Origin of the sequence: Corynebacterium aquilae DSM 44791 (assembly GCF_001941445.1) — a bacterium.
Lineage (GTDB): Bacteria > Actinomycetota > Actinomycetes > Mycobacteriales > Mycobacteriaceae > Corynebacterium > Corynebacterium aquilae.
Window position 1 is genome coordinate 2,419,368 of record NZ_CP009245.1, and the last position, 57,671, is coordinate 2,477,038.

The 57,671-nt window shown below is 59.6% G+C and carries 50 protein-coding genes and 1 tRNA gene (1 of these 51 only partly in view); 14 read left to right on the top strand and 37 right to left on the bottom strand.

Annotated features, from left to right (window positions below; all coding sequences use genetic code 11):
• The first annotated feature begins 319 nt into the window (after nucleotides 1-319).
• Both CAQU_RS10280 and CAQU_RS10285 read left to right on the top strand, forming a co-directional pair.
• Nucleotides 320-814 (top strand): excalibur calcium-binding domain-containing protein, encoded by a 495-nt coding sequence (locus CAQU_RS10280; RefSeq protein ID WP_245797258.1) that lies wholly within the window; start codon nucleotides 320-322, stop codon nucleotides 812-814.
• A 436-nt stretch (nucleotides 815-1,250) separates the two neighbouring features.
• Complete coding sequence (locus CAQU_RS10285; RefSeq protein WP_075727466.1) at nucleotides 1,251-1,667, top strand: hypothetical protein; 417 nt, start codon at nucleotides 1,251-1,253, stop codon at nucleotides 1,665-1,667.
• A gap of 471 nt (nucleotides 1,668-2,138) precedes the next feature.
• Here CAQU_RS10285 and CAQU_RS10290 read toward each other — a convergent pair whose 3' ends face one another.
• From CAQU_RS10290 to CAQU_RS10330, 9 genes are all read right to left on the bottom strand, one after another.
• Nucleotides 2,139-3,584 (bottom strand): aldehyde dehydrogenase (NADP(+)), encoded by a 1,446-nt coding sequence (locus tag CAQU_RS10290; protein ID WP_075727468.1) that lies wholly within the window; start codon nucleotides 3,582-3,584, stop codon nucleotides 2,139-2,141.
• A 27-nt stretch (nucleotides 3,585-3,611) separates the two neighbouring features.
• Complete coding sequence (locus CAQU_RS10295) at nucleotides 3,612-5,099, bottom strand: FAD/NAD(P)-dependent oxidoreductase (protein ID WP_075727470.1); 1,488 nt, start codon at nucleotides 5,097-5,099, stop codon at nucleotides 3,612-3,614.
• Entirely contained in the window at nucleotides 5,086-5,376 is a 291-nt protein-coding gene (locus tag CAQU_RS10300) for a (2Fe-2S)-binding protein (protein ID WP_075727472.1), read from the bottom strand. Before CAQU_RS10300 ends, CAQU_RS10295 begins: the two co-directional genes overlap by 14 nt.
• A complete protein-coding gene (locus CAQU_RS10305) occupies nucleotides 5,373-6,551 on the bottom strand; it encodes an NAD(P)/FAD-dependent oxidoreductase (RefSeq protein ID WP_075727474.1) in 1,179 nt (392 codons plus the stop codon). Before CAQU_RS10305 ends, CAQU_RS10300 begins: the two co-directional genes overlap by 4 nt.
• A 15-nt stretch (nucleotides 6,552-6,566) precedes the next feature.
• Entirely contained in the window at nucleotides 6,567-7,241 is a 675-nt protein-coding gene (locus CAQU_RS10310) for a GntR family transcriptional regulator (RefSeq protein WP_075727476.1), read from the bottom strand.
• 129 nt (nucleotides 7,242-7,370) lie between these two features.
• Nucleotides 7,371-8,372 (bottom strand): proline racemase family protein, encoded by a 1,002-nt coding sequence (locus CAQU_RS10315; RefSeq protein ID WP_075727478.1) that lies wholly within the window; start codon nucleotides 8,370-8,372, stop codon nucleotides 7,371-7,373.
• 50 nt (nucleotides 8,373-8,422) lie between these two features.
• Nucleotides 8,423-9,328, bottom strand: a complete 906-nt coding sequence (locus tag CAQU_RS10320) for a dihydrodipicolinate synthase family protein (RefSeq protein WP_075727480.1) — start codon at nucleotides 9,326-9,328, stop codon at nucleotides 8,423-8,425.
• Between the two features lie 214 nt (nucleotides 9,329-9,542).
• Nucleotides 9,543-11,120, bottom strand: a complete 1,578-nt coding sequence (locus CAQU_RS10325) for an alanine/glycine:cation symporter family protein (protein WP_075727482.1) — start codon at nucleotides 11,118-11,120, stop codon at nucleotides 9,543-9,545.
• A gap of 349 nt (nucleotides 11,121-11,469) precedes the next feature.
• On the bottom strand, nucleotides 11,470-12,828 hold the full coding sequence (locus tag CAQU_RS10330) for a type II restriction enzyme (protein WP_075727484.1): 1,359 nt from the start codon (nucleotides 12,826-12,828) through the stop codon (nucleotides 11,470-11,472).
• Nucleotides 12,829-13,150: 322 nt separating this feature from the next.
• Between CAQU_RS10330 and CAQU_RS10335 the strand changes: the two genes are divergently transcribed.
• Together CAQU_RS10335 and CAQU_RS10340 are read left to right on the top strand one after the other, a co-directional pair.
• On the top strand, nucleotides 13,151-13,984 hold the full coding sequence (locus CAQU_RS10335; protein ID WP_075727486.1) for a DNA adenine methylase: 834 nt from the start codon (nucleotides 13,151-13,153) through the stop codon (nucleotides 13,982-13,984).
• A 253-nt stretch (nucleotides 13,985-14,237) separates the two neighbouring features.
• Nucleotides 14,238-15,152 (top strand): hypothetical protein, encoded by a 915-nt coding sequence (locus CAQU_RS10340; RefSeq protein WP_157108994.1) that lies wholly within the window; start codon nucleotides 14,238-14,240, stop codon nucleotides 15,150-15,152.
• A gap of 246 nt (nucleotides 15,153-15,398) precedes the next feature.
• Here the strand turns inward: CAQU_RS10340 and CAQU_RS10345 are convergent, their stop codons facing one another.
• The 3 genes from CAQU_RS10345 to CAQU_RS10355 all read right to left on the bottom strand — a co-directional run bounded on the left by CAQU_RS10345 (nucleotide 15,399) and on the right by CAQU_RS10355 (nucleotide 18,583).
• Nucleotides 15,399-16,154, bottom strand: coding sequence for an ABC transporter ATP-binding protein (locus CAQU_RS10345; RefSeq protein ID WP_075728692.1), 756 nt, complete (start codon nucleotides 16,152-16,154; stop codon nucleotides 15,399-15,401).
• 149 nt (nucleotides 16,155-16,303) lie between these two features.
• Nucleotides 16,304-17,350 carry a FecCD family ABC transporter permease gene (locus tag CAQU_RS10350; protein WP_075727490.1) on the bottom strand — a complete coding sequence of 349 codons (1,047 nt, stop codon included), beginning with the start codon at nucleotides 17,348-17,350 and terminating at the stop codon, nucleotides 16,304-16,306.
• Nucleotides 17,351-18,583: an ABC transporter substrate-binding protein gene (locus tag CAQU_RS10355; protein WP_075727492.1), complete on the bottom strand. Its 1,233-nt coding sequence runs from the start codon at nucleotides 18,581-18,583 to the stop codon at nucleotides 17,351-17,353. It abuts the gene before it with no gap.
• A 493-nt stretch (nucleotides 18,584-19,076) separates the two neighbouring features.
• On the opposite strand from CAQU_RS10355, the gene CAQU_RS10360 reads away from it, so the two are divergent.
• On the top strand, nucleotides 19,077-19,424 hold the full coding sequence (locus CAQU_RS10360) for an ArsR/SmtB family transcription factor (protein ID WP_075727494.1): 348 nt from the start codon (nucleotides 19,077-19,079) through the stop codon (nucleotides 19,422-19,424).
• A gap of 35 nt (nucleotides 19,425-19,459) precedes the next feature.
• Nucleotides 19,460-20,716, top strand: coding sequence for an MFS transporter (locus CAQU_RS10365; RefSeq protein ID WP_157108995.1), 1,257 nt, complete (start codon nucleotides 19,460-19,462; stop codon nucleotides 20,714-20,716).
• 70 nt (nucleotides 20,717-20,786) lie between these two features.
• Here CAQU_RS10365 and CAQU_RS10370 read toward each other — a convergent pair whose 3' ends face one another.
• From CAQU_RS10370 to purD, 17 genes are all read right to left on the bottom strand, one after another.
• Nucleotides 20,787-21,263, bottom strand: a complete 477-nt coding sequence (locus CAQU_RS10370) for a glutathione peroxidase (protein WP_075727496.1) — start codon at nucleotides 21,261-21,263, stop codon at nucleotides 20,787-20,789.
• Between the two features lie 75 nt (nucleotides 21,264-21,338).
• A complete protein-coding gene (gene bluB / locus CAQU_RS10375; protein WP_425429708.1) occupies nucleotides 21,339-22,022 on the bottom strand; it encodes a 5,6-dimethylbenzimidazole synthase in 684 nt (227 codons plus the stop codon).
• 51 nt (nucleotides 22,023-22,073) lie between these two features.
• Nucleotides 22,074-23,705: a hypothetical protein gene (locus CAQU_RS10380; RefSeq protein ID WP_157108996.1), complete on the bottom strand. Its 1,632-nt coding sequence runs from the start codon at nucleotides 23,703-23,705 to the stop codon at nucleotides 22,074-22,076.
• 359 nt (nucleotides 23,706-24,064) lie between these two features.
• On the bottom strand, nucleotides 24,065-24,700 hold the full coding sequence (locus tag CAQU_RS10385) for a DUF3558 family protein (RefSeq protein ID WP_075727500.1): 636 nt from the start codon (nucleotides 24,698-24,700) through the stop codon (nucleotides 24,065-24,067).
• Between the two features lie 70 nt (nucleotides 24,701-24,770).
• Entirely contained in the window at nucleotides 24,771-26,318 is a 1,548-nt protein-coding gene (locus CAQU_RS10390; protein ID WP_075728698.1) for an SLC13 family permease, read from the bottom strand.
• Between the two features lie 907 nt (nucleotides 26,319-27,225).
• The gene (locus tag CAQU_RS10395; RefSeq protein WP_075727502.1) at nucleotides 27,226-29,400 is read right to left on the bottom strand and encodes a S9 family peptidase; all 2,175 of its coding nucleotides are present in this window, start codon (nucleotides 29,398-29,400) and stop codon (nucleotides 27,226-27,228) included.
• A 103-nt stretch (nucleotides 29,401-29,503) separates the two neighbouring features.
• Nucleotides 29,504-30,382: a phosphoribosylaminoimidazolesuccinocarboxamide synthase gene (locus CAQU_RS10400; protein WP_075727504.1), complete on the bottom strand. Its 879-nt coding sequence runs from the start codon at nucleotides 30,380-30,382 to the stop codon at nucleotides 29,504-29,506.
• Between the two features lie 109 nt (nucleotides 30,383-30,491).
• Nucleotides 30,492-32,900, bottom strand: coding sequence for a phosphatidylglycerol lysyltransferase domain-containing protein (locus CAQU_RS10405; protein WP_075727506.1), 2,409 nt, complete (start codon nucleotides 32,898-32,900; stop codon nucleotides 30,492-30,494).
• Nucleotides 32,901-33,116: 216 nt separating this feature from the next.
• Nucleotides 33,117-33,380 carry a metal-sensitive transcriptional regulator gene (locus tag CAQU_RS10410; RefSeq protein ID WP_075727508.1) on the bottom strand — a complete coding sequence of 88 codons (264 nt, stop codon included), beginning with the start codon at nucleotides 33,378-33,380 and terminating at the stop codon, nucleotides 33,117-33,119.
• Between the two features lie 168 nt (nucleotides 33,381-33,548).
• The gene (locus CAQU_RS10415) at nucleotides 33,549-35,249 is read right to left on the bottom strand and encodes an FAD-dependent oxidoreductase (RefSeq protein ID WP_075727510.1); all 1,701 of its coding nucleotides are present in this window, start codon (nucleotides 35,247-35,249) and stop codon (nucleotides 33,549-33,551) included.
• Nucleotides 35,250-35,442: 193 nt separating this feature from the next.
• A complete protein-coding gene (locus tag CAQU_RS12855; protein ID WP_169836041.1) occupies nucleotides 35,443-35,601 on the bottom strand; it encodes a hypothetical protein in 159 nt (52 codons plus the stop codon).
• A 385-nt stretch (nucleotides 35,602-35,986) separates the two neighbouring features.
• Nucleotides 35,987-37,237 carry an alpha/beta hydrolase gene (locus tag CAQU_RS10420; protein ID WP_075727512.1) on the bottom strand — a complete coding sequence of 417 codons (1,251 nt, stop codon included), beginning with the start codon at nucleotides 37,235-37,237 and terminating at the stop codon, nucleotides 35,987-35,989.
• Complete coding sequence (gene purB / locus CAQU_RS10425) at nucleotides 37,237-38,652, bottom strand: adenylosuccinate lyase (RefSeq protein WP_425429696.1); 1,416 nt, start codon at nucleotides 38,650-38,652, stop codon at nucleotides 37,237-37,239. The genes CAQU_RS10420 and purB overlap by 1 nt, the downstream gene beginning before the upstream one ends.
• Complete coding sequence (locus CAQU_RS10430) at nucleotides 38,649-39,737, bottom strand: pyridoxal phosphate-dependent aminotransferase (protein WP_245797260.1); 1,089 nt, start codon at nucleotides 39,735-39,737, stop codon at nucleotides 38,649-38,651. Before CAQU_RS10430 ends, purB begins: the two co-directional genes overlap by 4 nt.
• Before the next feature lie 44 nt (nucleotides 39,738-39,781).
• Entirely contained in the window at nucleotides 39,782-40,441 is a 660-nt protein-coding gene (locus CAQU_RS10435) for a potassium channel family protein (RefSeq protein ID WP_075727518.1), read from the bottom strand.
• Nucleotide 40,442: 1 nt separating this feature from the next.
• Nucleotides 40,443-41,828, bottom strand: coding sequence for a TrkH family potassium uptake protein (locus tag CAQU_RS10440; RefSeq protein ID WP_075727520.1), 1,386 nt, complete (start codon nucleotides 41,826-41,828; stop codon nucleotides 40,443-40,445).
• On the bottom strand, nucleotides 41,818-43,092 hold the full coding sequence (gene purD, locus CAQU_RS10445) for a phosphoribosylamine--glycine ligase (RefSeq protein WP_075727522.1): 1,275 nt from the start codon (nucleotides 43,090-43,092) through the stop codon (nucleotides 41,818-41,820). Before purD ends, CAQU_RS10440 begins: the two co-directional genes overlap by 11 nt.
• A 25-nt stretch (nucleotides 43,093-43,117) precedes the next feature.
• Between purD and CAQU_RS10450 the strand changes: the two genes are divergently transcribed.
• The 4 genes from CAQU_RS10450 (at nucleotide 43,118) to CAQU_RS10465 (ending at nucleotide 45,670) form a co-directional block, all read left to right on the top strand.
• Entirely contained in the window at nucleotides 43,118-43,528 is a 411-nt protein-coding gene (locus CAQU_RS10450; RefSeq protein WP_075727524.1) for an HIT family protein, read from the top strand.
• 99 nt (nucleotides 43,529-43,627) lie between these two features.
• Nucleotides 43,628-44,434, top strand: a complete 807-nt coding sequence (locus CAQU_RS10455) for an esterase/lipase family protein (protein WP_245797261.1) — start codon at nucleotides 43,628-43,630, stop codon at nucleotides 44,432-44,434.
• 164 nt (nucleotides 44,435-44,598) lie between these two features.
• Complete coding sequence (locus CAQU_RS10460; RefSeq protein ID WP_075727526.1) at nucleotides 44,599-45,318, top strand: alpha/beta fold hydrolase; 720 nt, start codon at nucleotides 44,599-44,601, stop codon at nucleotides 45,316-45,318.
• Nucleotides 45,319-45,373: 55 nt separating this feature from the next.
• Nucleotides 45,374-45,670: a 2Fe-2S iron-sulfur cluster-binding protein gene (locus CAQU_RS10465; RefSeq protein ID WP_075727528.1), complete on the top strand. Its 297-nt coding sequence runs from the start codon at nucleotides 45,374-45,376 to the stop codon at nucleotides 45,668-45,670.
• 86 nt (nucleotides 45,671-45,756) lie between these two features.
• Here the strand turns inward: CAQU_RS10465 and CAQU_RS10470 are convergent, their stop codons facing one another.
• The 3 genes from CAQU_RS10470 to CAQU_RS10480 are packed head-to-tail and all read right to left on the bottom strand — an operon-like array spanning nucleotide 45,757 to nucleotide 49,247.
• Complete coding sequence (locus tag CAQU_RS10470; RefSeq protein WP_075727530.1) at nucleotides 45,757-47,133, bottom strand: hypothetical protein; 1,377 nt, start codon at nucleotides 47,131-47,133, stop codon at nucleotides 45,757-45,759.
• A 54-nt stretch (nucleotides 47,134-47,187) separates the two neighbouring features.
• Nucleotides 47,188-48,552 (bottom strand): sensor histidine kinase, encoded by a 1,365-nt coding sequence (locus tag CAQU_RS10475; protein ID WP_245797262.1) that lies wholly within the window; start codon nucleotides 48,550-48,552, stop codon nucleotides 47,188-47,190.
• Nucleotides 48,549-49,247, bottom strand: a complete 699-nt coding sequence (locus CAQU_RS10480; protein WP_075727532.1) for a response regulator transcription factor — start codon at nucleotides 49,245-49,247, stop codon at nucleotides 48,549-48,551. Before CAQU_RS10480 ends, CAQU_RS10475 begins: the two co-directional genes overlap by 4 nt.
• A gap of 479 nt (nucleotides 49,248-49,726) precedes the next feature.
• Between CAQU_RS10480 and CAQU_RS10485 the strand changes: the two genes are divergently transcribed.
• Nucleotides 49,727-50,647, top strand: coding sequence for a hypothetical protein (locus tag CAQU_RS10485; RefSeq protein WP_075727534.1), 921 nt, complete (start codon nucleotides 49,727-49,729; stop codon nucleotides 50,645-50,647).
• A 175-nt stretch (nucleotides 50,648-50,822) separates the two neighbouring features.
• Here CAQU_RS10485 and CAQU_RS10490 read toward each other — a convergent pair whose 3' ends face one another.
• The 3 genes from CAQU_RS10490 to CAQU_RS10500 form a co-directional block, all read right to left on the bottom strand.
• Nucleotides 50,823-52,205: an LssY C-terminal domain-containing protein gene (locus CAQU_RS10490; protein ID WP_075727536.1), complete on the bottom strand. Its 1,383-nt coding sequence runs from the start codon at nucleotides 52,203-52,205 to the stop codon at nucleotides 50,823-50,825.
• 247 nt (nucleotides 52,206-52,452) lie between these two features.
• Entirely contained in the window at nucleotides 52,453-52,848 is a 396-nt protein-coding gene (locus CAQU_RS10495; protein WP_157108997.1) for a hypothetical protein, read from the bottom strand.
• A 10-nt stretch (nucleotides 52,849-52,858) separates the two neighbouring features.
• Complete coding sequence (locus tag CAQU_RS10500; protein ID WP_075727540.1) at nucleotides 52,859-53,053, bottom strand: helix-turn-helix transcriptional regulator; 195 nt, start codon at nucleotides 53,051-53,053, stop codon at nucleotides 52,859-52,861.
• 97 nt (nucleotides 53,054-53,150) lie between these two features.
• Here CAQU_RS10500 and CAQU_RS10505 point away from each other — a divergent pair, with 97 nt between their 5' ends.
• A complete protein-coding gene (locus CAQU_RS10505) occupies nucleotides 53,151-54,038 on the top strand; it encodes an ABC transporter ATP-binding protein (RefSeq protein ID WP_075727542.1) in 888 nt (295 codons plus the stop codon).
• Nucleotides 54,035-54,742 (top strand): ABC transporter permease, encoded by a 708-nt coding sequence (locus tag CAQU_RS10510; RefSeq protein WP_075727544.1) that lies wholly within the window; start codon nucleotides 54,035-54,037, stop codon nucleotides 54,740-54,742. The genes CAQU_RS10505 and CAQU_RS10510 overlap by 4 nt, the downstream gene beginning before the upstream one ends.
• A gap of 105 nt (nucleotides 54,743-54,847) precedes the next feature.
• Here the strand turns inward: CAQU_RS10510 and CAQU_RS10515 are convergent, their stop codons facing one another.
• The gene (locus CAQU_RS10515; RefSeq protein WP_075727546.1) at nucleotides 54,848-56,581 is read right to left on the bottom strand and encodes a pyruvate dehydrogenase; all 1,734 of its coding nucleotides are present in this window, start codon (nucleotides 56,579-56,581) and stop codon (nucleotides 54,848-54,850) included.
• Between the two features lie 513 nt (nucleotides 56,582-57,094).
• Nucleotides 57,095-57,167, bottom strand: a tRNA-Thr gene (locus tag CAQU_RS10520).
• A gap of 318 nt (nucleotides 57,168-57,485) precedes the next feature.
• Here CAQU_RS10520 and thrE point away from each other — a divergent pair.
• On the top strand, nucleotides 57,486-57,671 hold the beginning of the coding sequence (gene thrE / locus CAQU_RS10530; RefSeq protein WP_245797263.1) for a threonine/serine exporter ThrE. It continues 1,224 nt past the right edge of the window; only the first 186 of its 1,410 coding nucleotides appear in the window; the start codon lies at nucleotides 57,486-57,488; the stop codon falls past the right edge of the window.

Sequence of the window (57,671 nt, forward strand, 5' to 3'; positions counted from 1 at the left end):
GCCGTTGAACGTTGGAGTGATTACACAGTCAAAACAGTCGATTGCGTTAAACGGCGAATCCGCAATCAAGTATCTAAAACCAACATGCGCGGGCTAATGCCTACAACCAGTCTCAGCAGATCCGCCTTCAGCCGTGGCCGCACGCCTACCCAACCAGCCGGGGATGTCTCCACCGGCTGCTGCGCGCACCAGCGCCGCGCAAGACAGGTAAACCTCCTTGCTTCGGATTTTTTTGGCGAATGGCGCGTCTGCCATACAGCAGCGGTTTATGCTGATGGCGGCAATAACATCTCTCGAATCAGACCGCTTAAGGGACGCCGTGAACCAACTAGAACTCCGCAAAATCCCTGCGCGCACTACCGGCGCCCGCTATCAACGCCAAGCGGTCATCTTCGCAATGGCATCGGTCCTAGCTCTTTCTGCCTGTGGTTTCGGCGATAGCGAAGAAGAAACCTCCGTCGCACCAACGACTGTCACGGAAACTTCTACGGTCACAAAAACTGTGACCAGCACAAAGACGGTCACGGAAACTCCCTTGAGCGAGACCGTTCCTCCAGCGCCGGTCGAACCGGCTGCAGTCCAGGAACCAACACCCGCAGAGCAGCCTCCTGCTGAGCAACCGCCTGCAGAACCCGCACCTCAGCTCATGCAGGGTTTCATCGCCCCTCCCCCACCGGCACCTGAACCTGCCGCCGGATCTCCAGTTGCAAACTGCAAGGAAGCACGCGCCCGGGGCATCGCACCGATTCACAAAGGATCCCCGTACTACAGCAGCAAGCTCGACGGTGATGGAGATGGTATCGCCTGCGAATAAACAAACGCGTAGGCGAAAGACCTGTTTCCAGCTCTAAACCAGATGACGATTGCTCGTTACCTAGAGCCGTCTTCCGTGAAGTGCACAAAAGACAATGAACCGCTCCCCCTTTGGGATAAACCTGTTCGCATCTTCGAACCTGGCCCGCTGACCGCGATCTCTAAGGAATCAATAGGAGCCTCTGGAAGGACCTTCGCCCTTGCTTGCCCCTCAGTCTCAACGAGTGTGAATTGAAATAGGCCCGCGTGCCCCTTCAATCAGGGCCGTCACTTCACATTGAGCGCTTTACTAATCTCCTCTTTTGGATGCTACGGAGCCTACAGCTCCCGAAAAAGGGTTACTTTTCGAAGCGTTATTTCATTTCATGAACATAGCGTGAATGCTTGTTTTAGCATGGTCGGCAAGAAGCTACTGAAGAACTCCTAGAAAGGCCTCTATGAAATTCTCTAAAACCACTGTTGTCGCTCTTTTTGCAAGCGCAACCCTTTTTGGATCCACAGCAGTCGCCCACGCTGACGACCTCACACCTGAAGAGCGTGAAATCGTCGCAAATTTGCAGAACTACTACAGCAATTATGCTGATGAGGCTACATGTGCAGATCTCGAGGTGGATTCTAGAAACTTCTCAGATCGCGCCGAAGCTCGCGCGTTTCTGCGCGGACTTGCGGCGCAGGAACATGCAGACCTCGCGGCCACGCTGCGTCCGATCGCGTACGCCGAGATCAACCGTGTCAGCGAAGCTTTCATCGACACGATTCTTGATAAAGCCGTAAGCTGCGGAGTCCTTAAGGATTCCGCTCCCCGGGGCCTCGGAAACGCCAATGGCACCGGCGGTTCATCGTTTTCCTCTTAACAAACTCGACGGCAAAGTATAATTTCGAGCCGCGAAAAGAGGTCGGCCATCAAACGCATTTTGGTGGACGACCTCTTTACTTTTAATCCTAAAGCCTTATCTCCGTTGAGCATCCGGGAAAACGACGCTTCCATATTGCCCTAAAGGTTTTTCGCCTACTGCTGCAGCCGACAGAGGATTTGGCTGCCGGCCCTTTAGCAACGTCCAAATAGGCCTGAAAATTTTGCCACCTTTGGGTACCTCCATGAGGCGGCCTAATGCTAAATGAGTAGCGCTGTTAAAGCACCAACGCCTTATTGTGATATTCGCCTTCATCGCGGCAATACCCACGCTCATGCCGAATATGCCAAATCTTCCGGGCTTGCCGATCCCACCTCGCAGTTAGCCCACTTTGAATGAGGACCGCAGACAACGGTCGCTCAAGGGCGGTGTGGTGAATCTGGACCATCACACCGCCCTCGGGTGTCTTCTCTAGGATTTTTCTCCATTAACCATCTGCGGAATCGGTGCAGACGGGTTATCTTTCAACTGATCAGGCAGCTGCTGCTGAGGGAATCCCTGGTAGGCAACCGGACGCATGAAGCGAGCAATGGCAGCGGTACCAACCGAAGTGCTTTGATCGTTGGTAGTCGCCGGGTAGGGGCCACCGTGCTGCTGAGCGTAGGTCACGGAAACACCGGTGGGCCACTGGCCCCAAATGACTCGCCCTGCCTTGCGGGCAAGGATCTCAACAGTCGCCGAGACATCCTCATCTTCCTCGGCAAACAGCGTCGCGGTGAGCTGCCCTTCGAAGGTCTCCAGCAACTCCAGGAGCTGCTCCTCGCTGTCGTAGGCGACAACCAAAGAAGTAGGTCCGAAACACTCCTTCTGAAGCGTCTCCGGATCGTTAAGGACAGCTTCTGCCGTGGTCGCCAAAAGCGTCGGGGTCGGCGCATCGTCCATGCTGCCTTCCCGTAGCACTCGCACATCCGAGTGGTCGCGCAGCTCGGTCAGCGTATCGCAGTAACCACTGGCGATTCGCTCATTGAGTAGTTTTTGTGCACCCGGGTATTCCGCAGCTTCGAGTAGTTCTTCCATACCGCTCCCAGCAGGAACCAGCAGGGTGCCAGGCTTAGTGCAAAACTGCCCGGCTCCCAGGGTGAAGGAACCGACGAAGCCATCAACGATCTCCTGTGAACGCGAGTCGGCTGCTGCCTTGGTCACCACAACGGGGTTGTTGCTGCCGAGTTCGCCGTAGAACGGGATGGGATCCGGGCGCGACACTGCCAGGTCGAACAGTGCGCGGCCACCTGGAATGGAGCCGGTGAATCCAGCTGCCTTAATGCGCGGATCCTGAACTGCGATGCGGCCGGAATCAGTCCCGTAGATGACGTCAAACAACCCTTCGGGCGCTCCAGCTGCTTGCAGAGCGTTTTTGACTACCTCTCCGGTTTTCTCCGAGAGCTTGAGGTGCCCGTGGTGAGCTTTCAACACGACGGCGTTGCCGGCGGCGAGTGCACTCGCGGTGTCACCACCAGCGACAGAAAACGCAAAGGGGAAATTACTTGCGGCGAAAACCAGAACAGGCCCCAGGGGCACTAGATAGCGGCGAAGATCCGGTCGGGGCGCTCCCATCGGCCAATCGGGATCTGCATGGTCGACGCGAACATCAAAGCAGGAACCTTCACGGATGGTTTCGCTGAACAGTCGCAGCTGGAAGGTTGTACGCTTTAGCTCACCGGTTAGGCGGCCTTCTGGCAGGTGAGTTTCTTCCATGGCGATTGGAATCAGCTGATCTGCGGCAGCATCCAAGGCATCGGCTACGGCATCGATGAGGCGTGCGCGTTCCTCGACTGTGGTTTTCGCAAATGCTCGGCTAGCTTTTTGTGCGCTGGTCAAAATGCCATCGAGTTGAGCTTCGGTGGTGGGGTTAACCATTTCTTTTCTCCTTGAAAATTGAGGTTCTTAAAGTTCGGTCAGAACTTCAGGTTGAATGCTGTCTTCTGGGTGCGGCCGATGAAGTTCCGCGATTTCTCCTAGTGCGACTGGGATGCTTACCGGGCGTTTGGTGCGCCCGACACCGGAATAATCGGTGGTTCCTGTGGTGAGGCAATGTGCCGCAAAACCACAGGTCCTTCCCTGGCACCATCCCATTCCGGTTCTGGTCACCGATTTCAGACTGCGAGGATCCTCAGCCCCGAGATCGGTGACTGCGTCCACAATGGTTTTCTTGGTGACTTCCTCGCATCGACAGATGACGGTGTCGTCTTCCACCCAGTCCATCCATCCTTGTGGGACTGGGTGAGCCTGGTGCATTGCCTTTGCGAAGGCGCGATGGTTTTTGATTGTTTTCTTCGCGGTCTGCACTGCTTTTTCTTGGGCTTTGTTTGGATGTTGCCCTGCAGCTGAGACTCCAGCGACGATGCCTTCTGCCACCGCTAGTGACGCGCCACCAATTCCAGTGACTTCGCCGGCGACGTAGAGTCCTGGAACGGTGGATTGCTGCTTGTCATCCACCACCGTGGCTTCGGCGCCATCGATGCCACGAGTGACTTTTGCGCCCAGGCCGGTAATCAACTCAACCTGGGTGTTGAAGCCAAAGCCTGTGCAGATGACGTCAATGTTGCTGTAGGTTTTTCCCGCCCCGGGGACAACGGCACCGTCTTTATCAAGCCGGTCCAGGCGCACAGCCTTCGAGATCCCATGACTTTCCTGTTCGACGCGAGTGACTGCCATTCCTGTTAGATAAGGAATGCGGTTTTTCGCGAAGACTCCCGCATATTCGGCGCCTTCAAGGGCTTTTTCGGGAACCTTGGCGGCTGCTGCAACGTGAGGTGCCCAATTGCTTAGTCGGTTGGCTTCGCAGACTGCGACGACTTCACCGCCCGCAGCGACGATGTTCGCGGCGACGGGTAGCAGGAATGGGCCTGTGCCGGCGACGATAAAACGCTTCCCGGGCAGTACCTTCTCACCTTTGATTAGGGACTGGACACCGCCAGCGGCCATCACACCGGGAAGATCCCAGCCAGGGAACGGAATCTGACGGTCGTACGCACCGGTGGCCACGATGAGCTTGTGCGCACTAACGCTCGAAGGCCGCCCCAAAGAATCCGACGCGTCGGAGCAGGTGAGCTGAACGATGAATTCACCAGACAGTGAGTTATCGAGTTCCGGAGTTGCTTGGATGCGTTGCGCCATCCATGCCTGTGTACTCGGCATGTAGGTGATGTGCCCTTGCTCTACGCCGGCGTCCAAACGTTGCTTGAGGTTGCAGAACTGCTTCCACCCATGGTGCAGGGATCCGTCGTCACCGTCGTGATGGCGCCAGTACTGGCCGCCGGGGCGGGCATTTGCGTCGATGAGGACGACGCTGCTTCCTAGCTCGGAAGCATTCACTGCAGCAGCAAGACCTGCTGGTCCCGCGCCGATGACTGCTACGTCATAGGTATTCATCGTGTCCTCCTTCTTCGTCGTAGTTCACTTGTAGGCCTTCTGCGCAACGCACCATGCAGGCACGTTCTTGTTTGGCTGCTTGTCCTTCGGGGACAACTTCGATGAGGCAGTCAAAACATGCACCGATGCCGCAGTAGAGACCACGTCGGTCTCCCCGAAAGCGAGTCGATCGCCAGGAGTAGGTCCCCTGGCTCAGCAGATATGCCGCAAGTGTGCTGCCTGCGGGGACTTCTTTGGGTTGGCCGTTGAAGATCACGGTCACGGTCTGCTGTTTCATGACTGCTCCTTCTTGGCGAAACGTGCGGGTGTAAAAGCATCCAAGGGATGGTCTGTGGGTTTTCCTGCAAGAGCTTGAGCTAGGAGTTTTCCTGTGCCAACCGAAAGCCCAATGCCCGCGCCTTCGTGTCCTGCCGCGTGCCATAGTCCTGGTGCTACTGGATCTTCGCCGATGACCGGCAGGTGGTCCGGGCAGAAGGGGCGGAACCCGTGGTAGTGGCGGAGGATTTTGGTGTGTTCGAGGAAGGGAAAAAGCTCGATCGCGTTTTTCGCCATGACCGACAGGGCTGGGGTGCTGATGTTTCGGTCGAAGCCCACGCGTTCACGGGTGGAACCGATCAGTATGGATCCGGCAGGGGTTCCTTCCACTACGGGAGACGACTGCAGGTCGGCGCTAGCGCTTCCGACATTGTCAACGTATTCGGCGGCATACACTTTGTGATGCACCATCTGTGGCATTGGCGTGGTGATCATGACGAAGCCGCGACGCGGTTGCACTGGCAAATCGCTTCCCGCCATCTTCGCGATTTCAGGTGCCCATGGACCAGTGCAATTGACTACTTGTTCTGCGTAGAAGTCGCCTTTGGGGGTTTTGGCCCCTACTACTCGTTCGCCGTCGCGGATGAGAGCGGTGACAGGTGCGTCTCCTTCAAAGACCGCACCTTTACTGCGCGCCAGACGCAGGAGATGGAAGGCCACCAGCATCGGCATCACTTGGGAGTCTTCCGGGTAATAAGCACCACCCAGAGCTGCGGGGTTCACATGCGGTTCGAGTTCGCGCAGGCGAGCGACATCGAGTTGCTCTGCGTGAATTCCGTACTCACGCTGAGAGGCGGTGAATCGCTCGAGCGAAGCAATGGAGCTTTCCCGGCTAGCAACGATCACTCCGCCTTTTTCTTCGAATTCCCACAGGTGTGCGAATTCCGCAAGGTCGTTCTTCCACACCTGCAGGGAATATTTGGTGAGCTCGAGCTCGGGCCCTAGTTCTTTATCGGAAATGAGGATGTTGCCTTCGCACGATGAGCTCGTGCCGCTGGCGGGAGCGCCTTTATCAACGACTGCAACTTTCAACCCTTCGAGGGCTGCGAAGTAGGCAACCGCTGCCCCAACGACGCCGGCGCCGATGACGAGAACGTCAAAGGTTGTGCGCCCCTGGGGTGTGGTGATGGATGGCATTCGCCCTCCTCGTGGTTAACCGGCGTTCCACATTCCTCGCGCGTGAGAAAGGTGACGTCGGATGAGGTCTTCTAGTTCTTGTGGCTGACCGCGTTCGAGTAGATCCACCATCTGTAGGTGTTCTTCGGCGTTGTGGACCAGCCGCTTATCCTTCGCCAGGGTTTTCAGTCCGTATTGGCGGGTCTTGCAGCGCAGTCCGGTTATTAGTTCAATGAGCTGCTCATTGCCACAGGGCTTGAGAAGCTCCTCATGGAACTGTCGGTCGGCCTTGAGGTAGGTGATGAGATCTTCTTTACGGGCAGCCTCGACGATTTCTGCCGCAAGCGCTTTCATAGCGTCGAATTCACCGGGCTTGGGGTCCCGATGCGCGACAGCCTCTGCCGCTTTGCGCGCCGCGTAGGGCTCCAGCAATAACCGGATTTCGGTGTTGTGTTCGAGTTCCGCATCAGTCATGCCGGTGACTCGGAAGCCTTTGTTTTTGAGCGTTTCGATGAGACCTTCGCGGGAAAGGTCCATCATGGCTTCGCGTACTGGCGTGGCTGAAACTCCGAAGGCTTCACCGAGGGCGGGGGCGGAGTACAGCTCGCCTTCAACCAGTTCGCCGGAGATGATTGCGGTGCGCAATTGCTCCGCCACCGTTTCTCGAAGAGAAAGCCGCGGCTTGATCCGTTTCACTGATGGGTGTGGCATGGTGCCTCCAAGTAGTCGCCGGTGGGAGCTTTTGTGCTCACTACGTTCAACGGTGCCATTTCACATAGCGGGCTTCAAAAGCTCACCTTCGCAGGCACCCCCAAAGGGGTGCAGCGGTATCCGTACCGGTTAGAGCTGAAATCCTTCCGGGAATGGGTCACTGGGATCGAGGAAATATTGCGCGGTTCCGGTAACCCAGGCCCGTCCGGTCACCGTGGGGATGACCGCAGGTTTATCGCCTACCGTGGTGGTTTCGACCAGCCTGCCAATAAATTGCGACCCAATGAAGGATTCGTTGGTGAAGTCGGAATTGAGTTCGAGTTCACCCTTACTGAACAGTTGCGCCATGCGCGCACTGGTGCCGGTTCCGCAGGGGGACCGGTCAAACCATCCCGGATGAATAGCCATGGCGTGCCGCGAATGCTTGGCGTCAGATCCTGGCGCTTGAAGATAGACGTGATGCACTTCTCGAATGTCGGGCCGCTCTACATGGACGGGCATATCGGTGTCGTTGATGGCATCCATGATGGCAAGTCCGGCCTTGAGTAGTTCGTCTTTGTTCTTGCGATCAAAGCCGATTCCCAAGGATTCGGTTTCCACGATGGCGTAGAAGTTGCCACCGAAGGCGAGGTCATACGCAACCTCGCCGTAGCCCGGCACATCCACAGTGGCTGACAGTCGGTCGACGTAGGACGCCACATTTTTAATAGTGACGGATTCAGCGTGGCCGTCCTTGACTGCCACTTCAGCGACGACAAAACCCGCCGGAGTGTCGAGCCTAATGGTGGTAACGGGTTCTACGACTTCGACCATCCCGGTTTCCACGAGCACGGTGGCAGTACCAATGGTGCCGTGCCCACACATGGGGAGCAGGCCGGAAACCTCGATGTAGAGGACACCATAGTCGGCGTCATCTCGGGTGGGAGGCTGCAGGATTGTGCCACTCATGGCTGAGTGCCCGCGAGGTTCGTTCATCAGCAGTTTGCGGATGTGGTCACAGTTCTCCATGAACCACAGTCGACGTTCCGCCATGGTGTTACCGGGAATGGTTCCGACGCCACCGGTGATGACTCGGGTGGGCATTCCTTCAGTATGAGAATCAACGGCGTGAAAAACGCGAGTTGTGCGCATTCCATAGCCTCCTTTCCGAAATGTTTATCTCTCGTGAGTTGTCACGCTACTTACTTGTAGCCGAGCTTGATCACGTTTTCGGTGTCTGCAGTCACGCGCTGGCGGATGGCGTCGGACAGCGGGCCACGGGGCGGTCGGCAAGCGCCACCCTTTCGACCGGCGATGTCCATGGACAGCTTGATGGCCTGAACGAACTCGGTCTTAGAGTCCCAACGGAGCAGGGAGTGGCTCTCTGCGTAGAGCTTCTTCGCACGCTCCAGGTCTTCGGTCTTGCCGCTGGTGGACAGGTTGTAGAGTTCGCACATGGTCTGCGGGAAGGCGTTGGGGTAGCCAGCCACCCATCCGACTGCACCAGCCACACCCATTTCGAGAACCGTGTCATCGGTGCCGATGAGCAGGTCCATAGTGGGGGCCAGCTCCTTGATTTCGTAGGCACGACGCACGTCACCGGAGAATTCCTTCACACCAACGATGTAGCCCTCGTTGTGCAGGCGTGCGATGAGCTGCGGGGTCAGGTCGACCTTGGTGTCGATGGGGTTGTTGTATGCCACGATCGGCAGGCCTGCGGAAGCTGCGCGGCGGTAGTGGTCGACAACTTCTTCTTCGTTGGCGCGGTAGGAGTTCGGAGGCAGCAGCATCAGTGCCTGTGCGCCGGCCTCTGCAGCCTGCTCAGCCCAGCGCTGGGTCTGAAGTCCGCCGTAGGCACCGACACCAGGCATCACGGTGAAGCCTTCCGGCGCGGCCTGGACGGCAACCTCAACAACCTTTGCGCGCTCTTCGTCGGTGAGGTTCTGGTATTCACCGAGGGAACCGTTGGGGGCAACGCCATCGCAGCCGTTTTCAGCGAGCCATGCGACATGCTCTGCGAATGCGTCGTAGTCGACGGACAGGTCTTCCTTGAAGGGAAGAGCGGTTGCAACGAGTACGCCGTGCCAGGGTTGGGTCTTTTCAGCCATTGTTGTGGTCCTTTCGGGAAGGGGAAGTGTGTTGAGTGTGGGGTGCGGTGGTTGAGGGAGCCGCCTCAACCACCGCGTTTGTGGTTAGCAGTGATCCACGTCTCTGAACGTACCATGTAAAATTTTACATTGCACTAGTTTTTGTCAGTTTTTCGTAGATTTTTCCGTAACCACAGCTCAGAAAGCCTTTTTCCAAAGCCCTAAGAGCTTTTTGTTAGTCGTCCTTGCGCTTCGGATGTGCTGGATCGGGCTCCACAAAGTGACGGAAGGTGATTTCCGCGCTCGGCACCGGGTGCACGCCGGTCTCGCCAGATGCTGCGCCGACGTGCGGCTGGTAGGCGATTTCGTCAAGGCGATTCTGCTCAGCCTCACAGGTGGACTCCCAGAAGGTTGCACCCTTGATGCCCAACTCCGAGGGGCGGAAGCACATTTCCTCACCTGACTTGCGCTTGCGGTCGTAGTCCACAATGACTTTGCGCACGACCGGAATCAGCAACAGGATGCAGATCATGTTGACCCAGCCAAGCGACGCATAACCAATGTCGCCGATGGTCCAAATAACGTCTGCAGACTCGACCGCACCGTAGAAGGTCATCGCCAGCAGACCAGCCTTAATTGCGAAATCCACGACCTTGTTGGGCTTTCCGCCGAAAAGGAAGACATAGTTGGTGTAAGTGATGTAGAAGAATGCGATCAAAGTGGTGAATGCGAAGAAGAACAGCGCGATCGCCACAAACTGGGAGCCGAAGCCCGGCAACAGAGAATCCACGGCGTTTTGGGTGTACGCAGATCCCGCATCGACGCCGGAAAGGTGCTCCACGATGTTGTTTCCGTCGGCATCCTTGACGTTGTAGGACTCGGTAATGATGAGCATTGCACCGGTAGCGAAGCACACGATGCAGGTGTCGATGAAGATCGAGAAGGACTGGACCAGACCCTGCTGCGCGGGGTGCTGAACAGAGGCCGCGGCGGAAGCGTAGGTACCTTCACCCACACCAGCAACGTTGGAGAAGACGGCGCGACGAACGCCCCATGCCACAGCAGCACCAGCCATTCCGCCAAAGACCGCGTCTTTGCCGAATGCGCTAGCAATGATGAGCTGACAGGTGGGAATAACCTGGTCGTAGTTGACCACCAGCACCGCAATTGCAACCAAGATGTAAAGAGCCGCCATGATCGGGACCATCAAATCGGCCGCCCAGACGATGCGCCGGGTTCCGCCGAAAATCACCACGCCGAGAATGCCGGTCACTACCACTGCAGTTACCCAGGGATTGATATTAAAGGCGGTGTTCATGGAAGCAGCGATGTTGTTGGACTGCACACCGGGGAAAAGAATGCCGTAGCCAACCGCAGTCATGATGGCCAACAGTGCGGCCAACCATTTGATTCGCAGTCCGTGGCGAACATAGAAGGGCATACCACCGCGGTGCTCGCCGCCAATGCGACGCTTGTAAACCTGTGCGAGAGCGGACTCCGCGAAGGAACTCGCAGCACCAAGCAGTGCGACGATAAACATCCAGAACATGGCGCCCGGACCACCGGCGTAGACCGCGGTACCGACACCGGCAATATTGCCCACGCCGACACGCGAAGCAATGGTGAGGAACAGTGCCTGGAAGGGAGCAATACCGTCCGAGTCTTTGCTGGGACGGAAGATGAGAGTCAGAGTGTGCGGCAGAAGACGAAACTGTGCCGCACCAATGACGATGGTGAAGATGAGACCGACCAATAGCGCAAAGTACGCCATCGGATTCCAAAGCCCATCACTGATTTTTACGAGAATATCCACGTTGGCCTCCGCAAATTAAGGGAAAGCAGGGGCTGGCTCGGCCCCTCACATTGCAGCGCAGATCACATGCTGTGTGCAATGTTACACAGCACACGTTCTCTTTCAAGGCTTTTTAGAAAAACTTCATACACACCCCAGAAGAGAGAATTCGGCCCCTTCAAACCACATCCACCCCCAGCTTCCACCCCAAAAGCGCAGACAAAAGCGGCGGGTCAAGTGCCTAAAACGACACTCAACCCACCGCCAAATACGACTCGTCGAAGCGAGATAGACGACCTTGAAAAGCAAACTCAAAGGTTTAAAAAAAGTCGTCTTCTCCCCTATTCAGCTCTAGCTCGGCAAGGACTCCCTAGGACTCAACCTGCGCAAGAATCCAGCGAATCCAAGCCATAACCGTCTGCGCACGACGTCCACACGTGGATTCACTCAACTCGGGATGCTCCTCCGCAAGAATCTCCCGAACCTCCGGCAGCGTGAGTTCCTGGGGGTTTTCGTGCTTGAGGAAAGCTTTCCGGAAGGTGGAATCTGCCAGGATCATGGAAATAAGTCCCTTCTGGCGAGAAGCCATGTCCCCTTCCTCCATGACTTTCCTGCCCGCTTCGCTAAGCTCCACTTCACCAGCAGTATTTTCCAGGAGGCCCACGTACGTGCCGGCAGAAACGTAATAGTTGGCTTGACGCTGGACGAAGCCGTGGTCTTCTGGGATCTCAGACACCGGCATCTGCCCCCTGTCGACCAAAGTCTCACAAATATTAATGACGCGATCGAAGCGATCGGCCTGAGGGAAGGGCGCAACGATAGAAGGCCTTGCGGGAGCGGCCTTCGCCAGCTCCCGAATGACCTCCAAGGTCAGACGACGGCTGCGGAGCTTATAGCGCTTGACCTTGCCATTCTCAATGGACTGCAGGTCGTGAAGATCACGGAAAGTGAACTCGTACACGGTAAACACACCGTTCGAGTAAGTGACATACAGGTTTCGAACCGGCTTGGACACCTGCTGCGCAAAACGAAGATATGGGTAGTAGACCTGACGGATATTGAAGTCGTCAGGCAGCTTATTCTTCGCTTCAACCAGCACGAGACTGTTCTCGGTTTCAAACCCGGCATCGAGCTCCATCTGCGTATTGACTTCGAAATCAATACGTCCCGAAGGAATCGCCAGATCCACCTTCATGGGGCGAGTAGACATACGACCGCTCAGAGTCTGAACAGCCCTTTCCTCGCCAAGGAAGTCTTCAAAAATGCCAGCAATACTTGCAGCATTCAAGGCCACCGCTTCACTGGTTAGGTCATTAAAGTCCAGAGACTCAATATCCTCAGGGATGTCGATGTACGTGATTTCCAGATCACTAACATCCGGAAACTCATGGAAAGTGTCGAACCGGCCGACAACGTACTCAGTCCGGGTGAGTGGAAGGATAGACAGATTCTCCTGCCGGAAGATCTCCGGCTGAGCAGAACGGAAGTCGTGCTTGCACATCAACCTGGGCTCCATGCCCGAGCCATCTTTGATCTCGGTCGGGGAGATTCGGAAAAATCCCTCACGCTCAATGACGTCGAGGTAGTTGTTGTCCCGAAAAAGCTTGAGCCAACCCAGATCGTAGGCGCCGAGTTTTCCGCTCTTCGGCTTCTCGCGCAGCAAGCCCTTCAGCTCGTCGGCCTCACTTTCGAGCAGCTGAACCGCTTTGGACTGCTTCCCTTTAGCCATCTCATTCCTTCCGACAGACATTTCGAACAATTGACGTCACCAGATTAAGCGACGACACGAATCCAATCCCAAAATCCATCGAACGTCCTTTTGAAAATCCGCCATTTCACGCGATAGACAACACCGATCATCAACTACAGGCAACACAAACAGCGGCACCCCAGGGTGAATGCCACGATTAGAAACTCCACCAAATCGCGTGTAATGTCGGAGCGTAAAAACGACCTTCTCAACGGTAGCAAAAGGGCATCTCACCACGCTTTTCGTCAGAGAAATCTCCGACGAAAATCAAACGAGATCAGCAAAGGGAAAACTCTTGACTATGCGCGCTAAACCATTCATTAAGTGGGCAGGCGGCAAACGCCAACTCCTCCCCGAGCTCCGCAAGCTTTATCCCGAATCCTTCGAAAACTACTTCGAACCTTTTCTCGGTGGCGGAGCGGTTTTTTTCGATCTCGCACCTCAGCATGCAGTCCTTAACGACATCAACCCTGCAGTCACGAACCTGTATCAGACGATCAAGGATGATGCGGAGGGGCTAATACAACTAGTGAGCGAGATTGAAGAAGCAACTCCAGCCGACAAGGACGAGCAAAAGCAGTACTACTACCAACTGCGCTCGCAGTTCAATGAAGGCCTCACCAGCGACACCTACGACCTAAAAAACGCCGCACTTTTTATGGTCATTAACCACCGGTGCTTCAACGGCCTGTTCAGAGTAAATCGATCCGGCGAGTTCAATGTCCCCTTCAACGGCTCATCCAGGCCGAGCCTTTCGCCCGAAAACATCCATGCAGCAGCGGAATCACTGGCAAATACCGAGATCTTGACTGGAGACTTCGTCGACGCTTGTGAAAAAGCCAAAGAGGGCGATTTCGTCTTCCTCGACTCCCCTTACGCACCGTTAAAGTTCGATTCCTTCACTAACTACGCCAAAGAAGGTTTTGGGCTTGAGGATCACGAGCGCCTAGCCACACTCTTCCGAGACTTGGATGCGCGTGGATGCAGGGTTGTTATGACGAACCACGATGTGCCGCTAATCCATCAGCTTTACGAGGGATACTCAGCATTAGTTGTTCCAGCAAATCGAATGATTAATTCGAATGCCAGTCGCAGGGCCGGGTCCGTAGAAATCATAGTAAGGAATTGGACTTAAATACCTCAACTAAGCGAGCCCTCTTTGAATATCCCAGCCTTCAAGCATCAATCCCAAAACCCTAAACCAACATATTCGATTTACCAAGGAGTAACTACCTTACACATATTAGAGGCCAAGCTCCGGCGATTACGCATTCTAAAGATAGATCAAAATGCAAGATTTTGACATCCTAGCAAGCCGAAAAGGGGTAAACGAGTACTACCCCCCTTCATGTCAAGAGATTAAACAATTTTTTCTTAACACTTTCGGAGTGGACATTTCACCACTCGTTTGGTGGAATATCCTAGCCTTAGCTTTAGCCCAGGCGACCTTAGTTTTTATTCTCCTCAGCTCGCTAACCGCTTCCGCAGCTAGCCTACTGACATACCCAGCATTCGCGAAAGAACCTACAGTACGAACAAGTTCCCGCTCCAACTCCAGCGCCAAACAGGTCGCTTTCCTATTATTATCGGTTACGATTGCGCTTTTATTCGAGCAGGATCCCGACGCCGATCACTCCAATCTACGCCTACTCACCTCCTGGCTACTCGTGGCCCCTCTTTGCTGGTTCATCCTTGAATTAGGATGGACGGCAATAGATCAAATCCACAAATCCGCAACTTGCCTCTATTCGAGCAGCAGGATGTTTTTTTCTCCTGCTGGAATAATTTTCCACATTCTCGCTACCACAATTTTTTCAAGCACCCCACTCATCATCCCCTTTTACTACAAAGCCGGAGCTTTCAACAGCTGCGAAGCCCTTTCCATCCCATACTCGGAATTGAATCTACTAATCGATCCAAAACCTTTCTTTATTTACATTTTCCTTTTTGCGATCATCCCTCTACTTTTAACCCATCTTTTCAAAAAAGCATACCAACTAACCTCCGCATTCGCCCCCTCGTCAAAGTCATCGGAGAAATTTCCAAGCAATTCTTTTATCGAACAAGTAATCGAGTTCGCCCAGTATTTCAAACCCTTCCTTATCGTTTATGACGTAATGTGCCTAACAATTATATTCGGCACAACATTTGAGACCTACTCAGGAATGAGCAAAATGCAGTCAATCCTATACATTCTATTTACATTTGGACTGATCGCTTGCACAATTAGAATCACCCTCCTTTCCCACAGACTATTGATCACCTACCTACACAGTAAACGGATTATCAATAATTTCATCTAGTTTTTCGCATTCTTTTTCGCAGGAAGGGGCTTCTCGAAAGCGGTGGGCATTCTAGTTGATACTCAGCAACCATCACAGCCAGCAATACCACTTTCGGAACTATTTCCACTCATGCAGTCTCTGAACCAAGAAAAACTTTTTACAAAGTGCTTAAATATGATTTTTAGTGCATTAAACTCCGGGGCACACCGTCCCCGATTATCGTCACGTTCGCTCAACTAAAGCGACTCTGGATCAACCAAAAATTCACAGCCCTACCGGACTAACAACTGGCGTCCCCTCGTGGTCCAGAATCTCGGCGGCCACATCGTAGACGGTCTTGATGAGGCCTTCGTTCAGGGTGTCGCAGGGAGCGCCCTGGGCGATGATGGTTCCCTGGCGCATGACCAGCAGTTCGTCACAGAAGCGGGCGGCTAGGTTGATGTCGTGAATGGCGACCATGGTGATGCCCTGGTTGGCCCGTGTGCGTTCGCGCACCAGGTTCAACAGGTACAGCTGGCGGTGCAGATCCAGCGCACTGGTCGGCTCGTCAAGGAGCATCACGTCGGGGTGCGCGACCAGCATTTGTGCGACGGCGACGAGCTGACGCTGGCCACCAGAAAGCTCACCGATGTAGGAATCGGCGATGTGCCCTATGCCGAGTTCCACCATGGTATCGGCGGCGTTTTGCTGGGGGCTGCCCTTAGTGGTGGCACGACGAGCGGCGACAAGCACCGTTTCGAAGGCGGTCAGGCTGGCGCTGCCGGGAAGGTCCTGGGGTACATAACCGATGTGCTTGCGCAGGGCTTTACCGGTGATGGCTTTGCCATCTTTGACCAGGCTGACATGGCCGCTGTTCTTGCGGTGCACGCCTGCCAGGGTTTTGATCATGGTGGATTTACCACTGGCGTTGGGGCCAAGCAGTCCCACTACTTTCCCACCGGTTAAGGGGCGTGGGGTGAATTTTTCTAGGACGGTTTTCTTGCCGTAGCCGCATTCGAGGTCTTCGATGGTCAGCTTCATGGCATTCGGGTCTACCACCGTAGCTTCATGCTCTGCTGGGAGTTTGCCGACTGTGCGCTGCATTTCTTCGAATTGGGCGCGCCTGATGGCATCTGCTTGGCTTGCAGGGGTGTGGGTGTGCGCGGTGGTGGGGTTCTGTTGGTTGTTGCTCACCAGTTGGCCCGCTTCCTGGTCATGATGATGAGGATGAAGAAGGGAACACCGATCACGGCGGTGATGATGCCGATCGGGATGGCAAGACCGGGCTTGATCATCAGGGATGCGGCGTGTGCGACGGTGAGCACGAGCGCGCCTGAGGCCATGGAGGCCGGGATGAAGTAGCGCTGGTCTTCGCCCACCAGGATGCGGGCAATGTGGGGGCCAACCAGGCCGATGAAGCCGATGATTCCGGAAAACGCGACCGTGGTGGCGGCCAAAAGGCTCACCAGGATCAGCACGATGATGCGCAGCCGGGAGACGTTGACGCCCATGGCCATGGCGCGGGCATCGCCCAGGCGCAGGGCGGTGAGACGCCAGCTCAAGATCATGAAGATCGGCAAGCTGAGCAGTAGGACTCCGGCGATGATGCCGTTGCCGAGCCAGGTGGCGCGGGTCATCGATCCCATGGTCCAGAACACGATCTGCTGGAGGGCCTCGGTGCTGGCGGAGTATTGCATGAGGCTGAGCATGGCCTGGAAGAAGAACACCAGGCCGATACCGAGGAGAATCATGGTTTCTGCGGATGCGCCACGAAAGACGGCTGCAAGCACGATGATCAAGGTGGCGATCATCGCTGAAGCCCAGGCGACGGCGGCGAGGTTGAACTGGGGCACAGGGATGATGACTACGCCCAGCACGATGGCGGCTGCGCCACCGAAGGCGCTGGCGGCGCTGATTCCCAGGGTGAAGGGTTCCGCCAGGGGGTTGCCGAGGATGGTCTGCATTTGTGCGCCGGCCAGGCTCAAGCTCATGCCGACCAGTAGTGCCATCACGCTCATGGGCAGGCGCAGTTTCCACAGCACGGTGTGGTTTTGCTGGCTGAGAGAGCTGGGGTTAATGATGCCCATGACGACCTCGCGGAAGCCGAGGTTGATGGGGCCAACAACGGTGGAGGTGACGAAGGCGGTGAGTGCTAACAGGGTGAGAAAACCAATAATCCCCCACCGGCGCCAGGTGCGGCGCCTGTGGGAGACGATTAGTGCTTGCGACGAGGTCACTTAAGCGTTGTCCTTCACGTTGTCTTTGACGAAGAAGGTGCCCTTAGCCTTGAACGGCACGTACTTCTCGTGGGCTTGCTCCAGGTCCTTCTGGGGGTCGAGGTCCTTGAAGTCTTCGGGGTGCAGCCACTTAGCGAACTGCTCAAGGGCGATGTAGTTGAAGGGGGAGTCGTAGAACTGGTGCCACACGGCGAAGAACTCATCGTCCTTCGGGGCTTTCAGCTCGTCGAAACCGGGGGTTGCCAGCAGGCCCTGCAGGGTGGCCTGGGCGGTGGCCTCATCGGTGTCGTAACCCAAGTTGGCGTGCGGGACAGCTTCCGGCTTGTCCTTCTTGGCGGCCCAGGAGCCACCGGTGGCGATGATGGCGTCCGGCTGCTCAGCGATGAGCTTCTCGGCGGTGACGTCGCCGGACTCGGTGTCCAGCAGGGTGTCGCCGAGGTTCTTGCCGCCGGCGGCGTCAACGAGCTCACCGAGGTTGGACTTGTTCACGGTGGAGCAGCAGTCCTTCAGGCCGGCGGCGCGCCAGATGAAGGTGGACGGCTTGTCATCCAGGCCTTCTGCGGTCTTCTTCACGGCGTCAACCTTGGTGGTCCACTCGTCGTTGAACTGCTTGGCCTTGTCCTGCTTGCCGAAGACCTCACCGAGCAGGGCAACGGACTTGGTGGTGTTTTCCAGCGGGTGCTGGCGGAAGTCGGTGACAACATAGTTGATGCCGGCGGCATCCATCTTGTCGAGCAAACCGTTGGTCTGCGCGCCGTCGTAGTGGTCGGCGGTCATAACCACCAGGTCGGGGTTGAAGGACAGCAGGTTTTCGACGGTGACATCACCCTTGGCCATGTTGCCGATTTCGGGCAGATCCTTGGCCTCCGGGACGGCTTCCATGAAGTTGGCGTACCAGGTGGGGGCGGCGTTTTTCAGGTCAGAGCCCCAGGCGACGACCTTATCCAGCGGGTGGTCCTTATCCAGGATGGAGGTGGCGAACACGCCACGGCCTTCGCCGAGGATGACGCGCTCCGGGGCCTTGTCCAGGGTCACGGTGCGGCCCTTGACGTCGGTGAAGGTGACAGCACCCTTGTCGGCGTCGGCCTTGTCCTTGGCTTCCTGTGCCTTGGTGGCAACAGCGGAGGCTTCGGTGGCGATCGTGTCGGCATCGTTGGCTGCGTTGCTGCACGCCGAGATGGCGAGGGCGCTGGCTGCCAGAAGGCTACCCAGGATCACGCGCTTGGTGGTCATCAAAACTCCTTGAAAGTCCTGTCATTGTCGGATTGATCCGCACCCTGGCGCATTGCCGGGAATGGCTGCAAATGTCAGCTGTCGGGTAGGCATGGCGAATGAGCGCGGGATCATCCTTTTGATTGAGGTCAGATTAGAGCAGCATAGGCAATCTTTAGCAAATGTATCCTTTTCAAAACTGCGGGCAAGTACGCACATCCTTAATCAAACCCCCTGGATATCGGCACCAAAATAAAGTCCACCGCGCAGCCCATCCACCCCCATATGGGGGTGGGTTTTATTTTCATCTTGATGGCTACCCAATGGGCCCGCAAAACATGCGCCACACCAAACCCCCTACCCCGCCGGCAGAACGGGGGCGCTCGCCCTCGTTTGCCATGGGTTCTTCACAGGCCGCCCTCCAACCACCACCCTCCTCACCCCGCCCCACATCGCGGTGCGGTGAGACACGGGTGGAAGTTCTTCTAGACCAAACCCGTGCTACTATCCGCGTATGCACGCAGATAGTGAAATTAATGAGGTAAGCCCCGATCTCATCGCCATGGCCGCCGAGGTCATGCGCATCCTCGCCGACCCCACCCGCCTCGCCATCATCCTCGAGCTGGAAAAACACGGCGAACTCGGCGTCAACGCCCTGGCGGAACTGGTCGGAAAAAAGCCCTCCGGGGTGAGCCAACACCTGGCAAAAATGCGCTTCGCCCGACTCGTCACCACCCGCCAGGAAGGCACCAGTGTGCTCTACCGGCTGGTCGATGAGCACGCCCTCGCACTGGCCCACGAGGCCATCCGCCAAGCCGAACACGCCATCGCCGGTGGCCAAATCCCACCCCACCACCGTTAGATACGGCACACACCAAAAGCCGAAGGCACACCACCATGAGCATGCTCACCCCCTTAAACAATCGCGCCTACGCGCGGCTTTTCTCAGCCCACCTCGTGGCACTGATCGGCACGGGCCTGCTCACCGTGGCTTTGGGATTACTCGCGGTCGATATCGGCGGCACCCGCGCCGCCACCATCATGGGGCTGGCAATGAGCGTCAAAATGATCGCCTACGTCTTCGCCTCCCCACTAATGGCGGCTGCGGTCGATCGCTTCGACACCAAAGCAGTACTCATCGCCAGCGATATCATCCGGGCCGGTATCGCCCTGTGTTTACCCTTCGTCACCTACGCCTGGCAGATCTACGCACTGATTTTTATCCTGCAAATCGCCAGTGCCACCTTCACCCCGCGCTTTCAAGCGCTCATCCCCAGCCTGCTTGATGACGAAGAGACCTACACCCAAGCGCTGTCACTATCGCGCCTGGCCTACGACACCGAGGCCCTGTTAAGCCCCCTTCTGGCCGCAGCGCTGCTCACCGTCACCAGCTACCACAACCTCTTTGTCGGCACCGCCGCCGGATTCGTGTTCTCCGCAGCCTGCGTGGCCAGCACCGCACTGCCCGCAGCCGCCCGCACACCTCAACCCGCCCAAGGCAGCTTCTTCCACCGCGCTGGCATCGGGCTGCGCACCTTCCGCCGCAGCCGCGCGCTAACCGGGCTGGCATGGCTCAACCTCGCCATCGCCGCCCCAATGTCCATCGTCATTGTCGCCACCCCCGACATCGTGCAAAACCAGCTCGGACGCACCCAAGCGGATGTTGCAATCCTCCTAGCCTTCTTCGGTATCGGCTCCATGGCCATCGCGCTCATCCTCCCCCGCATACTCGCCCGCACCCCGCAAACCGGAGTAATGCTCGCCGGGGCGGCCACCGCCATCACCGGACTACTCACCATGAGCAGCGCCCTACTTTCCACCACCCACCTCAGTTGGCCCACCCTGTGCCTTGCTTGGCTGATCACCGGTGCTGGATTATCCGCCATGCTCACCCCCTCCTCCCGGCTAATCACCCAACACACCACCGCCGAACAACGCAGCACCACCTTCGCCGCCCAATTCGCGCTCTCCCACGCCTGCTATCTCATCACCTATCCCCTTGTCGGATTCGCCAGCAGCGCAATCGGCATTGGCCCCACGATTACTATCTGCACTCTCATCGCCGGTGGTGCGGCCATCATGGCAGCCAGCATCTGGTGGACCAATCCTTGCACCGCCCCACACCGCACCCGCAAACACCTAGCCACCGCATAACCCTCCACATACGCGCAAGGCGCGCACCCCACACTAAAAGCGGGGCACGCGCCTCATTAGAGAATCCGGACTAAATGGGCAGATTGCCCTCAATCATGTCCACCAAGTCATCATCATCGGTATCGGTCTGGGGGCTGAAGCGACCCAGCACCTCACCGTCCTCGCTGACCAGGAACTTCTCGAAGTTCCAGTGCACATCTTCCCCACCGGTCTGCTCTTTAAGGTAGCTAAACAGCGGGTGCGCATTCTCACCATTGACGTCAGCTTTTTTCAACAGCGGGAACCCCACCCCAAAGTTCGCGGTACAGAACTCAGCGATTTCCTCATCACTGCCCGGCTCCTGGGCGCCGAACTGGTTGCACGGCATACCAATGACAAACAAACCCCGGTGCGCGTACTGCTCAAACAGGCCTTGCAAGCCCGCGTACTGCGGCGTCAAACCACACTCACTGGCAGTGTTGACGATCAACAGCAAGTGGCCCTGCCAATCCGCCATGGTGGTGTCAACACCATTGTTCAAGGTCACTTCAATGTCATAAAAACTCATACGCCCCATCGTAACGACCAACCCCCACCCGCGCAGGCCAAACACCACCCGGCGCGACGGTAGGAGCCACCACGCTTAGCTTCCCAAATGGTCCCGGTGTATTGCGTCTTTCAGGGGCCGGCGGCTGCGCCACCCGAAACGTTCCAAGTCTGGTACTTCCTCTAAATGGGTCACTGGCCCCAGGCATAGCCACGCGATTGGTCGTACTGGTTGTTTGCATCCGACGAAATCGGCGAGGAATTCTTCTTGGTAGAAACTGACCCAGCCCACGCCTAAGCCTTCAGCGGTGGCTGCTAGCCATAGGTTTTGGATGGCCAGCGCGGCAGACATTAGTCCCGTTTCGTCGATGGTGTGGCGGCCCAGAATGTGCGGTCCTCCGCGGGTGGGGTCGTAGGTCACCACCACGCCTAGGCCTGATTCCCTGATGCCTTCGACTTTGATGGGGTTGAAGACGTCTTTGCGTGGTTCTGGCAGGCTTTCGGCAAAGGCTTGGCGTCGGGTCGCTACGTGGGTTGCGAACTCGGCGAGGCGCTGTGGGTCGTCGATGAGCACGAAGTCCCAGGGGTGGGAGTTGCCCACGCTGGGGGCGCTGTGCGCCGCAGTGAGTACCCGCATCAGTACCTGTTCGTCGAGTTTTTCGCCCGTGAATTCAGCGCGCACATCTCGGCGTTTGGCAATGGTGTCGTATACGGCGCGGATTTCGGGGGCGAGGGAGGAAAAATCGGTGCTGGTCACGCATTTAAGCCTATGCCCGTCCAACAAGCTGGTGCATGTCGGAACGGACATTCAACTCATCTGGAATAGGCCGTGCTAGCGGGGGCGGTTGCCGAAGTCGAGGTGGCTATCAACCCAGCGGATGGGTTCTCCTAGCAAGGCTTTGAGGTTTTCTTCTTCCTCGATTTCGTTGAGGGATTTTTGTACGGCGCGGCCTTTGGAGTTCTGGCTGCCGCCACGGCCTCCTGCTAAGGGGGCACCGCCGACCATTGGGGTTGCGCGCCCAGCCCCGTTGCCCGCGCCCGCACCAGTGTTTGTAGCGCCAGTTGCTCCGCCACCGGTACCCGAGGCTACTCCGCTGCCGCCGGTGGCAAGTCCACCGCCGAAGGCTCCGCGCGCCCCGGATGACAGACCAGCACTGCTTCGTGATCCGCCGAGTGCGCCGCCAGAAATACCCCGTCCAGCAGCACCACCTACTGCGCCCAAGGTCGGTGTGCCGCGTAGCGACGGGCGCGAACCGTGCGCACCGCCGCTGCTTCCGGTGCTTCCGCCTAGTACTGGGTTCAGCGATGCCCGATGAGCACCTGCGCCACGGAGTCCACCGGGAACGATGCCGGCACCCATAGCACCAATACCCGGCGCGCCAACCCCGTTTACGTTTGTGCCGCCAACGGCACCCAGTCGGCCGGATCCGAGCTCAGGGGTTCGGAGTTCTGCGGGGTTCAAACCCCGGGCTGCCAGGCCTCCAAGGCCGGCTGCCCCAGCCCGCCCAAGCCCCGGGGTGATGGGTACCGGGTTGAGCGATACGCCCGATCCGCCGCCACCGATGCGGCCGACTCCCCCACCGGTGCCGACGCCACCTGCGGGGTTCAGTGGGGAAATGGTGCCAGTTCCGTTACCGACTCCAGGGATGGTTGCTGGGTTAAGCCCGACGGTGGCGCTTGCGGCTTGGGTGCCGATGCCTTTGAGGTCGCCCAGGTTGCTTTCGACCCCGGCGAACTGCCCTTGGGTTGCGCCACCAGTTACACCCGGGGCGTTGACTGCGCCCGATAGGGCCGAAGCACCGGTTACGGGTTTGTTCTCGGTGGCTTTGATACCGCCCTTGCCGTTGCCTTTAGCGTGGGCGGCCAAAGCGATTTCCCCACCACCGCCGCCGGATCCGGGCATGGTCATCAAGTTGTTGATTGGGGGCACTGCTTCTTGCAGAGCACCATCGAAGTAGCTGATGAATTCGCCTAACAACTGCCGTTTAGCGGCTTCCCTTTCCTCGGGGTCTTCGATCAGCGCAACTTGTAACAGTGCGTCGTCGACGGTGGCTTGGCCCGCACTGTGAATAGAGACCATAGCGTCGGAGTAGCCAGCCATGGTGGATGCATTGGAGGCAAATACTGCTCCGGCATCGGCGATTTCTGTAATTCGCGCAGCCGCGTTTTCGATGGCTTCACCTTCGTTGGCTGCCAGGATGTCACTAGCGATAGAGCGGATGTCTTCAGACAGCTCGGTAGCTTGCGTCGACAGATCACGCCAAGCTTCACCAATAGCGGCAAGCGCCCCGGTGTCGGTGGCAGCAAATGCGGAAGACAGTGATTCCAGGCTGAAGCCACCGGCGGAAGGACGAGCGAACGGAAAGTCTTGGAAGTCTGGAGCGGGGCGTTCAGGAAATGTGATTTGGTCTTTGAGGCTGGTGCTTAAGCCACCGAACAGCTTGTCGAGACCTTGGCTCGTCACAAAGTCCTGTTGAGCGAAGGCGCTGTTGGTTGATCGCAGACCATCGCGGAACCAAGCGATTTGCTGAGCATAGGTTCGGAGCACTTCGAGCGCTGAACCAACACTTCCTCTGAGCACATTGCCGTGACTCTCTGTCAACTCATCCAGCCCAGGCACCGAAGACAACCGCCCCCTGAAATTGGAGTGGTGTTTAAGGTGCACAATTTCCTCTGCCCTGAAATATCCGTCGTCCGCACGTTTGATAGCAGCTTCAAAACGCTCAGGGTCAATTTTTAAGCTCAAAATAACCTCCAACTCGAGTTGCGTTTAATGGTGGTCAAATACGTAGATTGACCTCCATAACTCTCAGACGCAGATCCTCAAGACTTTGGTTCGTCGATCAACTGAGGTTCAAGCACCAGCAGGTCCGACATCATTTGCGCGACGGTTGCACAATAACGCTGCACGTCATTCTCTCCATATGGGCCGACGTACCCAACCCCCAACCGCCCCCTCCCCGTGTCAACCGAAGCTTGGCAGTTGTCTTTGATATCTGTTCCGTCGGTGAAATCTAGAAAATACACTCTGGAACTGAGTTCAATGACAGGCATGAAATTAATTAATAAGCCTTTTGCAACTACATCTTCTTTGGTGACTTCGTCCGAAACCAGGCTGTAGTATCCCTGGCCCCCTTCTCCCCTAAACAAGCACGAACTAAAATTCCCCTCCCCCGACTCAACACCGTCTTCCTCGGCGAAACGGTTTGTTAATCCGATTTCGTCAAGGATTTTTTGATCGATTTCCCGGCACGGCCTAATGAAGGAAGTGACCCCGGAGAGATCAGTTTCTTGCCCAGAGCCATTGTCTTGTGTCGCATGAACGGTTACAGGTTCAGACGTTCGGGTTTCGTTTGTTGTTGAGGTTTTCGCGCAACTAGCGAGTGCTGTTGAGCTGCCGATAATGGCGACCAGTAATACGCTGACCCTTGCCTTCTTGTTTTCCCCTAAAAATTTCATGTCCTATTGATAGCAAAAAGAAAACCCCTCGTCAGCGTTTTCAGCTGGCGAGGGGTGAACTGGCTGTGGGTTACAGCACCAGTCCGAAGACGGGGACGGCCAGGAAGTAGGTGACGATGGTGATCAGGACGATACCGATGAGGTTCAGCCACAGGCCACCGCGGACCATTTCGTTGATCTTGACGTAACCGGAACCGAAGGCGATGGCGTTCGGCGGGGTTGCGACGGGGAGCATGAATGCACAGGTTGCGGCCAGGGCGACCGGGATGCACAGCAGCATGACGTTGTTCGGGGTGGCCTCGGTCAGGCCGATACCGACGGCGACGCCGCCCATGATGGGCAGGAAGGCTGCGGCGGTAGCGGTGTTGGAGGTGAACTCAGTCAGGAAGATGATGATGGCTGCGATGGCGGCGATCAGCAGGATGGTCGGCAGGCTGGACAGGCCCTTTGCCTGCTCACCGATCCACAGGGACAGGCCGGATTCCGAGAACATCTTCGACAGTGCCAGGCCGCCGCCGAACAGGAGCAGCACGTCCCAGGGGAGCTTGGAGGCGGTTGCCCAGTCGATGAGGCGCACACCCTTCTTCAGGCGGGTGGGGATCATGAACAGCAGCATGGCTGCGGTCATGCCGATGGCGGCGTCGGCGATGGCGAGGTCGCTGTCGGTTTTCTTGAGGATGATCGGGATGAAGACCCAGCTCAGTGCGGCGCCGAGGAAGATGATGGCGGTCATGACTTCGCCGCGGCCCATCTTGCCCATGTCGTCGAGTTCTTTCTTGATGAGCTCGCGGCCGCCGGGAATGTCGTTCATTTCGGGCTTGAAGACGGTGACCAGAACGAGCCAGGCGATGATGAGGAAGACGACTGCCAGGGGCACGCCGACCATCATCCAGCGGCCGAAACCGATGACGATGTCGTGGGATTCCTGCAGGTAGCCCTGGAGTAGGGCGTTCGGCGGGGTGCCGATGATGGTGCCCAGGGAGCCAATGGAGGCCGAGTAGGCGATGCCGAGCATGAGTGCGGTGGAGAAGTTCTTGAGCTTTTCCACACCACCCATGATGTCGGCGGTCAGCATGACAATCGACAGGCCGATCGGCAGCATGACGACTGCGGTTGCGGTGTTGGACACCCACATGGACAAAAAGCCGGTGGCCAGCATGAAGCCCAGGACTAGCTGCTTGGGCTTGGTGCCGACTGCGAGCACCACGATCAGCGCGAGTCGGCGGTGGAGGTTCCAGCGCTGCATGGCCAGGGCGAGGATGAAGCCGCCCATGAACAGGAAGATGGTGGGGGATGCGTACTGTCCGGACAGTTTGCCGAAGGCGATGGTCTGGGACAGCGGGAAGATCACCAGCGGCACCAGGGCGGTGGCCGCCAGCGGGATGGCTTCGGTCATCCACCAAATACCCATGAGCACCGCGGTGGCTGCGGTGATGCGCAGTGCACCGTCGGTGAAGGGGGTTTCCGCATCGGGGTTGAGTGCGTTGACGGTGTCAACGGCGGAGTGCGGGAAGATGTAGTAGATGATGATGGCGGCAATAACGCCGGCCACCATGCCGATGCCGTGGCGGCGAACTGGGTGTTCGCCGACGCCTTCGGCCTGCTCCAGGTAGTCCATGACCGAGTGGTCATTGAGGTTTTCGTCGGTGTGCTGATGCACCTGGGGGGACATGTGGGGCACCTCCTTTTCTTGCAAGGTGTCGTGTGTGGCGCGCTGCGCCGCAGTGTGCTGTGTAGTACTGGAAGCAAATTGCCACAACCAAAGGCGCCCGCCCCACCGTGTACAGGCTGCACCCGCTTGGGTGAGCTTGTGATTCCGCCGTCTCCCCCATCGCGCGCCCGGCTGGGGCGCGTCTGCGATGTGTGGCGCTGTCGTCGCCCGCCCCAGCCAGGCGGCTTGGGTGGGCGCGGTGAAAACGTGCACGCGGGGCGCTTTGTCCGCATCGGGCGGGTGAAACCATCGGTGCCGGTGTGGGCCGATGGGTGGTGCGGGCTGACCCGTACCCCGTACTGTGGTTGGTGCCCACAATGGGGGTGCGTGCAGGTTGGCGAAAAACCTTTGGGTGAAGTTATTTGCTTGGTTTCCCCATTCCACGTAGGCGGCAGCGCGTGAGCTGGAATAAACCTCTTAAAAAGTTAGTACACACATGGGGGTACTGTCTCCCAGAGTTCCTTTAAGCAGTAGATTCGATACCTAATTGTTACGTGACACAGTGTGGCGAATTTTGTGACAGGCTCCACATCTGTGAATTTTTCGGGATCACCACGTTTCTATTCATGCAGTTCATGCCCTTTTTGCCCCTAGGCGTGGTGGCTTGCCGCCATGCGAAAAGTTAATATCTGGCACAAAATTGACATGCCCCCACTTCACCCACACAGGCTACCCCCTCAACACCCCCGCCGACCCCCGGCGGCCGATACACTCCCCCACCCCACACCGGAACCGAATAGCATTCACCCCCGATTTTCACCACAACATTGTTGCGAAAATGTTGGGGTTGGAAAACCGGGGGTGAAAACCGCAACTACTCCGTCAGACCGGTGATCTGGTTGATCATCCACGCATACTCAAACGCGGCCTGGCGCCAGGAGTCATAGCGACCGGAGACACCACCGTGGCCAGCAGCCATCTCCGTTTTCAGCAGGAACTGCCCACCCGTTGCGGTAGCGCGCAGCTTCGCGATCCACTTGGCCGGCTCCACATACAAAACGCGGGTGTCGTTAATGCTGGTGACCGCCAAAATGTTGGGGTACTGCTTAGCTTCCACGTTCTCATAGGGGGCGTAGGAGGCCATGTAGTCATACACCTCCACCTCCGCCAGCGGGTTGCCCCACTCGTCCCACTCAGTGGCAGTCAGCGGCAGCTCCGGCATCAACATGCTGGTCAGCGGATCCACAAAGGGCACTGCGGCGTGGATAGCGTGGAAGTACTCGCCACCCATGTTGGCGACCGCGCCCATGAGCAACCCGCCGGCACTACCACCGGATGCCACCATCTGCTCCCGGGTGGTCACGCCACGGCGCAGCAGATCCTTGGCCACCGCGATGAAGTCGGTGAAGGTGTTCTTCTTCGTCACCGTCTTGCCGGTGTCGTACCAGCCGCGCCCCATCTCCCCGCCGCCGCGCACGTGGGCGACCGCAAAAATGATGCCGCGATCCATCAGCGACATCCGGATCAGGGAAAACGCCGGATCAATGGAGTGCTCATAGGAGCCGTAGCCATAAAGCAGCACCGGGTTCGGCTGGCCCAGATCCAAATCCGCGCGGTGCACCAGCGACACCGGGATGCGCACCCCGTCTTCCGCGGTCACCCACAACCTGGTGGAGGTGTATTCGCTCGGGTCGTAGCCGCCGATCACTTCCTGCTGCTTGAGCACAATCCGCTCGCCGGTGGCCGGATCCAGCTGGTACAGGGTGCCCGGGGTGGTGAAAGAGCCGTAGCTGATGCGCAACACTTGCGCATCCCACTCCGGGTTCGCGCTCATCCCGCAGGTATACAGCTCCTCGTCGAAGTCGATTTGCTCGAAAGTGCCAAACAGCTTCGCCACCGACCCCTCGGCAGCATCCGGGTTGGGGGCACCGTGCTTGAGATCCATGATCGCCAACCGGCCAATGCCGCCGGCACGATAGCCCAACGCCAGGTAGTCGCGGAAGGGATCAATGCCCTCGATGCGCACATCATCGCGGTGCGGCACCAAGGTGTGGGACTGGTCGAACTCCAGCTTTTCGCCCACCTTGTTCACACTCACGGCAAAGTTCGGACCGAAAGCGTTGTGGGTGACCACCCAATAATCCTCGCCGGCGACCTGCACATGATCGACGTCGTATTCCAGGCCGGATTCGCGTTCGCGGATAAGCGTCAACTCCCCTTCCGGATCATCCGCATTCAGGTAATACACCTCGCTGGTGATCTTCGAGCCAGCCGCCACCAGCAGGAACTTTTCACTGCGGGTGGTGCCCACCCCCAACCAAAAACGCTCATCGTCTTCCTGGAAGACCAGCACATCGTCTGCCACATCGGTGCCGAGCTTGTGGCGCCAAATCTGGTACGGGCGCCAGGCCTCATCCACGCGGGTGTAGAAGAAGTAATCATCACCCAGCCAGGTGCCGCCCCCGTCGATGTTTTCCAGGCGGTCAGGTAGCAGCTCACCGGTTGCTAGGTCTTTAAACACCAGGGTGTAGCGCTCATCGCCGGCGGTATCGGTGGAGTAGGCCAGCACCGTGCCCGAATCGTTCGGGGTGGAGGTGCCCATGGCGAAAAAGTCGTGCCCCTCGGCCAGCTCGTTACAGTCCAGCAGCAGCTGCTCGCCCGGCAGGGGCTTTTCCGGATCAACCGTGGGAGGAACCTCGTCGGCAGCCCCGGTGGCCTTCACCCGGGAGACCATCCCGTAGCTTTTGCCTTCCTGGGTGCGGGTGAAGTACCACCAGCCGCGGATACGGGTCGGCACCGACATGTCGGTTTCTTTCACCCGGTTTTTCAGCTCGGTGAAAAGGTTTTCCCGCAAGTTGGCAAGGTGCGCGGTTTGGGCCTCGGTGTAGGCGTTTTCCGCATCCAGGTAGTCGCGGACCTCCTGCGAGGCCTTTTCACGCAACCACTCATAATCGTCGACAAACTCGCGGCCGTGGTGGCTGCGCACAATCGGGCGCTTGGCGGCGACCGGGGCGGTGACTTCAGCGAAAGAATTCGAGGCATTAGACATGCCGACCATCCTACGCACCAGCGGCCACCCCGCACCGAAGCAAGACAACCGCACAACCAAAAACCCACCGGCCTGTAAAGGCTGGTGGGTTCGCGCTGAGCGGTTAGGACGCTAGCTGGTTGAGGTAGTCCTCAAAACTCTGGCCGGTGATCTTTTCATAGGCATCCACGTACAGGGCGCGGGTCGCGGCCACCACCTCTTGCGGAAGCGAGGGGATGTTGTCCCAGTCGGTGGTGTTGGCTGCCACCCAGTCGCGCACATACTGCTTATCGAAGCTGGGCTGGGGCTGGCCTTCCTGGTACTTATTGGCCGGCCAGTAGCGGGAGGAATCCGGGGTGAGGACCTCGTCGGCCAGCACCAGCTGGCCGTTTTCGTCGCGCCCGAATTCGAACTTGGTGTCCACCAGGATGATGCCGGCTTTCTCCGCGATGGCTGCGGCCTGGGAGTAGATCGACAAGGTGGCGTCGCGCAGCTGTTCGGCGGATTCGCGCCCCAGCTTGTCGACCATGTACTCGAAGGAGACGTTTTCGTCGTGATCGCCGAGCTCCGCCTTGGTGGCCGGGGTGAAAATCGGCTCCGGCAGCTTGGATGCCTCAGTAAGCCCTTCGGGAAGTTCGATGCCGCACACCGTGCCGGTCTGGCGGTATTCCTTCAACGCACTACCGGTCAGATAGCCGCGGGCCACGCACTCGAAGGGCACCATGTCGAGCTTTTTGACCAGCATGGCGCGGCCGCGCGCCTCGCGCGGGATGCGCTCATCATCCAACTCGCCTGCCAGGTGGTTGGGGAAGTCGATGGTGTCGAAGAAGAACTTGCTCATCCCGGTGAGGATCTTGCCCTTGTCCGGGATGGGGGTGTCGAGGATGTAGTCGAACACGCTGATGCGGTCAGAGACCACCATCAGCAATGTGTCCGGATCGACGGAGTAGATTTCGCGTACTTTGCCGGCGGCGATGCGCTCGTAATCATTTAAGCTGCTCACGTGTTCCCACTGTAGTGGTGCCGGTTGCCAGATAGCGTCTGCGCGGGGTTAACCCCTACCCCCCGTAGTGCCTTTCTGTCCCACCCATCCAGCGCCGCAACCGGGTGGGTTAGCTGGTGTGCCCGGCGCGCAGTTCGCGGGCGGTGGTGGCGATGTCGTGGATGTCCATGGTGGGCAGGTAGCACTTGACAACGGCTAGCCCGATGGCGGGGAGGGTGAGTTCGTCTTCGTAGAGCAGTACCCAGTTGTGGTGTTGGGGGCGGAATTTTTTCTTGAAGCTGGCCAGGGAGCGGAAGCCGTAGAGGGGTTCCATGGTTTGGCCGATGTAGTCCAGCAGGTTATCCAGGGGGCTGGGTTGGTGGGTGTCGCCGGGGGTGGGTTCGTGGGCCAGGGGTGCGCCGGAGAGACTGATGAAGTCGAGGCCTTCCTCGTGGGCGCTGATGGCGGCTTCGGCGATGAGGTATTCGACGACGGGGCGGAAGCCTTCGGCGTCGCGGCGCATGAAGTCGAGGACGAGTCCGCGGGTGTGCCCGTTGTTTTTGGTTTCGAGCCAGCTGGTGATGCCGTGGAGGTGGCCTGTGTCGTCGACGGCGATCAGCAGGCGGGCGTTTTTAAGTTCGTTGATGCCGCCGAGGGTGAATCCCATTTCGGGCAGTGCTTTGTCGCTGACCCATTGTTCGGAGAGTTCGATGATTTTTTCGCGCATGCCGCTTCCGGCTTCATCCCAGGTGGTCCAGGTGGCGGTGATGTTTTCTTTGGTGGCGCGGTTGCGGGCGGTGCGGATGTCTTGGAATTTTTTGCCGGTGAAGGCGACGGTGTCGCTGGTGGGGATGATGGATTCTTGGGCGACTTGGACGGGTTTGTAGCCGGGGCGGGTGAAGGTGTCGGGTACGGAGTACCAGGCCACTGTGAGTCCTTGTTCGCTGGCGTAGTTTTCGAAGCCTTGGGCGGCGTCGTGGCGGATGCTGTCGATGTCGTGGGGGTTGTCGGTGTGGGCGATGACGGGTTCGCCGAGGGTGACGGCGATGCCAGCGTGGATGCGGTAGGCGACGTAGGCGAGGGCAGGTGTTTGATCGGGCTGGTGGTGTTGCGGTGTGGGGGTGTGGAACCAGTAGTGGTTGCCGTCCCATAGGGTCATGGCGCTTAAGTGGTCGCCGGTGCCGGATGTGAAGATGCGGCGGGCTTGGTTCTGGCTGTGTGGGGGTCGGGGGGTGTCGATGAGGGCGAGGTAGATGATGATGGCGAGCCCGCACCAGAAGATGATTGTGGGGGTGGCGGTGGCGGCCCAGGCGGCGGCGCCGTGGGGTAGGTGGGTGCGGGTGTGGCCGATGGCGTGGGGCAGGATGACGCGGCCGAAGTCGGCTGTGGTCCAGGTGGGGGTGAAGTGGTGGCGCAGGATGAAGCTGCTGGCCGCCCAGAGGGTGTAGGTGGCGGCGGTGAGTGCGGCGGTGGCGGCTAGTGCCCGTGTGGTGCGGGTGGAGGGGATGGTGAACAGGGTTTTGGTGGCCAGCAGCAGGATGAGTGCAAGGGTGCTGGGTAGCACGGCGCCGAGGGCGTCTGTGATATCGAGTGCGGTGGTGGGGTTGGTGTCGGCGAGTGCTGTGGTGAGGATGCTCAGGGCGATGAGGTGGCTGGTGAGCATGAGCCACCAGGCCAGTCGGCGCCCGCGCCCGAGGCCTAGGGCGATGACGGCGACGACGATGAGGGGGAGGATGTTGGTGGCCATGCTGGCGGTGTAGCTGAAGGCGTTGCCGGCGAGCAGGTGGGTGCAGCCGCTGGTGGGTTGGTGGGGGTTTCCGGCCCATCCGGCCTGTTCGGCGCAGATGCGGATGGCTTCGTTGCGGCTGAGTGCGTCCGCGCCGGTGAGCAGCATGGAGTTGTGGAAGATGCCGCTGCCGCCGGGGATGGTGGCGGTGATGACGGGCCCGGCGAGGGTGGCGAGTTGGGCGGTGGCGATGAGGATGCGGGCTTCGCGGCGGGAGGTGCGGGGGCGGCTAAAGCCGCGGCCGGCGTGGAGTTGCCCGGCGATAATGCCGGTGGTGGTGCCGGCGATGAGGGGGAAGTCGGAGAGGGTGCCGCTAAACAGCAGGAGGGTGGCGGCGAGAGTGAGGGTGCCGATGCGGATGCGGCGGCGCCATAGGGCGCTGAAGTGGGCGCTAGCAAAGGTAGCGGTGAAGAAGATCCAGGGCCAGGGGGTGAGGTAGAGCTCGTGGTGGAATTCTTCAGCCCAGCGCCCGCCGGCTTGGGAGACCACCCACGCCGCCCCGAGTCCTATGGTGGCGCTGATGAGTTGTCCGCAGACGATGACGATGCAGGTGGTGGTGGGGCCGAGTTTTTTCGCCGCCGGGTAGAGCAGCACAAAGATCCATAGGGCGCTGAAGATGCTGCCGATGATGGTGGCGTCGGTGAGTCCCGCGGTGAGAAGTTGCCACCAGTCAGGGGTGAGGGTGGCGGCGAAGTCGAAGGGGAGGAACCTGGCGGCCACGATGACGATGAGGGACAGGACTGCGATCAGCATGGGGTGGGGTTGTCTTCCGCGCTGGTGTGGTGGGTGCGCTGTGGGGGGCGCGTGGTGTGGTCTATGGAAAAACTGTATCGCTTAAAGCCCGGTGGGTGGGGCACTGTTGGGTTGTGGGGTGGGGTGTGTGGGCATGTTTTAAGGCCCTTTGGTGCCAGCGGTGCTGCGCCAAAGGGCCTTAAATGTGGGGTTGGTGCCTCAAGGGCTGCGCGGGGTTTAGCGCAGGGAGAGGAACATTTTTTCGAGTTTTTTGCTGTCGACGGATTCGCCGGTGGGATCATGCCGGAAGCATTCCTTCATCCCGTGGGTGATGATGGTGAATCCGGCCCGGTCCACGGCGCTGGAGACAGCGGCGATTTGGGTGACGATGTCTTCGCAGGGTCGGCCTTCTTCAATCATGCGGATGACGGCTGCGAGTTGTCCGTTGGCGCGTTTGAGTCGGGTGAGTGCCGGCTTGACGGTTTCTGGATCGATTTCCATCGAGGGTGTCTTCCCCTTTCGAATCCTTTTTGTGCGCGGCCAGCCACATCATCTTCGGCCGGCCGGTGAGACTTAAAGGTTATCTGAATGCGGGCGCGGGCTGTACTTGGGTTACCCGCGCCGCCGTTTTGCAGGCGGTGGTGACTTCGGCATCCGCGCGGCGGGTGTTTAGGCGCTGCGCTGGCGTTTTGCATCCATTGCGGCCCAGGTTTTGTAGCCGCCGGCCAGGTTTTTGGCGCCGATGCCGTACCCGGCGAGCAGGCACACGGCGCTGTGACCGCGTACGCCGACGGCGCAGTGCACGATGAGATCTTTGCCGCCGGCGAGTTCGCGGATGGCTTCGATGTTGTCGCGCAGGGCGTCGAGTTCGATGTTGGTGGCGCCGGGGATGTTGCCGGCGGCGTATTCGCCGGGGGTGCGCACATCGAGGATTTTGTGCCCGTCGGCGACCATGGTGTCCATGGTGAAAATGTCGACGGTGTCGGATACCCCGGCGAGCATGTTGTCGGCCACGAATCCGAGCATGGTGACGGGGTCTTTGGCGAGCCCGAATTGGGGCGCGTAGGCCAGGTCGATGCCGGCCAGGTCGGTGACTTTGAGCCCGCCGGCGATGGCGGTGGCGAGCACGTCGATGCGCTTGTCCACGCCCTCGCGGCCGACGGCCTGGGCGCCGAGGATGCGGTAGGTGTCGGCGTCGAAGACGAGTTTGAGCGACATTTGGGTCGCCCCCGGGTAGTAGGTGGCGTGGTTGAAGGGGTGGGTGTGGATGGTGCGGTAGTTCACGCCGCGGGCTTTGGCGGTGCGCTCATTCCACCCGGTGCAGGCGGCGACCAGCCCGCCGACGCCGACGATGGCGGTGCCGAGCACCCCGATGCGGCCGCGGCTGTCGGCGTCCCCGGCGCGGCCGGCCAGTTCGGTGGCGGGTGCCAGGCCGGCGATGATGTCGGCGACGGTGCGGCCGTCGCGGTTGGCGCTGTTGGCGAGCGGCACGTGGACGCTGGCGTTGTCGAGGCGGTCGCGTTTGGCGACGGCGTCGCCGACGGCGTACACGTCGGCCAGGTTGGTGCGGTGCTGCTCATCAACGAGGATGCCGCCGCGCTGGTCGAGTTCGATACCGGCGTTTTTCGCCAGCTCCGTGTCGGCACGCACGCCGACCGCGGCGACCACCAGGTCGGCGGGCAGCTCCTCGCCGTTGTCGAGTTGCACGTGGGTGTCGGTAATTCCCGTGGCCATCTGGCCGGTGCGCACCGCCACGCCCATCTCCACCAGGTGGTTGTCGACCATGGCCGCCATTTCCTCATCCAGCGGGGCAAGGATCTGCGGGGCTGCTTCCACCAGGGTGACCGCGATGCCGCGGGCGTGCAGGTTTTCGGCCAGTTCCAATCCGATGAACCCACCACCCATGATCACCGCGGTTTTCGGCTTGTCATCCAGCACGCCCACCAGCTGGTCCACGTCGTCGATGTTGCGCAAGGACTTCGCCCGCTCAATGCCGGGGATCGGCGGCAGGAAAGGCTTCGCCCCCGGGGCAAGCAGCAAGGCGTCATAGGCGATGGTTTCTTCACCATGTGCCGTGGACACGGTCAGGGTTTTCGCGTCCGCATCAATGGCGGTGGCTTCCGTGCCGACCCGCACATCCAGGTTGAAGCGCGCTTTGAGGCTTTCCGGGGTTTGCAGCAGCAGCGCGCCCCGGTCCGCAATCACCCCGCCCGCATAGTAGGGCAGGCCGCAGTTAGCGAAGGAGACGTACTGGCCTTTTTCGACGACGATGATTTCGGCGTCTTCCATCAGGCGGCGCAGGCGGGTGGCCGCGGACATGCCGCCGGCGACCCCGCCGACGATGACGATGCGTGTGGTGTTCGAATCCATGGTGAAAATCAACCCCTTAAGGGAGGTAGGTGACAGCCGGGCTAGACCTGGGGGAAAAATCCAGCAAGGATTTTTTCCCGCAGGTGCCCGCCCGGCCGTGGAGAAGAGATGTGAAGAAGAAAAAATGTAAGCGATCGGCTACACACCACAACCGGTGCTGCATGCTGCCAGGCCACCGGCTGCGACCACAGTACTAGCCGCCGAGCAGGCGGGAGAGGAAACCGCCGCCGGAGGTGCGCTCACAGGTGCACTGCTGGTTTTTCGGAACGTTGCGCATGACCTGGTCGACGTGCTGGCCGCAGCCAGCCCAGGTGGTCTTGCCGCACTTCTTGCAGGTAACGGGACGGCACATGAGAAAACTCCTTGGGTGAACTGTTCAAAGACGCATACGGCAGGTGGGCTGCACCTAACCACCCCGCCTTAATGACAATGGATACCTGTCGCGGCGGGAGCACTGGGCGCACATTCCATGCACCCCACACCACACAAGCTATACCCCCCGGGGTATATCGTCAAGGGGTTTTGCCCTTTTCCTTTACTCCCCCACCCCCATCACCCACACCCCACACTAGCGCCCACACACCCCACGCTTAGTGGAAACGCACCCACCCACCCCCACCCCTCACCCCAAAAGCTACCCCCCAAAAAACCAACCGGCACCCCACCGCCCCACCACGGCGGAGAACCGTCTTGTGCGTCTTTTGTGTCTTAGGACGTTTCAGGGCGCTCAAGGGCGTTTAAGGACGCTGCGCCCGCTCCACCACAAAATCCAAGTACATATGAAACGCCTCCCGCCACGTCTGATAACTATGCCCACCCGGCACCGTCACAAAGGTCGTATCCATCCCCGCCCCAAGAGCCAAAACATTGATCTTTTTCAGCGCCTCAACCGCCTCCGGATCGGACTCGCCAGCAACAAAACGACCCGCAATCCCCCGATAGGTGTCCTTACCCTGCGCCGCCTCCAACAAATCCACCGGATTCACCGCACGAAACGCCGCCTCATCACCACCAAAAAACGCCTGCACCGTCTGCTCATGCGTACCAATCGACGGCTCCCACTGGCCCGAAAAATCCAAAAACGTGTCATACACCTGCGGGTGATTCGTCACCACCTGCAACGCACACGTCCCCCCATAAGACAAACCCCCAATCGCCTTACGCCGATCACTAACCCGGAACTTACGCTCCAACTCCGCCGGCACATCCACCGCCAAATACGTCTGCACCTTATCCTTCGGGCCATCCACACAAATCGGATTACCCAAAAAAGACCCCGTCGCATCCACACTGACCACAATCGGCGCAAACCCACCATGATCCAACTGATACTCATCCAAAGTGTTCTCCGCCCCACCAGAACCAAACCACTGCACCGGACGGCCCGGATTACCCGCCATCAACACCAACAACGGAAAATCCTTCCCCCGATTCTCCGGGGCAAAATACGCCGGCGGCACATACGCCTTAGCCGGACGCGCATGAAAACCAGACTTCTCACCCGGAAGATCCAACGTCACCAACGCCCCCACCGGGCGGCCATCAATCATCGGCACCGAATCAGGCAACTGCGCATAAGAGACCTCCACCGCCTTCGGCGCAGGATCCAAAGACTCCAACGTGGGGTACTGCTGGTAGGAAAAATTCGCCACCGCCAAACCACACACAATCGCCACCACCGCAGCCAACCCCACCGGAATGCGGCGGCCACGCTGCGCAATCGCCGCAGCCACCACAAACGCCGCCACACCCCCAGCAACATAAATCTCCAGCGGAACATGATCCGGGAAAGGCTTCCACACCACCTCGAGCACCAACCACACCAGCACAGTGGTCACCACAGCACCAACAGCAGCCTTCACCGTCGCACGCCGCAACTGCGGATGCAGCACAGCATGCAACGCCACCAGCGCCGCCAGCGCCAACAAACCAAACACCACCCAGTGGGCGTGCACACCGGTGATGGAGGCGCTCAACAACTCCCGCATTACAAAATGTCACCCGGGCAGTACTCAGCGGCACCCGGATGCGCAGCCTTCAACTGCTCCACCCGAGCCAACACCCGATCCACCTGACCAGTCGCATCACCAATAAACGCCGCCCGATCAGCCAACGCCTCGTCCAACTGCGCCTTCGACAACGGCATCCGCTCATCAGCAGCCAAACGATCAATCAAATCCTGCTCGCCACCGTTTTCGCGCATATTCAACGCCACCGCAACCGCATGCTCCTTAATCAACTCGTGGGCAGTCTCACGACCAACCCCCGCACGCACCGCAGCCATCAAAATGCGCGTCGTCGCCAAGAACGGCAAATAACGCTCCAGCTCACGGTCAATCATCGCCGGGAACGCCCCAAACTCATCCAGCACCGTCAAAAACGTCTCAAACATGCCATCGATGGTGTAGAACGCATCCGGCAAAGCCACACGGCGCACCACCGAACAGAACACATCCCCCTCATTCCACTGCTGGCCAGCCAAATCAGCCACCATCGACATATAGCCGCGCAGCAAAATCTGCATCCCGCCCACACGCTCACAGGAACGGGCATTCATCTTGTGCGGCATCGCAGAAGAACCAACCTGGCCCTCCTTGAACCCCTCCGTGACCGTCTCATTACCCGCCATCAAACGAATCGTGTGCGCCAACGACGACGGACCCGCCCCCAACTGCACCAACGCAGAAATCGCATCAAAATCCAACGAGCGCGGATACACCTGGCCCACCGAATCAAACACCCGATCAAAGCCCAAATGCTTCGCAATCGACGCCTCCAGCTGCGCCAGATTCTCCTCCCCGCCAAGCAAATCCATCATGTCCTGAGAAGTACCCATCGGGCCCTTAATACCGCGCATCGGATACCGCGCCAACAGCTCCTCCGCACGCTGCACCGCCACCAACATCTCATCAGCAGCAGAAGCAAAACGCTTACCCAACGTCGTCGCCTGGGCAGCCACATTGTGCGAACGGCCAGCCATCACCAACGACTGATACATCGCAGCCCGGCGCGCAATCCGATCCAACACCGCCACAGACTTCTCCACCACCAGGCGCAACGCCGAATGGATCTGCAGCTGCTCGACATTCTCCGTCAAATCACGGCTCGTCATGCCCTTATGGATGTGCTCGTGCCCAGCCAACGCATTGAACTCCTCAATACGCGCCTTCACATCATGACGGGTCACCTTCTCACGAGCCGCAATCGAAGCAAGATCAACCTGATCCACCACCCGCTCATAATCAGCAATCGCCGACGCCGGAATCTCCACCCCCAGCTCAGCCTGCGCCCGCATCACAGCGATCCACAGCTTGCGCTCGGCAATGATCTTGTTCTCCGGGGCCCAAATATCGACCATCGCCGCAGAAGCGTAACGGCCAGCCAAAACGTTAGGGGTGCTCATGAGTTCTTTATCCATTCCTGCATACGCTCAAGCGCAGCAACTAAATCTTCCGTGCGACCGCACAGGCTCAACCGCACATGGGTGCGGCTGGCAGAAAAATCCACGCCCGGCGCCAACGCCACACCAGTGGCATCCAGCAAATCGGCGCAGAACTTTTGCGAATCATTTGTCAATTGTGCCCCATCCGCCCAAATGTAGAAAGACCCATCCGGGGCGACGGGGACAGAAAAGCCCATCTTTTCCAAAGCGGGCAACGCCACCTCCAAATTGGTGGCATAACGGGCAGCCAGCTCATCAAAACTCGCCGTGTCATCAAAAGCAGCCAACGCCGCATACTGGCCCACCGCCGGCGGACACAACGCCAGGTTGCCCTGCACATTTTTCACCGGCTCCACCAGCTCATCTGGCAAAATCAGCCAGCCCACCCGCCAACCGGTCATGGTGAAGTACTTCGACATCGAACCCACCACAATCGCGGACTGCGAAAACGACCGGGCGGTGGCCGTTTCCGGGCCAAAACTCAACCCGTGGTAAATCTCATCAGAAATCAACCACACATCTTTTTCTTCGGCCCACCGGCACAACCGCCCCAACTGCTCCGGGGCAATAATGGTGCCCGTCGGATTCGCCGGAGACGTCACAATCGCCGCCCGCGCCTGCGGGGCAAAGCGCTCAAACAACTCCGGCGACGGCTGGTAGTGATCTTCCGGACCGACCGGCACAATATCGACCGCCACATCCAGCGCCTTGGCGGTATTGCGATAGGCCGGATACCCCGGGTCAGTAATCGCAATATGATCCCCGGCGCTCAAGCAGGCCACAAATAGCGCCACCAAACCGCCCGAAGACCCCGTAGTCACCACCACGTTGTCCGCCCGCGTATCCACCCCATAGGTCTCGCGATGCCAACGGGCAATCCGCTCCCGCAACTCAGGCAGACCAGCCACCGGGGTATAGCCATGATCCGCATTCGCCGCGGCACGCGCCACGGAATCCGGCAACACGGCCGCGGGCTGTCCCACGCACAACATGATGGCGTCCCCGTGGGTGCGCTGGCGCTCATGCGCCAGACCCACGATATCCATCACCCGAAAAGGTTCAATCTGGCTGCGCGGGGACACCTGAGCCATTAGTCGCTCGCCCCGAAACGCTCAAGGTCTTGAACCCGACCAGCAGCAATAATCAGATCGCCAGAAACGATCTCATCATCCGGGGTAACCGGGCGGAACTGCTGCTTATTGCGGCGAATCGCAACAATGGTCACCTCGCCAGGAGCCTTGGAGACCGGCTTACCAATCAACGACATCGGCGGAGCCAGCTTCACCATCGCGAAATCACGATCGAATTCCACATACTCCTGCACGCGGCCCGAAATCAGGTGGGCGACACGACGACCCGTGTCCCGCTCCGGGCGGATCACGTGGTGCACACCGATACGCGACAAAATCTTGGCGTGGCTGGCGTTATCCGCCTTAGCCCACACGTTCGGCACCTTCATATCCACCACGACCGCGGACGCCGTCAACAGGGAGGCACCCATGTCGGAGCCGATACCGATGACCACACGCGGGGCCTCGTGCACACTCAACTGGCGCAAAGCATCAATATTGGTGGTGTCGGCCACCGCCACGTGCGTCAACAAGGGGGCGGCCTTAGTGACGATCGACTCGTCAGCATCCACACCGAGAACCTCGATGCCGGAGTGGACGAGCTCCTCCCCCAATGCCATACCAAAGCGGCCGAGCCCAAGGACCACCACTGGGGGAATCTTCTGCTTGGGGCGAAACATGTTAACCAATGAGGGGCCTTTCGACGGGGTAGTTGTACAGCCTGCGCTGCTCACGAGCAGCCATGGCAGCAACCAAGGTGATCGGGCCGATACGGCCCGCATACATCAACACAGTAATGATCAGCTTCGCGCCGGTAGGCAGGGCGGCCGTGATACCGGTCGACAAGCCCACGGTGGCGAACGCTGAAATGACTTCAAACACGATCTGGTGGGTGGTGAACTCCGGGGCAATCAGCTGCACGATGGAGATAGCGAAAGCCACCAGCAGGCCAGCCAGCATGAACACGGCCAAAGCCTGACGCATCGTGCGGTTCGGGATGCGACGCTCAGAGAACAAAATCGCATCATCGCCGCGAATCTCCGCGATCATCACGGCCACCAACACCGCCACGGTGGTGATCTTCACGCCACCGGCGGTACCACCGGAACCGCCACCAATGAACATCATGAAGTCCGTCAAAATCAGCGAGGACGGGTGGAACTCGCCGAAGTCCACCGAGTTAAACCCGGCGGTACGGGTGGACACGGACTGGAAAAACGCCGACAAAATCTTGTCGCGAGTGCTCAGGTGGCTCAGCGCGCCATTCCACTCCATCAGCCCGAAACCAACGAAACCGGTGGTGATCAGGATGGTGGTACCGATCAGCACGAACTTGGTGGTCAGGCTGACGCGGGGCAGGTGGGTGATTCCCTGGGTGCGACGACGCAAACGCAACGCCAATTCCAGCAGCAGCGGGAAACCCAAACCACCGATCATGATGGCCGCCGCGATCGGCAGCAACAGGCCCGCATCGGAAACGAACGGCACCAGGTTGTCGGAGTGCAGGGAAAAGCCCGCGTTGTTGAAGGCGGAAATCGAGTGGAAAATACCCCACCACAAGGACTGCTCCCAGGTCATGCCGTATTCGAAACGGAAACGCACCACCAAAAAGCACGCGATGATGAATTCCACCGCGGCGGTGAAACTCAGGGTGGCCACCAGCAGGGTTTTCACGTCACCCAGCTGGGCGCCACGGCCTTCGGCCGAAGCATTCAGGCGGGATTTCACACCGATCTGGCCCGCAATCACCCACGAGGCAATCGTGGCCAGCGTCATGATGCCCAGACCACCGGCCTGAATCAGCAGCATGATGACGACCTGACCAAAGTGGGACCAATAGGTGGCGGTATCCACCACAATCAGGCCCGTCAGGCAGGTGGCCGACGTCGCGGTGAATAGGGCGGTGACGAAGTCCGCTCCGCCCGCGCCATCGGCGCGGGAAATCGGCAGCAACAACAGCACGGTGCCGATCAACACAAAGGAGGCAAATGATCCCGCGACGAGCTGCGCTGGCGACAGCGCGCTGCTGACAGGTTTGCGGCGCGGGGAATCCTTCTTAGGACTCATGGCAGGAAATCAGGCCCTGAACTGCGGGAAGCGCAATGTCGCTGCGGTAGTGTCCGCCCGGCAGCTTGATGCCGGCGAGGGTCTCATAGGCTGCCTGGCGAGCTTGCTCAAGGGTTTTACCCTTAGCCACCACGTTGAGCACACGGCCACCGGCGCTGACCAGCTCACCGGCCTCATTTCGGGCGGTGCCGGCGTGCAGCACGCCCGGCGCATCCGCGCCGGTAATGACGTGACCGGTGGCCGGGGATGCGGGGTAGTTTTCAGCGGCCAGCACCACTGTCAGGGCGTAGCCTTCCTCCCACTCCAGCGGAGGCTGCTCGGCCAGGGTGCCGGTAGCCACAGCGTTGAGCAGCTGCGCCAGCGGGGTCTTCAGCAGCGCAAGCACCGCCTGGGTTTCCGGGTCACCGAAGCGGCAGTTGAACTCCACCACGGACGGCCCTTCCTCGCCCCACGCCAGGCCGGCATAGAGCAAACCGGAATAAGGGGTGCCCCGGTTGACCATTTCTTTGGCAACCGGCACGCACACCTCGTCGACGATCCTTTGCACGCCATTTTCCGGCAGCCACGGCAGCGGCGTGTAAGCACCCATGCCACCGGTATTGGGGCCGGTATCGCCATCACCGACGCGCTTGTGGTCCTGGGCGGGCAGCAAAGGCACCACGGTCTCCCCATCGACCAAGCAGAACAGGCTGACCTCGGGGCCGGACAGGAAGGTCTCCAGCAGCACCGGGTTTCCGGCAGCCAGCACCGCGTCGACGTGTTCGCGAGCCGAGACACGGTTCGGGGTGACTACCACGCCCTTACCGCCAGCCAAACCGTCATCCTTGACCACGAAGGTGGGGCCGAAGTTATCCAGCGCAGCTTCGATCTCCTCATCACTCGCGCCGGGGGTGATGGTCTGGGCGTGGGCGGTCGCCACGCCGGCTGCCTTCATGATGTCCTTGGCGAAAGCTTTTGAACCCTCGATCTGGGCGGCGGCCTTATTTGGGCCAAACACCGCAAAACCTGCCTCGCGCAGGCTGTCGGCCACGCCGGCAACGAGCGGGATTTCCGGGCCGATGACCACCAGATCAGCCTCGACCTCGCGCGCTAAAGCAACGCACTGTTGGCTATCAGTGACGTCAGCCAGCGGCTTGAGCGTCGCCACGTCACTCATGCCGGTGTTACCAGGGGCAACAAACAGCTTCGACGTGGAGGGATCTTGAGCTAGGCCCTGCACAAGGGCGTGCTCCCGGGCACCGGAACCAATAACGAGAATTCGCATGCTCATTAGTCTAACGTGGGGGGACATGAGCACCGTTTTTAGCAAGATTTTGACAGGCGAAATTCCGGGCCGATTCGTCTACCGCGACGAGGATGTGGCCGCTTTCCTCGACATCAGCCCGCAGACCTACGGGCACACCTTGGTCATCCCCACCCAGGAAGTCGACCGCTGGACCGACCTGGATCCCGCCACCTTGAACAAGGTGATGGCCGTCGCGCAAGCAATCGGAAAAGCGCAGGTAGAGGTGTTTGATGCGCCGCGTGCCGGGCAGATGATCATTGGTTTCGACGTGCCCCACGCACACATTCACGTCTTCCCGGCGTGGGGTCTGTCTGACTTCACTGGCCCGGGTGTTGAAAGCCCCGAAGAGGATAAAATGGACGCCGCGCACAAGGCGCTCGCGGAGAAAATGGCGGACTTCACCTACCCCACCTAAATGGGGGCACCCGCGCTACCCCCGTGGGCGGGAATCCTCCCACGGGTCCCGACGGTTTTACACCGCCACCCCGCCTAGATTCGGACAAGGCAACCCACCGTGACCTATTTTTTGCACCGCGCCACCCAACCGCGGGCCACCGGCAACGACAACCCGCATGCTCCGGCAGCGGCTGCCACCTTCCTGCCGACCCGCGGATGGTTTGAAGACGATTGGCGGGCCACAGTCACCCGGGCGCGCCCCTGGCCCGTCGTGCTCGTCCACGGCACCACTGTGTCCAATGGGGATTGGTTGGAACTCGGAGCCCAGCTGCGCCGCCAGGGTTGGGCCGTCTTCGCCCCGGCCTATGGCACTCGCGCCACCAACCACGTGGCCGACAACGCAGAGGAAGTCGCAGCCTATTGCCGGCAGGTCCTCCACGCCACCGGCGCGGAACAACTCGTCATGGTGGGGCACTCCCAAGGCGGGCTCGTGGCGCGCGCCTGCCAGGTCTTCCACGACATTCCCGTCAAACACCTGGTCTGTTTGGCCACCCCAAATCACGGCACTTCCCTAGGCGGAATGCTGTCGACGCGGGTGACTAACGAACGCCGCGCGACCCAAATGACGCAATTGATTGACCGCTTCTTCGGCCCCGCCGGCATGGATCAAATTGCCGATAGCGAATTTTTGCAGCGCCTTAACTCCCATCCCGAAACCCTGCCCGGCACCAGCTACACCTGCATCGCCACCAAGACCGACAGCACCGTCGTGCCCGCCGAGTCCTGCTTTCTTAAAGGCGCACAATGCATGTGGGTACAAGACTTCTTCCCTGTTGCGATGGTGTTGCACGAACAAATGCCCTACGACAAGAGGGTGCGTTCCCTGGTGGTGGGCGATATCGAACAGCTGCGCAAACTGACCTAAACCGCTTATCAAGTTCTGTGACCATCCCCATAGCCGCTCACGGGACTTATCTGCCGGGCAGCGCGTTGAATAGCAGTGGAGGGTGCCCCACCCGCAGGCACTGCCCCAACCCATGTGGTGTCGCACGCCCCTAAAGTGTGCGCAGACTGAAAAGAGTTTCGCCCATGACTTTGAACCTGATGCACCTTATTCCGCGCCGCGGCACAATGCCCACCGCCGCCCCGCTGCGCCCCGGCGACTACCCGGTGGTGTTCCTCCACGGCAGTTTCGGCTCGGCGGGCAATTTGGAAAAGCCCGCCCGCCGCGTCGCCGCCTGCGGGGTCCCAGCACTAGCGATTGAATATTCCTCCCGTGGGGTGGGTGACCTGTACCGGGGCAAGCAGGAAATCGCGCGGGGTTTGCGATCAATTTTGGACACGGTCGAACGGGTGGATCTGGTGGGCCACTCCATGGGCGGTTTCATGGGTTTGCAGGTGGCCAGCATGCCGGAATTCGCCGGCCGCATCGGCACCCTGGTGGGGTTGGGCGCCCCGTTTAAGGGGCACCCCTTGGAAGGAACCGCCATTACACGTTTCGCAATCCGACACCTGTTCGGCCCGGCCCACGACCAGCTGTATGCGCACGTGCACCAGCCGGCCCGCATTCCGGATGAGCTGCGGGTGGTGTCGATCATTTCGGATGCGGACACGGTGGTAGCGCGCCCGGTGGCGGAATTCGGCGAAATTGTTGAAGTCTCTGGCATTCCCCACTCCCTCCTGTCGGGTTTGGAGGAAGAAGTGCTAGAGGCCCTGGATCGAAAAGAGTTCGAAGACCATGTGGCGCGGCTGCATTTCGCCGGGGGTTCCCCGGATCCCTCGCCGGTGAAAAAGTTCATCATGCCTTAACAGGCGAGGTTGTGCTGGGTGGAATGTGGGTCAGCTTCGTGCCAGGCTGGTGGGTATGAGTGAGATTGTTGGAGATAACGTCGTCGAGCTGGATGGCGTGGAGTACCGCTTCGAGTGGCCGGCGGATAAGACGCTGTTGCAGTCCATGCTGGACGCCGGGATTCCGGCACCGCATTCCTGCCAGATGGGGCGCTGTGGTGCGTGCCGGGTGCATGTGGAAGGCCCGCAGACGCGGATGCGGGAAAACCACGTGTTGGATGATTTCGATGTCGAAGCCGGCGATCGTTTGGCCTGTCAGACGCTGCGAAATGAGGGCGATCTGACGGCTGCGGAGTTGGATTATCCGTTCTAAGGGAGTCCGAAAAAAGTCAGGGGCAGGGTGCTGCCGGAGTGTGTTCCGGTAGCACCCTGCCCCTTTTTTCGTTAGGTGTGGGGGTGTTAGGTGGTGCGGGCGATGCGGAGAATGATTTTTTCTACCGGCCCTTGGTTGCGCCAGCGTCGCCAGAGGCTGCTTGCTGTGGCCAGGATGATCAGTTCCATGGCGATGAGGTAGAGGATGTTTCCTCCGGGGATTTTGATGGGGCTGTTGTTGTAGATGGGGCTATCGGAATCGATGGGTGGAGTGTCTGGGGTTTCGGGGTTGATGAGTCCGGCGTCGATGAGGTCTTGCTCGTTGATGGTGGTGAAGGTCATGTCGAGCATTTCGGGGGAATACAGGTAGGTCAGCGTGCCGCTGACGTCGTCGGCGCGGCCGACGAGCTGCTCAAGGCTGGTGAAGTGGGCGGCATCATCGGCGAACTCGGCCAGGATTTTCTCACGCACGGCTTGGGCTTGGGGGTCGTCGAAGAGTGCGGTTTCCGCGCCGTCGTCATGCGGTGCTTGCTCGGGTTCTTCGGCTGCTGGGGCGAAGGTGAGTAGGGCGACAAGGAAGACCGAGTTGATGGCCACAACGGTCAGCAGGTGGTGTCCGAGGCTGGTCAGCGGGTAAGTGAGGGTGGTGAGTGTGCGGGTGGTGCTGGTGGGCTGGGGGGCTTTCCGGTGGATGGCGCGGGAGAGGGTGATGGTGATGTGGATGAGCGCGATGGCCCAGCAGAGGGTGGCGATGAGGTCGAAGGGGGTGCCGGAGAAAGGGCGTAGCGCTTCGGGCAGCCAGGGGTAGATGTCGGAGCCGACGTAGATGGTGCCGTAGTCGGGCAGGGGCAGCAGGTGGCGGCGCCAGAGGTGGATGCCGATGCCTAAGGCGGTGGGGATCCACCAGAGCTTGTTGGGGGCGGTGCGAAAGTACAGGATGCCGATGAGGATGCCGAGTGGTCCGAGCAGGAACAGGGCGTCGCCGCCCATCTCGTAGGCATCGGTTTGTCCGCCGGAGGTGTAGTAGCTCAACCAGTCGAGAAGCAGTGGTAGGGCGAAGAGCACGATGATGGCGGCGCCCAGCCAGGAGTTGGGTTTGATAAGGCTAAAGGCTGCGATGCCTAAGCCGATGGAGCTTAGAAGCAGGGATTGGTCGTAGCTTCCTGCGTGTTGTCCGATAAGTCCGATGGCTATAAGTGCGATGGCGACGGCGATGCCGCGTTGGATGGTGTACAGGCGGCTGTGGGTGGCGGCGGCAGCGGCGAGACTGTAGCCGGCGGTTAGGGTAAGCACGGTGCTGCTGACGCCGCTGAGCAGCATCTCTCCCCACCATTTCATGGGGCTGATTTCGAGGACGCTCCAGGTGATGAAGCAGATCAGTGCGTAGGCGCGCAAAAGGTCGAGCGCGGTGTCGTGCTGTTGCGGGCTCGGGGCGGGGGTAGTGGGGGCGCCGTCGTGGGTCATGTCCCGCATCTTAATTGGGCTTGGTTGTCGATGCGGGGGGTTTGGGGGATGGGTTTATTGTTCGATGGCTGCGGAGTTGGGCAGTTTGACGCTGAAGGTGGTGCCTTCGCCGGGGGCGCTGACGACGTTGACGACGCCGCCGTGGGCTTCGACGAGGGATTTGACGATGGCGAGTCCGAGTCCGGATCCGCCGCTGTTGCGGTTGCGGGAGGCGTCGGCGCGGTAGAAGCGTTCGAAGACGTGGTTGGTGTCTTGTTCGCTCATGCCGACTCCGTTGTCGGCGACGGTGACGGTTGTGTAGTCCTCGTCTTTGCAGAGTCCGACGGTGACTTCGGCGTCGGGTCCGGCGTGGACGAGTGCGTTGTTGACGAGGTTGGTGACGACTTGGCGCAGGCGTCCTTCGTCGCCGAGGACGACGGGGATTTCGTCGCAGTCGGAGTGGACTTTGATGATGCGGTCGGGATGGGCGACGCGCAGGCTGGTGGCGACGGAGACGGCGACGTCGAGCAGATCGACGGGTTGGGCGGCGAGTTTGTTGCCTTCGGCGCGGGTGAGGGCGAGGAGGTCTTCGACGAGGACGCTCATGCGGTCGGCTTCGTCTTCGATGCGGGTGAGGACGTAGTCGGCGTCGGGGGCTGCCCCGCTGCGGTAGAGTTCGGCGAATCCGCGCACGCTGGTCAGCGGGGTGCGTAGTTCGTGGGAGGCGTCGCCGACGAAGCGGCGCATTTGTTCTTCTTTTTCGCCCGATTCGACGATGGATTGTTGCAGCCGGGCGAGCATGATGTTGAGCGCTTCGGACAGCTGCCCCACTTCGGTGCCGGCGGGCCAGGCGGGCACGCGCCGGTCGAGGTCGCCGGCGGAGATGCGTTTGGCGACTTCTTCGACGGTGCGGAGGGGTTTGAGGCTGCGGCGGATGACGACGAAACCGACGATGGCGAGCAGGATCAGCACGATGGTGCCGATGATCCATTGCACGAGGGCTAGTCGGGCCAGCAGGTGGTTTTCGTTGGCGGTGTCGCGGCCGACGATGGTGGTGGCGTCTTTGTCGGCGACGGCGATGACGCGCCAGGGTTCGGCGCTGGCGGAGCCTTCGGCGGCGGGCACGGTCACGGGTTCGGCGTCGACGGGGAGGTTTTCGATTTTTGGCGCCGAGGAGGAGTCGTTGAGGATGAGGGTGGTGCCGTCGGGCATGATTTTTGCGACGAAGAAGGAGGACGGCGGCCGGGGGGTGTTTTGGGAGAAGAAGTCACCGCGGCGCGCCCAACCGTTGGCGGCGTCGAGGAGTTCTTCGTCGACCCGGCTGTAGACGAAGTCGCGCATGATGCCGTCGACGGCGACGCTGGCGGCTCCCATACCAACGCCGGAGAGCACCACTACCACGACGAGCAGTAGGGTGCGCAGCGGCAGGTGACGCATCATGAACGGGGCTTACGCAGCACGTATCCCACCCCGCGGACGGTGTGGATGAGCTGGGGGTCGCTGGTGTCGATTTTGCGGCGCAGGTAGGAGATGTAGGACTCGACGACGTTGCCGTCGCCGCCGAAGTCGTAGTGCCACACGTTGTCGAGGATCTTGGCCTTGGAGAGCACCACTTCTGCGTTGAGCATGAGGTAGCGCAGCAGGTTGAATTCGGTGGGTGATAGTTCGACGATTTCGCCGCCCTTGGTGACTTCGTGGGTTTCGTCGTTGAGGGTGAGGTCGGCATAAGACAGGGCGCTGGAGGATTCTTCCTCTTGCACGGCGCCGCGGCGCAGGATGACGCGCAGGCGGGTAATGACCTCTTCGAGGGAGAAGGGTTTGGTGACGTAGTCGTCGGCGCCGATGGTCAGGCCGTGGATGCGGTTTTCGACGGCGTCTTTGGCGGTGAGGAACAATACGGGGCCGTCGTGTCCTTCCGCGCGCAGTTTCGGCAGCAGGTCGAAGCCGTCCATGCCGGGCATCATGACGTCCAGGATGAAGGCATCGGGTTGGAATTCGCGGGCAACGCTGAGTGCTTCCATGCCGCTTTGGGCGGTGGCGACCTCGAATCCTTGGAATTTCAGGCTAACGCTCAACAGTTCAACGATGTTGGGCTCGTCGTCGACGACGAGTACTTTGGTTCCGGCTTCGTTCATGATGTGCTTCGCACCCGTTCTTTCGTTTGAAAAGTTTCCTCAATAATTTTTTCACACTTGTTCCCGCCTGGGCAGGTGTTTTGCCAGCCGGGGGTTGATGCTTGGTTCCCATTGAACCACGCGCGCGTGGGCAGGATGCTGGCTGGAATCGTAAAGCCGGCTTGGAGGATGTATTTAACTTGCCGAAAGCGTGCAGCTTTTTGGAAGATTATCCGTTACGCTGTGCGAATTCATTGTCGACTGGTGATGTCTCGCTCGGGTGTGCGAGAACTCCACACAGCCGTTTGCGCCGCGCCTTTTAGCCTGTGGGTGTATCCCAGCTTCTCCCCTTTCCCCAGGTGGTGGTCACCGTGTTGTCTTCCGACACTTTTCAAGCTTGCGCCCCACAAAATCCCCCGCGGTTTGCGTCCTTGCCGGGCGCTCAAGCGCCGGTGCCAGCCGCAAAGGGGGTGCGGGCTTTTGATCCGACAACCCTGGTGATGGCCTTGCAGGCCCTTTCCGAGCAGGCGGGGGCGCACACGATTGTGGATAGCAGCCTTTCCGGCCGGTTGTCGCAGAGCTTGGGCAGCCTGGGAACTTTGAGCATTTCCCAGGACACGGTGTCGGTGACTATCGATACCGGTGTGATGCGTTGGGCCTTTGAGCAGTGGGATCTGCCGCACGCTGACGTGTTTGAAAGCTATAGCGGCCGGGATTGCTATGGCATTGCTTTCGATTCGGGATGGTTTGTCCAGGCAGGGCTTGGCGATGTCACCCATTGCCCCATGCGCCTGCCGGGTGGAAAGGTGGTGTCGCTGTGGTGTGCGGAGTTGCCTCAGGACGTGTTTGAGAAGGTGGCTGCCGATGGGCTGCAGCTGACCCGCACGTGTCAGTCGTTGATGGCTGATTGCTTGAGTGCTGCTGAGTCTGGCGCGCGTCGGGATGTTGATGGGGTGTTGATGTTGCCGGCAGTCGATGTTCGCTTTGCTCATGGCTGGCTGCAGCCGAGTTTCGTGCATGTGGACTGCGGGTTGCCTTTACAGGTGTCTCAAAGGTTTTGCTTTGCGATCTGTGAGCAGGGCGCGCGCTGCATGGTGGAAACCTTCGCGGAGATCACCGGGGCGCCGGGTTCACTGCCGGAGGTGGTGGATAAGTTTTTTGGTGCTGCTGGCCCGGTGGTGATGTGGTTTAGCGAGGATGCGTTGACGATTGGGGCGGCGCAGGCCGGCCAGGTGGTGCCGTTTGCGATCTATGCGGTCACTGCCGAGGGGTTTGCGGATCCGGATCATGATTTTGATCTGCACCACATGAGATTTGGCCCCCGGTTTTTCCAACGCCACGCGTCGCCACCGGAATCTTTGCTCAGCTCAGCTGGGCCAGGTGGGACGCGAAGCGATCCTGGCCGCACATCCGACAGATAACCCCACTTAGGGCTTTGCCGTGGTGTGCTGCAGTTTGCTGTGGTTAGCCGTGGAGGGCCGGAGCTTTTTCGGCCCCTGTGTGGGCTGTGGCAGTTATGGGGTTGGCCCTTGTGGGTGAGGTGCGTCGGCTTCGGCACGGCCGGGGTGTGCCCGCGATGTGGGTGTGCGGGTGTATTTAGGTGGTGGTGTGGCCGAGGTGGCGGCTGACGACGCCACTGCGGCGGCGGACCGCAAAGACCCATTCACGCACGCTGGTAGCTGACAGGCTCATCACGACCAGGAGAGATAGGGCAACGTCGAAGGTGTCGGCCAGGGCGAAGTGGTCGCTGCTGGTGAGCACTCCGAGTTCGGCCAGTCCGGTGCCGGTGGCCAGGACCAGTAGTGCCAGGCGGGCCCAGCGGAATTTTTTCACGGTCGCGACGAACAGTAGTAGTTCGACCAGTGACAGGACGCCCAGGCCGAGTCCGTAGGAGACGAGTTGTTCGCTATCTTGACCCCAAAGGTGGGGAAAGAGGCTGGGCAGGATGGTGAGTGCGAGGGCGCCGATGGCTTTAAAAGCGATGACGATGCCGGCGATGGTGAGTTGTTTGGGGAGGAATTCTTTGTCCAACAATTCGGCGTCACCACCGATGAGGGTGGATTTGTGGGCGCTGATGTCGACCCCGGCGGCCTTTGCGCGGGCGCCGGCGCCCTCAACCTGCACGACGGGCATGGTGCCGTCGGTGCGTACCGCGTCACCGCCGCCGTTTTTGTCGTGGTAGGCCACGGAGAAGTCTTCGATCACATCGACGGTGATGTCCGGATCGGCGTAGCGCAACGTGTCGATGATGTAGTCGCGTTCGGCGTCGATGTTGGCATCAATTTTGTGGGTGATTTGGAAGGTGAGGCTGGAAAAACCCACGGAGCGGTCGAAGGTGCCGGCAGCCAACCAATCCACCGCGTGCCCGCCGGGCAGCATCCAGCCTTCCGGCACCCGCCAAAACCGCACGTGGTGGCGTTGGGCGGCGGAGCCGTCGACTTCCTGTTGGAAGGCGAAGTCCTGCTTGCGTCCGAAGACGAACAGGCTGGACACCGGTGCTTGCGGGTAGGAGGTGCGCAGCACGGAGCTTTTGATAATGCCCAGGGAGGAGCGCAGCGTGATGGGGTCGGCCATCACCCACCCGGCGCGCCGCATGGCGGCCTGGATGTCGCTGTCTGTGCCGACGATGGCGAGGTTGATGGGATCGCCTAGCAGCCCGTCGGAGGTTTTTGAGCGGCTCATGAAGTAGTCCGGCACGTAGATGGTGGTGAGCAGTTGGTGCAGGCGGGGTAGCGCAACATAGGTGAGCACGGCCCAGAAGCCGATGAGGGCGACGATGGCGTGCCACTCTAAAGTGAGCCCGGACAGGAGCAGGAGCAGGGCGAACCAGAAGGTCATCACGAGTCCTGCGATGACGAAGAAGCCGTCGATCAGGCTGTAGAGCCGTCCGATGGGGAGTGCTTGGGGTTGGGGGAGTTTTTTGTACGTCGGCGGGCTGGTGGGGATGGGGTAGGTGTTGTTGGGCTTAGGCGTGCTCATGGGGTGCTCACTGGGGCGTTAGGTGTCCTGCTGGTGGTGGTTTTACCCTAGCGCGAATCCGCGCCGGCGCTGAGTGCCAGCGCGCAAGCGCTGGTGCTCCCCTTATCCCCCGCCTGGTTTTTTGCTGCCTTTGGGCCGCTGGCGGCTGGGCGCGTTTGGGCTCACTCCGCTTGGGTGGCGGGCGGTGTTGTGAGCTGTTTGGGGTGTGTAATGGGGCGCGCGGCGGGGTGTTTTTGGGGGCCGCAGGTTAGTAGCGTTTGGCGTAGTACCTGGTTGCTAGGTAGAACACTGCGATTTTGATCAGCAGGAAGATTTCGAAGGCGAGGACGGCAAGCCCCCAGGTGTGTTTTTCGGGGTTGACGAGTACGTAGCCCCAGATTGCGATGATGCCGGCCCAGAGGTCGATGTGCATGGTCAGTGCCAGGGCTTTGGTGGCGATGTTGCGGTCGCGTTCGTCGACCGCTTCGAACATGGCGATGCGCCACACGTCGCTGCTGGTGTCTTTTTTGGCGTGGATGACCATTGCGAAGCTGATGGCTGTGCCGATGAGCATGGCGGTAAAGAGGGTCCAGCGTCCCTGGATGAGGAGCACCACCATGACGATGGCGAACAGGCTGAAGCCGGCGATGTTAGTGGGGGACATGGTGGTTTTGTTAAACCTCGACATCGAAGAGTTCCTCCACGGTGGTGTTGAAAAATCGTGCGAGCGCCACGGCGAGACGCAGGGAGGGGTCGTAGCGGCCGGCTTCTAGGGAGTTGATGGTTTGGCGCGAGACCCCGACGGCCTTTCCTAGTTTTTCCTGCGACACCCCCATCTGGGTGCGCAGTTGACGTACTCGACTGTCCATATGTCAAAAGTACTTGACACTTTTTGGGGCGGTCAAATACGGTGGCATGTCAAGCTAGCTTTCCACTTTAGTTGTTCCAGCGAAGGGAAAAGCCCCCATGCCACCTAAAAAAATCATCCAGGTCACCAACCTGACCTGCGCTTACGGCGACTTCATCGCGGTTGACCAGCTCAGCTTCCACGTCAACCAGGGCGAAATCTACGCCCTGCTCGGCACCAACGGCGCGGGAAAGACCACCACCTTGGAAACCCTCGAAGGCCATCGCGCCCCGACCCGTGGCGAGGTCACCATCTTCGACGAAGCCCCCGGCAGCCTAAGCGCACGGCGCCGGACGGGAACGATGCTGCAAGAATCGGGCTTTGCCGGCGAGCTCACGGTGAAGGAAACCGTGGCCCTGATGGGAAAACTGTCCGGCCGCCACGACGACGTCGAAGCGGTGGTGGAAAAATCTCTTCTCGGCCACAAGATGAACACGAAGGTCGCGCAGCTTTCGGGTGGTGAAAAACGCCGGCTGGACTTCGCCACCGCCATTTTCGGTTCCCCGGAGCTGATCTTTCTCGACGAACCCACCAACGCGCTGGATCCGGAATCCCGCGCAGCGCTGTGGCAGACCGTCATGGAGCTCAATCAGCAGGGATCCACCATCGTGCTGACCACGCACTACCTGGAAGAAGCCGAAGCACACGCCGACCGCATTGGGCTGATCCACGCCGGCAGGCTCGCGCACGAGGGAACGTTGGCGGAACTCATCGCGCAGTTCCCCGCTTCCATCAGCCTGGAGGCCGCACCACAGGTGGTTTTCCCCGAGCGTTTCGGCTTTGAGCGCAACGGCACCCGCTGGGTCGCCGCCGTTGACGACCTCCAAACTCGCCTCTATGAGGTCCTGCTGTGGGCGGAGAACAACAACGTCCCCCTCACGCAGATCAAGGCACAACCATCCACCCTCAACGATGTTTTCCACACCCTCGCCCAGGAGCGCTCATGATTACCATCGCCCGCAACGAGTTCATCATGCTGTTTCGTAACCGCCTCGTCGCGGTCTCCGCAGTCGTCGTCCCCGTCGTGTTCGCCGTCTTGCTGGTCTGGAAGCGCGACAACTTCGGCGGGGCCGGCGCCGCCGCCACCCTGCAAATCATCACCATGTCCGCCCTTGGCGTCTACATCACCGCCACCACTACATTGGCGGCACGCCGGCAGAACAATTTCCTCAAGAAGTTGCGCACCACCACCGCCTCCCCCTGGGACATCTTGGGCGGCATTTTGCTTCCCCTGGCCGTCCTCAACGTGGTGCAGTTGGCCGTCATCGTGGGCGTTTTGGCCGCAATCGATCAGCCGCCAGCCAACGCCGCACTCGTGGTCCTGGGGGTTGTTGGCGTCGAAGCCCTGTTCATCGCTTTCGCACTAGCCACCTCCTGCTACACCAACTCCCCCGAGCACGCACAAGTCACCACGATGCCTTTATTCTTCGTAGCCTTCGGTGTGGCCTTTTGGATCGTGCTGACCGGAACCGGCGAACACGAGATGATCAAAAGAATCCTGCCGGGCGGGGGTACAGCGGAGCTCATCCTGGCCGGGTGGAATGGTGCCGACACCATTGAAGCCATCAGGATGATCGGGGCTACGGTCATGTGGATCTGCGTGGCAGCCATCTACGCCCGCAAGGGCTTTCGCTGGGAATCCCGCGCATAACCACCGCGCGGGTAGAGAACCCCACCAGAAGAAGAAAAATGTCCCACCGGCCGCCTGGCCGGTGGGACATCCTCGGAGCAACTAGGCTGCAGTCACCTGTTGCCCTTATGGGCGCGGAATATTACGCAGGTTCGACTTCGCCAGCTCATACATGCGGCCCACCCCACCATCGAACACAGTGCGGGTAGCGGCCTTAGTAAAGCCCAACATCTGCTCAATGGTGATCGCCGGCGGAATCGACAAGGCATTCGGGTCGGTCACCACATCGATGAGCACCGGGCCCGGCTGCGCCAAGGCTGCCGCCAGGTCCTGCTCAATCCGCTTCGGATCCTCAATACGGATGTGCGGAATACCGCAGCCCTGGGCAATCGCCGCGAAATTCACCTGCTCATGATCGGTCTGGAACTCCGGCAAGCCCTCCACCAGCATCTCCAGCTTCACCATGCCCAAAGAGCTGTTGTTGAAGACCACAATCTTGATCGGCAACTCATGCAGCTTCACGGTGAGCAACTCCCCCATCAGCATGCCCAAGCCACCATCGCCACACATCGCAATGACCGGACGCTCGCGATCCTGGGCCTGCGCACCAATCGCCATCGGCAAAGAGTTCGCCATCGTGCCGTGGCGGAAGGAACCAATCAGCTCACGCTGACCGGTGGGGTTATTGATATAACGGGCAGCCCACACATTGCACATGCCGGTATCCACCGTAAACACCGCATTATCAGGGGCCAGCCGGTCGAGAATGTCAGCAAAGTACTCCGGGTGAATCGGGGTGTGGTTCTCCACGCCGGAGGTATAAGCCTCAATCACATGGCGCAGCTTCTTCTCGTGCTCTTTGAGCATCTTGTCTAGGAAGCTGCGATCGGTCTTTTCCTCCACGCTGGGCAGGATGTTGGCAATGGTGGCAGCAACATCACCGACCACCGGGTAATGCACGGTGGTGCGGCGACCAATGTGGGAACCATCAATATCGACCTGGGCGACGTTCTTCGTCGGCAGGAAGGAGTTGTAGGGGAAATCGGTGCCCAACATGATCAGCAGGTCCGCCTCAAAGCAGGCGTCGTGGCAGGCACCATAACCCAACAGGCCACTCATGCCCACATCAAAGGGGTTGTCGTGCTGGATGTACATCTTGCCGCCAAGCGCGTGGCCGATAGGAGACTTGATCTTCTCCGCCAGGGCCAACACCTCATCGCGGGCGTTTTCACAGCCGGCGCCACAAAACAGGGTGACGGTCTTGGCCTCGTTAATGGCCTTTGCCAGGGCAGCTGCCTCCTCCGGGTGGGGGAAGACAATCGGCTGGCGGGTGGCCAGCGTGGAGTTCAGCACCGTGCCTTCCTCTGCGTCCTGCATGGTGAGGTCGCCCGGCAAAACGATGACGGACACGCCCTTGCCGGCCATGGTGGACTGCAAAGCGTGGTGCAGGATGGTCGCACCCTGCTCCGGGGAGTTCACCAGCTCGCAGTAGCCGGAGCACTCCTGGAAAATCTGGGTGGGGTGGGTCTCCTGGAAGAAGGTCGACCCGATCTGCACACTCGGAATGTGGGAAGCAATAGCCAGCACCTTGGCACCGTTGCGGTGGCCGTCATACAGGCCCTGAATCAAGTGGGTATTGCCCGGGCCACAAGAGCCCGCGCACACCGCCAGCTCGCCGGTAATCAGGGATTCGGCCTCGGCGGCGAAAGCTGCGGCTTCCTCGTTACGGACATGCACCCACTCAATCGAGGAGGTACGCACCGCATCAACGATGGGGTTCAAGGAGTCGCCGACGAGTCCATAGATGCGCTTGACGCCCTGTGCCTCAAGCGTCTTGACGATTTGTTCTGCAAACTTCATGATTGCGTGTCACCTTCTTGCGCACCCGAGGGCCGCGGGCACAGCGCGATTGGTGCGCGGACGTGTGCTTGAGGCGGGGTGCACTGACTATTGATACATCTCTAGACCCACACATCATGTAGGCCTCTGCTATCAGTTGTACGCCTTAAAAAGCGAAAACGTATCAGCCCGCTTATTTGCGCACGTCAAACCGCCCCACGCACCCCCATATAAAAGCCACACAATGCATTAATGGTCGTCCGCAAGCTGACACAAGACGATGCAAGCATCACTCCGATCAGCACCCCTAAGCCAAGCAAGAGTCAGTTCACGAACACCAGCACACAAAGCCTCAACCCAGCAAAAAATTCGCCCCCGTTGTAGAACCGAACCCCCAAAGCGTGGCCTCACCACGACACTCATTGCGCGAAAAAACAGCGGCCCAATACACCGACCTGGACCGATCGCAGCACCCCAGAAAATAGAAATGTAGCGCGACATTGTCTGGAACAATGTCGCGCTACATGACAAAAGAGCTGAAGATGGGACTCGAACCCACAACCTACGGTTTACAAGACCGTTGCGCTACCAATTGCGCCACTCCAGCAACACCAACAAAAACGACAGCACAGCATCAGTGCGCGCCACCGCCTGCGGGCACTCATACCATAGCGCATAAGCCACCCGAGGTGAGAAAAACCAGGCTAAAAACGCCACCCAACCCACCTCGCGCACCTTGGCCACTTTCGCGCCACCCCCACCCTTGAGCACGCCAGCTGCGCGAGCACCAGGCGGGCCTTTCCTGGGGGATTTTTGCGGGATAAAAACATGCGCCGGCCAAGGCTTTTGAGCCGGTGGTCCGGCGTGTAGGATTGCGACGAGTTTTGCCCGCACGCACCGAGAAGATCGAGTCAAAGAAGCCGACGTGTTTAGCCGATTTAAAGAGTATCTGACCGGCGGTAATGCCGCGACGATCGACGTCGTCAAGGCTGCGCCGCCGCCCAGCCCCCTGGCCCCCATTGACCTGACCGATCCGGTCCAGGTCTCCGGTGTGATGGATCTAGCAACCCGCATCGGCGACATTCTGTTGTCTTCCGGCACCGGCAATAAC

Excerpts from the sequence above, each read along its gene's own strand:
- CAQU_RS10390 (WP_075728698.1), bottom strand. The coding sequence starts at position 26,318 with ATGGACTACCTGGAGCAGGCCGAAGGCGTCGGCGAACACCCAGTTCGC.
- CAQU_RS10355 (WP_075727492.1), bottom strand. The coding sequence starts at position 18,583 with ATGACCACCAAGCGCGTGATCCTGGGTAGCCTTCTGGCAGCCAGCGCC.
- CAQU_RS10460 (WP_075727526.1), top strand. The coding sequence starts at position 44,599 with ATGACTTTGAACCTGATGCACCTTATTCCGCGCCGCGGCACAATGCCC.
- purB (WP_425429696.1), bottom strand. The coding sequence starts at position 38,652 with ATGAGCACCCCTAACGTTTTGGCTGGCCGTTACGCTTCTGCGGCGATG.
- CAQU_RS10465 (WP_075727528.1), top strand. The coding sequence starts at position 45,374 with ATGAGTGAGATTGTTGGAGATAACGTCGTCGAGCTGGATGGCGTGGAG.
- CAQU_RS10330 (WP_075727484.1), bottom strand. The coding sequence starts at position 12,828 with ATGGCTAAAGGGAAGCAGTCCAAAGCGGTTCAGCTGCTCGAAAGTGAG.
- CAQU_RS10345 (WP_075728692.1), bottom strand. The coding sequence starts at position 16,154 with ATGAAGCTGACCATCGAAGACCTCGAATGCGGCTACGGCAAGAAAACC.
- CAQU_RS10505 (WP_075727542.1), top strand. The coding sequence starts at position 53,151 with ATGCCACCTAAAAAAATCATCCAGGTCACCAACCTGACCTGCGCTTAC.
- purD (WP_075727522.1), bottom strand. The coding sequence starts at position 43,092 with ATGCGAATTCTCGTTATTGGTTCCGGTGCCCGGGAGCACGCCCTTGTG.
- CAQU_RS10290 (WP_075727468.1), bottom strand. The coding sequence starts at position 3,584 with ATGGTTAACCCCACCACCGAAGCTCAACTCGATGGCATTTTGACCAGC.
- CAQU_RS12855 (WP_169836041.1), bottom strand. The coding sequence starts at position 35,601 with ATGTGCCGTCCCGTTACCTGCAAGAAGTGCGGCAAGACCACCTGGGCT.
- CAQU_RS10395 (WP_075727502.1), bottom strand. The coding sequence starts at position 29,400 with ATGTCTAATGCCTCGAATTCTTTCGCTGAAGTCACCGCCCCGGTCGCC.
- CAQU_RS10300 (WP_075727472.1), bottom strand. The coding sequence starts at position 5,376 with ATGAAACAGCAGACCGTGACCGTGATCTTCAACGGCCAACCCAAAGAA.
- CAQU_RS10450 (WP_075727524.1), top strand. The coding sequence starts at position 43,118 with ATGAGCACCGTTTTTAGCAAGATTTTGACAGGCGAAATTCCGGGCCGA.
- CAQU_RS10435 (WP_075727518.1), bottom strand. The coding sequence starts at position 40,441 with ATGTTTCGCCCCAAGCAGAAGATTCCCCCAGTGGTGGTCCTTGGGCTC.
- CAQU_RS10405 (WP_075727506.1), bottom strand. The coding sequence starts at position 32,900 with ATGCTGATCGCAGTCCTGTCCCTCATCGTCATCGTGGCCGCCAGGTTC.
- CAQU_RS10365 (WP_157108995.1), top strand. The coding sequence starts at position 19,460 with ATGAGCATGCTCACCCCCTTAAACAATCGCGCCTACGCGCGGCTTTTC.
- CAQU_RS10385 (WP_075727500.1), bottom strand. The coding sequence starts at position 24,700 with ATGAAATTTTTAGGGGAAAACAAGAAGGCAAGGGTCAGCGTATTACTG.
- CAQU_RS10335 (WP_075727486.1), top strand. The coding sequence starts at position 13,151 with ATGCGCGCTAAACCATTCATTAAGTGGGCAGGCGGCAAACGCCAACTC.
- CAQU_RS10360 (WP_075727494.1), top strand. The coding sequence starts at position 19,077 with ATGCACGCAGATAGTGAAATTAATGAGGTAAGCCCCGATCTCATCGCC.
- CAQU_RS10415 (WP_075727510.1), bottom strand. The coding sequence starts at position 35,249 with ATGGATTCGAACACCACACGCATCGTCATCGTCGGCGGGGTCGCCGGC.
- CAQU_RS10430 (WP_245797260.1), bottom strand. The coding sequence starts at position 39,737 with ATGGATATCGTGGGTCTGGCGCATGAGCGCCAGCGCACCCACGGGGAC.
- CAQU_RS10285 (WP_075727466.1), top strand. The coding sequence starts at position 1,251 with ATGAAATTCTCTAAAACCACTGTTGTCGCTCTTTTTGCAAGCGCAACC.
- CAQU_RS10420 (WP_075727512.1), bottom strand. The coding sequence starts at position 37,237 with ATGCGGGAGTTGTTGAGCGCCTCCATCACCGGTGTGCACGCCCACTGG.
- CAQU_RS10495 (WP_157108997.1), bottom strand. The coding sequence starts at position 52,848 with ATGTCCCCCACTAACATCGCCGGCTTCAGCCTGTTCGCCATCGTCATG.
- CAQU_RS10515 (WP_075727546.1), bottom strand. The coding sequence starts at position 56,581 with ATGAAGTTTGCAGAACAAATCGTCAAGACGCTTGAGGCACAGGGCGTC.
- CAQU_RS10470 (WP_075727530.1), bottom strand. The coding sequence starts at position 47,133 with ATGACCCACGACGGCGCCCCCACTACCCCCGCCCCGAGCCCGCAACAG.
- CAQU_RS10315 (WP_075727478.1), bottom strand. The coding sequence starts at position 8,372 with ATGCGCACAACTCGCGTTTTTCACGCCGTTGATTCTCATACTGAAGGA.
- CAQU_RS10475 (WP_245797262.1), bottom strand. The coding sequence starts at position 48,552 with ATGATGCGTCACCTGCCGCTGCGCACCCTACTGCTCGTCGTGGTAGTG.
- CAQU_RS10485 (WP_075727534.1), top strand. The coding sequence starts at position 49,727 with ATGGCCTTGCAGGCCCTTTCCGAGCAGGCGGGGGCGCACACGATTGTG.
- CAQU_RS10410 (WP_075727508.1), bottom strand. The coding sequence starts at position 33,380 with ATGGAAATCGATCCAGAAACCGTCAAGCCGGCACTCACCCGACTCAAA.
- CAQU_RS10510 (WP_075727544.1), top strand. The coding sequence starts at position 54,035 with ATGATTACCATCGCCCGCAACGAGTTCATCATGCTGTTTCGTAACCGC.
- CAQU_RS10480 (WP_075727532.1), bottom strand. The coding sequence starts at position 49,247 with ATGAACGAAGCCGGAACCAAAGTACTCGTCGTCGACGACGAGCCCAAC.
- CAQU_RS10440 (WP_075727520.1), bottom strand. The coding sequence starts at position 41,828 with ATGAGTCCTAAGAAGGATTCCCCGCGCCGCAAACCTGTCAGCAGCGCG.
- CAQU_RS10370 (WP_075727496.1), bottom strand. The coding sequence starts at position 21,263 with ATGAGTTTTTATGACATTGAAGTGACCTTGAACAATGGTGTTGACACC.
- CAQU_RS10310 (WP_075727476.1), bottom strand. The coding sequence starts at position 7,241 with ATGCCACACCCATCAGTGAAACGGATCAAGCCGCGGCTTTCTCTTCGA.
- CAQU_RS10490 (WP_075727536.1), bottom strand. The coding sequence starts at position 52,205 with ATGAGCACGCCTAAGCCCAACAACACCTACCCCATCCCCACCAGCCCG.
- CAQU_RS10305 (WP_075727474.1), bottom strand. The coding sequence starts at position 6,551 with ATGCCATCCATCACCACACCCCAGGGGCGCACAACCTTTGACGTTCTC.
- CAQU_RS10500 (WP_075727540.1), bottom strand. The coding sequence starts at position 53,053 with ATGGACAGTCGAGTACGTCAACTGCGCACCCAGATGGGGGTGTCGCAG.
- CAQU_RS10320 (WP_075727480.1), bottom strand. The coding sequence starts at position 9,328 with ATGGCTGAAAAGACCCAACCCTGGCACGGCGTACTCGTTGCAACCGCT.
- CAQU_RS10295 (WP_075727470.1), bottom strand. The coding sequence starts at position 5,099 with ATGAATACCTATGACGTAGCAGTCATCGGCGCGGGACCAGCAGGTCTT.